The 56,869-nt window shown below is 70.9% G+C and carries 52 protein-coding genes (2 of these 52 only partly in view); 38 read left to right on the top strand and 14 right to left on the bottom strand.

Translation table 11 applies throughout. The annotated features are described in order from the left end of the window. The 3 genes from ACZ6D7_RS20295 to ACZ6D7_RS20285 all read left to right on the top strand — a co-directional run. Positions 1 to 154: the 3' end of an HAD family hydrolase gene (locus tag ACZ6D7_RS20295; protein ID WP_469492153.1), read on the top strand. Its footprint begins 545 nt before the window's first position; 154 of the gene's 699 nt are visible here — the last part of the coding sequence; its start codon lies off the left edge, out of view; it ends in the stop codon at positions 152 to 154. 466 nt (positions 155 to 620) lie between these two features. Next, positions 621 to 2,228: an ABC transporter substrate-binding protein gene (locus tag ACZ6D7_RS20290; protein WP_469492151.1), complete on the top strand. Its 1,608-nt coding sequence runs from the start codon at positions 621 to 623 to the stop codon at positions 2,226 to 2,228. A 90-nt stretch (positions 2,229 to 2,318) separates the two neighbouring features. Then, on the top strand, positions 2,319 to 3,899 hold the full coding sequence (locus tag ACZ6D7_RS20285) for an ABC transporter substrate-binding protein (RefSeq protein WP_469492149.1): 1,581 nt from the start codon (positions 2,319 to 2,321) through the stop codon (positions 3,897 to 3,899). A gap of 138 nt (positions 3,900 to 4,037) precedes the next feature. On the opposite strand, the gene ACZ6D7_RS20280 is transcribed toward ACZ6D7_RS20285, so the two are convergent. Continuing rightward, positions 4,038 to 4,709: a response regulator gene (locus ACZ6D7_RS20280; RefSeq protein ID WP_030795478.1), complete on the bottom strand. Its 672-nt coding sequence runs from the start codon at positions 4,707 to 4,709 to the stop codon at positions 4,038 to 4,040. A gap of 14 nt (positions 4,710 to 4,723) precedes the next feature. Next, positions 4,724 to 5,716, bottom strand: a complete 993-nt coding sequence (locus tag ACZ6D7_RS20275) for a RecB family exonuclease (RefSeq protein ID WP_469492147.1) — start codon at positions 5,714 to 5,716, stop codon at positions 4,724 to 4,726. Between the two features lie 175 nt (positions 5,717 to 5,891). Between ACZ6D7_RS20275 and ACZ6D7_RS20270 the strand changes: the two genes are divergently transcribed. The 3 genes from ACZ6D7_RS20270 to ACZ6D7_RS20260 all read left to right on the top strand — a co-directional run bounded on the left by ACZ6D7_RS20270 (position 5,892) and on the right by ACZ6D7_RS20260 (position 9,324). Next, positions 5,892 to 7,577 (top strand): site-2 protease family protein, encoded by a 1,686-nt coding sequence (locus ACZ6D7_RS20270; RefSeq protein WP_469492145.1) that lies wholly within the window; start codon positions 5,892 to 5,894, stop codon positions 7,575 to 7,577. A gap of 58 nt (positions 7,578 to 7,635) precedes the next feature. Beyond that, positions 7,636 to 8,538 carry a tRNA (adenine-N1)-methyltransferase gene (locus ACZ6D7_RS20265; protein ID WP_469492142.1) on the top strand — a complete coding sequence of 301 codons (903 nt, stop codon included), beginning with the start codon at positions 7,636 to 7,638 and terminating at the stop codon, positions 8,536 to 8,538. 213 nt (positions 8,539 to 8,751) lie between these two features. Then, a complete protein-coding gene (locus tag ACZ6D7_RS20260) occupies positions 8,752 to 9,324 on the top strand; it encodes a hypothetical protein (RefSeq protein ID WP_469492140.1) in 573 nt (190 codons plus the stop codon). A 58-nt stretch (positions 9,325 to 9,382) separates the two neighbouring features. Here ACZ6D7_RS20260 and ACZ6D7_RS20255 read toward each other — a convergent pair whose 3' ends face one another. Then, positions 9,383 to 9,688: a ferredoxin gene (locus ACZ6D7_RS20255; RefSeq protein WP_469492138.1), complete on the bottom strand. Its 306-nt coding sequence runs from the start codon at positions 9,686 to 9,688 to the stop codon at positions 9,383 to 9,385. A 243-nt stretch (positions 9,689 to 9,931) separates the two neighbouring features. Between ACZ6D7_RS20255 and arc the strand changes: the two genes are divergently transcribed. The 6 genes from arc to prcA all read left to right on the top strand — a co-directional run bounded on the left by arc (position 9,932) and on the right by prcA (position 16,076). Then, entirely contained in the window at positions 9,932 to 11,698 is a 1,767-nt protein-coding gene (gene arc, locus ACZ6D7_RS20250) for a proteasome ATPase (RefSeq protein WP_469492137.1), read from the top strand. A gap of 234 nt (positions 11,699 to 11,932) precedes the next feature. Next, entirely contained in the window at positions 11,933 to 13,444 is a 1,512-nt protein-coding gene (gene dop, locus ACZ6D7_RS20245) for a depupylase/deamidase Dop (protein WP_469492135.1), read from the top strand. Between the two features lie 189 nt (positions 13,445 to 13,633). Then, complete coding sequence (locus tag ACZ6D7_RS20240; RefSeq protein WP_469492228.1) at positions 13,634 to 13,852, top strand: ubiquitin-like protein Pup; 219 nt, start codon at positions 13,634 to 13,636, stop codon at positions 13,850 to 13,852. A 50-nt stretch (positions 13,853 to 13,902) separates the two neighbouring features. Further along, positions 13,903 to 14,478, top strand: a complete 576-nt coding sequence (locus tag ACZ6D7_RS20235) for an endonuclease VII domain-containing protein (RefSeq protein WP_469492226.1) — start codon at positions 13,903 to 13,905, stop codon at positions 14,476 to 14,478. After that, on the top strand, positions 14,430 to 15,275 hold the full coding sequence (gene prcB / locus ACZ6D7_RS20230; protein ID WP_469492133.1) for a proteasome subunit beta: 846 nt from the start codon (positions 14,430 to 14,432) through the stop codon (positions 15,273 to 15,275). The genes ACZ6D7_RS20235 and prcB overlap by 49 nt, the downstream gene beginning before the upstream one ends. 63 nt (positions 15,276 to 15,338) lie before the next feature. Further along, positions 15,339 to 16,076, top strand: a complete 738-nt coding sequence (prcA, locus tag ACZ6D7_RS20225; RefSeq protein ID WP_469492131.1) for a proteasome subunit alpha — start codon at positions 15,339 to 15,341, stop codon at positions 16,074 to 16,076. A 61-nt stretch (positions 16,077 to 16,137) separates the two neighbouring features. Here prcA and ACZ6D7_RS20220 read toward each other — a convergent pair whose 3' ends face one another. Further along, complete coding sequence (locus ACZ6D7_RS20220; RefSeq protein WP_469492129.1) at positions 16,138 to 17,154, bottom strand: LacI family DNA-binding transcriptional regulator; 1,017 nt, start codon at positions 17,152 to 17,154, stop codon at positions 16,138 to 16,140. Between the two features lie 120 nt (positions 17,155 to 17,274). Here ACZ6D7_RS20220 and ACZ6D7_RS20215 point away from each other — a divergent pair, with 120 nt between their 5' ends. The 10 genes from ACZ6D7_RS20215 (at position 17,275) to tatC (ending at position 25,803) form a co-directional block, all read left to right on the top strand. Beyond that, positions 17,275 to 18,543 (top strand): MFS transporter, encoded by a 1,269-nt coding sequence (locus ACZ6D7_RS20215; protein WP_469492127.1) that lies wholly within the window; start codon positions 17,275 to 17,277, stop codon positions 18,541 to 18,543. Between the two features lie 9 nt (positions 18,544 to 18,552). Then, on the top strand, positions 18,553 to 19,914 hold the full coding sequence (gene pafA, locus ACZ6D7_RS20210; RefSeq protein ID WP_469492124.1) for a Pup--protein ligase: 1,362 nt from the start codon (positions 18,553 to 18,555) through the stop codon (positions 19,912 to 19,914). Positions 19,915 to 20,040: 126 nt separating this feature from the next. After that, positions 20,041 to 21,045, top strand: coding sequence for an FKBP-type peptidyl-prolyl cis-trans isomerase (locus ACZ6D7_RS20205; protein ID WP_469492122.1), 1,005 nt, complete (start codon positions 20,041 to 20,043; stop codon positions 21,043 to 21,045). A gap of 58 nt (positions 21,046 to 21,103) precedes the next feature. Beyond that, positions 21,104 to 21,475, top strand: a complete 372-nt coding sequence (locus ACZ6D7_RS20200; protein WP_469492119.1) for an FKBP-type peptidyl-prolyl cis-trans isomerase — start codon at positions 21,104 to 21,106, stop codon at positions 21,473 to 21,475. A 130-nt stretch (positions 21,476 to 21,605) separates the two neighbouring features. Then, positions 21,606 to 22,559: a helix-turn-helix transcriptional regulator gene (locus ACZ6D7_RS20195; protein ID WP_469492117.1), complete on the top strand. Its 954-nt coding sequence runs from the start codon at positions 21,606 to 21,608 to the stop codon at positions 22,557 to 22,559. Positions 22,560 to 22,577: 18 nt separating this feature from the next. Further along, positions 22,578 to 23,654, top strand: coding sequence for a helix-turn-helix transcriptional regulator (locus tag ACZ6D7_RS20190; RefSeq protein WP_469492115.1), 1,077 nt, complete (start codon positions 22,578 to 22,580; stop codon positions 23,652 to 23,654). Next, complete coding sequence (locus ACZ6D7_RS20185; RefSeq protein WP_469492114.1) at positions 23,651 to 23,941, top strand: hypothetical protein; 291 nt, start codon at positions 23,651 to 23,653, stop codon at positions 23,939 to 23,941. The genes ACZ6D7_RS20190 and ACZ6D7_RS20185 overlap by 4 nt, the downstream gene beginning before the upstream one ends. Positions 23,942 to 23,960: 19 nt before the next feature. After that, positions 23,961 to 24,155, top strand: coding sequence for a hypothetical protein (locus tag ACZ6D7_RS20180; protein WP_469492112.1), 195 nt, complete (start codon positions 23,961 to 23,963; stop codon positions 24,153 to 24,155). A gap of 365 nt (positions 24,156 to 24,520) precedes the next feature. Further along, on the top strand, positions 24,521 to 24,808 hold the full coding sequence (gene tatA / locus ACZ6D7_RS20175) for a Sec-independent protein translocase subunit TatA (RefSeq protein ID WP_469492110.1): 288 nt from the start codon (positions 24,521 to 24,523) through the stop codon (positions 24,806 to 24,808). Positions 24,809 to 24,855: 47 nt separating this feature from the next. After that, positions 24,856 to 25,803: a twin-arginine translocase subunit TatC gene (gene tatC, locus ACZ6D7_RS20170; RefSeq protein WP_469492108.1), complete on the top strand. Its 948-nt coding sequence runs from the start codon at positions 24,856 to 24,858 to the stop codon at positions 25,801 to 25,803. Between the two features lie 167 nt (positions 25,804 to 25,970). Here tatC and ACZ6D7_RS20165 read toward each other — a convergent pair whose 3' ends face one another. After that, a complete protein-coding gene (locus ACZ6D7_RS20165; protein WP_469492106.1) occupies positions 25,971 to 26,492 on the bottom strand; it encodes a hypothetical protein in 522 nt (173 codons plus the stop codon). A gap of 103 nt (positions 26,493 to 26,595) precedes the next feature. On the opposite strand from ACZ6D7_RS20165, the gene ACZ6D7_RS20160 reads away from it, so the two are divergent. Further along, complete coding sequence (locus ACZ6D7_RS20160; protein ID WP_469492105.1) at positions 26,596 to 29,451, top strand: DEAD/DEAH box helicase; 2,856 nt, start codon at positions 26,596 to 26,598, stop codon at positions 29,449 to 29,451. A gap of 36 nt (positions 29,452 to 29,487) precedes the next feature. On the opposite strand, the gene atzF is transcribed toward ACZ6D7_RS20160, so the two are convergent. From atzF to ACZ6D7_RS20140, 4 genes are read right to left on the bottom strand one after another with little or no spacing between them, the layout of a single operon-like run. Next, a complete protein-coding gene (atzF, locus tag ACZ6D7_RS20155) occupies positions 29,488 to 31,143 on the bottom strand; it encodes an allophanate hydrolase (RefSeq protein WP_469492104.1) in 1,656 nt (551 codons plus the stop codon). 14 nt (positions 31,144 to 31,157) lie between these two features. Next, positions 31,158 to 34,673, bottom strand: a complete 3,516-nt coding sequence (locus tag ACZ6D7_RS20150; RefSeq protein WP_469492102.1) for a 5-oxoprolinase/urea amidolyase family protein — start codon at positions 34,671 to 34,673, stop codon at positions 31,158 to 31,160. Continuing rightward, complete coding sequence (locus tag ACZ6D7_RS20145) at positions 34,670 to 35,290, bottom strand: urea amidolyase associated protein UAAP2 (protein WP_469492100.1); 621 nt, start codon at positions 35,288 to 35,290, stop codon at positions 34,670 to 34,672. The genes ACZ6D7_RS20150 and ACZ6D7_RS20145 overlap by 4 nt, the downstream gene beginning before the upstream one ends. Next, positions 35,287 to 36,111: an urea amidolyase associated protein UAAP1 gene (locus ACZ6D7_RS20140; protein ID WP_469492098.1), complete on the bottom strand. Its 825-nt coding sequence runs from the start codon at positions 36,109 to 36,111 to the stop codon at positions 35,287 to 35,289. The genes ACZ6D7_RS20145 and ACZ6D7_RS20140 overlap by 4 nt, the downstream gene beginning before the upstream one ends. A gap of 176 nt (positions 36,112 to 36,287) precedes the next feature. Here ACZ6D7_RS20140 and ACZ6D7_RS20135 point away from each other — a divergent pair, with 176 nt between their 5' ends. The 6 genes from ACZ6D7_RS20135 (at position 36,288) to ACZ6D7_RS20110 (ending at position 41,989) form a co-directional block, all read left to right on the top strand. Next, positions 36,288 to 36,914, top strand: coding sequence for a TetR/AcrR family transcriptional regulator (locus tag ACZ6D7_RS20135; RefSeq protein WP_469492096.1), 627 nt, complete (start codon positions 36,288 to 36,290; stop codon positions 36,912 to 36,914). Between the two features lie 410 nt (positions 36,915 to 37,324). Next, a complete protein-coding gene (locus tag ACZ6D7_RS20130) occupies positions 37,325 to 38,884 on the top strand; it encodes an ATP-binding protein (RefSeq protein WP_469492094.1) in 1,560 nt (519 codons plus the stop codon). Further along, entirely contained in the window at positions 38,881 to 39,288 is a 408-nt protein-coding gene (locus ACZ6D7_RS20125; RefSeq protein ID WP_030795547.1) for a roadblock/LC7 domain-containing protein, read from the top strand. Before ACZ6D7_RS20130 ends, ACZ6D7_RS20125 begins: the two co-directional genes overlap by 4 nt. Then, a complete protein-coding gene (locus ACZ6D7_RS20120; protein WP_469492092.1) occupies positions 39,285 to 39,743 on the top strand; it encodes a DUF742 domain-containing protein in 459 nt (152 codons plus the stop codon). Before ACZ6D7_RS20125 ends, ACZ6D7_RS20120 begins: the two co-directional genes overlap by 4 nt. Continuing rightward, positions 39,724 to 40,344, top strand: a complete 621-nt coding sequence (locus tag ACZ6D7_RS20115; protein ID WP_469492090.1) for a GTP-binding protein — start codon at positions 39,724 to 39,726, stop codon at positions 40,342 to 40,344. Before ACZ6D7_RS20120 ends, ACZ6D7_RS20115 begins: the two co-directional genes overlap by 20 nt. Positions 40,345 to 40,486: 142 nt before the next feature. Then, positions 40,487 to 41,989, top strand: a complete 1,503-nt coding sequence (locus tag ACZ6D7_RS20110; protein WP_469492089.1) for a cytochrome P450 — start codon at positions 40,487 to 40,489, stop codon at positions 41,987 to 41,989. Between the two features lie 46 nt (positions 41,990 to 42,035). On the opposite strand, the gene ACZ6D7_RS20105 is transcribed toward ACZ6D7_RS20110, so the two are convergent. Next, positions 42,036 to 42,989 carry an RluA family pseudouridine synthase gene (locus ACZ6D7_RS20105; protein WP_469492088.1) on the bottom strand — a complete coding sequence of 318 codons (954 nt, stop codon included), beginning with the start codon at positions 42,987 to 42,989 and terminating at the stop codon, positions 42,036 to 42,038. Positions 42,990 to 43,099: 110 nt separating this feature from the next. Between ACZ6D7_RS20105 and ACZ6D7_RS20100 the strand changes: the two genes are divergently transcribed. Further along, positions 43,100 to 43,681 (top strand): GNAT family N-acetyltransferase, encoded by a 582-nt coding sequence (locus ACZ6D7_RS20100; protein WP_469492087.1) that lies wholly within the window; start codon positions 43,100 to 43,102, stop codon positions 43,679 to 43,681. A 36-nt stretch (positions 43,682 to 43,717) separates the two neighbouring features. Here ACZ6D7_RS20100 and ACZ6D7_RS20095 read toward each other — a convergent pair whose 3' ends face one another. After that, positions 43,718 to 45,286, bottom strand: a complete 1,569-nt coding sequence (locus ACZ6D7_RS20095; protein ID WP_469492086.1) for an amino acid permease — start codon at positions 45,284 to 45,286, stop codon at positions 43,718 to 43,720. A 230-nt stretch (positions 45,287 to 45,516) separates the two neighbouring features. Here ACZ6D7_RS20095 and ACZ6D7_RS20090 point away from each other — a divergent pair, with 230 nt between their 5' ends. The 3 genes from ACZ6D7_RS20090 to ACZ6D7_RS20080 all read left to right on the top strand — a co-directional run bounded on the left by ACZ6D7_RS20090 (position 45,517) and on the right by ACZ6D7_RS20080 (position 48,101). Next, positions 45,517 to 46,137 (top strand): PadR family transcriptional regulator, encoded by a 621-nt coding sequence (locus ACZ6D7_RS20090; protein ID WP_469492084.1) that lies wholly within the window; start codon positions 45,517 to 45,519, stop codon positions 46,135 to 46,137. 168 nt (positions 46,138 to 46,305) lie between these two features. Next, complete coding sequence (locus tag ACZ6D7_RS20085) at positions 46,306 to 47,328, top strand: ATP-binding cassette domain-containing protein (protein ID WP_469492082.1); 1,023 nt, start codon at positions 46,306 to 46,308, stop codon at positions 47,326 to 47,328. Then, positions 47,325 to 48,101 carry an ABC transporter permease gene (locus tag ACZ6D7_RS20080; protein WP_469492080.1) on the top strand — a complete coding sequence of 259 codons (777 nt, stop codon included), beginning with the start codon at positions 47,325 to 47,327 and terminating at the stop codon, positions 48,099 to 48,101. Before ACZ6D7_RS20085 ends, ACZ6D7_RS20080 begins: the two co-directional genes overlap by 4 nt. Before the next feature lie 123 nt (positions 48,102 to 48,224). Here the strand turns inward: ACZ6D7_RS20080 and ACZ6D7_RS20075 are convergent, their stop codons facing one another. Together ACZ6D7_RS20075 and ACZ6D7_RS20070 are read right to left on the bottom strand one after the other, a co-directional pair. Beyond that, a complete protein-coding gene (locus ACZ6D7_RS20075; RefSeq protein WP_469492078.1) occupies positions 48,225 to 49,070 on the bottom strand; it encodes a siderophore-interacting protein in 846 nt (281 codons plus the stop codon). 149 nt (positions 49,071 to 49,219) lie between these two features. Next, positions 49,220 to 50,125 carry a 5'-3' exonuclease gene (locus tag ACZ6D7_RS20070; RefSeq protein ID WP_469492224.1) on the bottom strand — a complete coding sequence of 302 codons (906 nt, stop codon included), beginning with the start codon at positions 50,123 to 50,125 and terminating at the stop codon, positions 49,220 to 49,222. Positions 50,126 to 50,370: 245 nt separating this feature from the next. On the opposite strand from ACZ6D7_RS20070, the gene ACZ6D7_RS20065 reads away from it, so the two are divergent. From ACZ6D7_RS20065 to ACZ6D7_RS20050, 4 genes are all read left to right on the top strand, one after another. Next, a complete protein-coding gene (locus ACZ6D7_RS20065) occupies positions 50,371 to 51,453 on the top strand; it encodes a quaternary amine ABC transporter ATP-binding protein (RefSeq protein WP_469492076.1) in 1,083 nt (360 codons plus the stop codon). Continuing rightward, entirely contained in the window at positions 51,446 to 53,260 is a 1,815-nt protein-coding gene (locus tag ACZ6D7_RS20060; RefSeq protein WP_469492074.1) for an ABC transporter permease/substrate binding protein, read from the top strand. The genes ACZ6D7_RS20065 and ACZ6D7_RS20060 overlap by 8 nt, the downstream gene beginning before the upstream one ends. A 435-nt stretch (positions 53,261 to 53,695) precedes the next feature. After that, positions 53,696 to 54,262, top strand: coding sequence for a helix-turn-helix domain-containing protein (locus ACZ6D7_RS20055; protein ID WP_469492072.1), 567 nt, complete (start codon positions 53,696 to 53,698; stop codon positions 54,260 to 54,262). Then, positions 54,262 to 54,981, top strand: coding sequence for a helical backbone metal receptor (locus ACZ6D7_RS20050; RefSeq protein ID WP_469492070.1), 720 nt, complete (start codon positions 54,262 to 54,264; stop codon positions 54,979 to 54,981). Before ACZ6D7_RS20055 ends, ACZ6D7_RS20050 begins: the two co-directional genes overlap by 1 nt. On the opposite strand, the gene ACZ6D7_RS20045 is transcribed toward ACZ6D7_RS20050, so the two are convergent. Next, positions 54,893 to 56,059, bottom strand: coding sequence for a TDT family transporter (locus ACZ6D7_RS20045; protein ID WP_469492068.1), 1,167 nt, complete (start codon positions 56,057 to 56,059; stop codon positions 54,893 to 54,895). The two genes, ACZ6D7_RS20050 and ACZ6D7_RS20045, sit on opposite strands and share 89 nt — an antisense overlap. 70 nt (positions 56,060 to 56,129) lie before the next feature. Between ACZ6D7_RS20045 and ACZ6D7_RS20040 the strand changes: the two genes are divergently transcribed. Further along, positions 56,130 to 56,869, top strand: partial view of a LysR family transcriptional regulator gene (locus ACZ6D7_RS20040; RefSeq protein WP_469492066.1) — the 5' portion only. Its footprint extends 184 nt past the window's final position; 740 of the gene's 924 nt are visible here — the first part of the coding sequence; its start codon is at positions 56,130 to 56,132; its stop codon lies off the right edge, out of view.

Below are 56,869 nucleotides of genomic sequence, written 5' to 3'. Positions count from 1 at the left end.
CGCCACCGGGGTCGCCGCGGCGGAGGCGGCGGGCTGCCATGTCGTCGCGGTGCCCTCCGTGGCCCCGATCCCGGCGGGCGCCCGGCGCACCGTCGTGCCCTCGCTCGAAGCGGTCGACCTGGCATTTCTCCGCGGCCTCATGCCGCTCCGATGATCACGCCCGCGATCATTGGTGATCGGCCGATGACGGAAATGCGATAGGCGTTCACCCAGCGTGCGCCGCCGTTAGCAAGTGAATTCGGCGGATGTGCGCACGGTGGAATTCCGATCTTCGGTAACGGTTCAATCTCGGACGCGCGTAGATTGTTGACGGTGTGACGTTCCCCACGTCAGGCGGGGTCGACAGGGGGTCGGGCCTGTGCGCGGACGCCCCGTTCCCGGCGTTCAGGCGCGCCCTTGTGTCCCGATTGATGGACAGCTGCGCGGATCGTTCCGCTGACGGTTTTTCAATGCGTTCGCATACGGTTTCGCTGCGTGATGGCTTTTCAACTCCGGTGGCGGCGAACCCTCGTGTCGGTCCGGACTAATCTCTTCGCGGAACATCACCCCTATGCCCGTGATCCGCCGCGACAACCTTGCATGCTGGGTACACGGACCGACAGCTCTGGAGAAACTCGAGCATGAACCGCAAGACTTTGGTGCTGCCGGCCGTGGTGGGTCTGCTCGCGCCCGTGCTCGCCGCCTGCGGCGGGGCCGACAGCGGCAGCGGCGGCGGCGACGCCATCGTCGTGGGCACCACCGACCGGTTCACCGCCACCAAGGACGCCCCCGCGCCGCTCGACCCCGCCTACTCCTACGACGTCGGCACCTGGAACATCCTGCGCCAGACCGTGCAGACCCTGATGATCCAGCCCAAGGGCGAGGGCGAGCCCGTCCCCGAGGCGGCCCAGTCCTGCGGTTTCACCGACAGCGGCAACGAGCGCTACGCCTGCAAGCTCCGCGACGGCCTGAAGTTCTCCAACGGCGACGCGATCACCGCCGAGGACGTCAAGTTCTCCATCGACCGCGCCCTGGCCATCAAGGCCGACTCCGGCGTCTTCGCCCTGCTGTCCACGATCGACACCGTCGAGACGCAGGGTGACAACGAAGTCATCTTCCACCTCAAGACCGCCGACGCCACCTTCCCGTTCAAGCTGTCGACCCCGGTCGCCGGCATCGTCAACCCCGACGACTACGAGAAGGACAAGCTGCGCGAGGGCTTCTCGGTCGACGGCTCCGGGCCCTACACCCTCAAGGCCGACACCGACGGCGACGAGATGACCAAGGCCGTGCTCACCAAGAACCCCAACTACAAGGGGACGCTCGAGGTGAAGAACGACGAGGTCGACATGGTGTCCTACGAGGACGCCGACGACATGGGCACCGCCCTCGAAAAGGGCGACATCGACCTGATGACCCGCACCATGTCGCCGGAGCAGATCCAGAAGCTCTCCGACGCCGCGGCCGACAGCGACATCGACCTGGTGGAGATCGGCGGCCTCGAGATCCGCTACCTCGCCTTCAACACCAAGGCCACCGAGGTGAAGTCGAAGGCCGTGCGCCAGGCGATGGCCCAGGTCATCGACCGCGACCACCTGGTCTCCGAGGTCTACGGCTCCCAGGCCGAGTCGCTCTACTCGCTGGTCCCGGCCTCCCTCACGGGCCACTCCAACTCGTTCTTCAACACCTACGGCGACCCGAGCGTCGCCAAGGCGAAGGCCCTGCTGACCGAGGCGGACATCACCACGCCGGTCAAGCTGACGCTGAACTACACGACCGACCACTACGGTCCGGCCACCAAGAAGGAGTTCGAGCTGCTCCAGAAGCAGCTGAACGACAGCGGCCTGTTCGACGTCAGCGTCAAGGGCACCGCCTGGGAGAGCTTCGTCCCGGCAGAGCGCAAGGGCCAGTACGCCGTCTACGGCATGGGCTGGTTCCCCGACTTCCCGGACGCCGACAACTTCGTCGCGCCGTTCCTCGACAAGGACAACTTCCTCAAGTCCCCCTACGCCAACAGCGACATCATCAACAACCTGATCCCGCAGTCCCGCCGCGAGGCCGACCGCCTCAGCGCCGGCAAGAGCCTGACCGAGATCCAGGACATCGTCGCCGACGACGTCCCGGTGCTGCCGCTGTGGCAGGGCAAGCAGTACGTGGCCGCCAGCACCGACATCACGGGCACGGCCTACGCGCTGAACTCCTCCGCGACCCTTCAGCTGTGGGAACTCGGCCGCGGCGTGAGCAACTGAATCGCACTTATCGTCTGGTGATACGTTTTTCGCGGCCAGGGCCCGGGACGGTGGCCCCGGTATGACGGGATCCGACGACAAAGGTACTTCGTGAACATGCGTAACCAGTGGCCAGTCCTGCCTATCGTGGCGGGGCTGGCCTCCGGCCTGTTGACCGGCTGCGGCACCCAGACCGGGGGCTCGGGCGGCGACGGCTCCGCCGTGGTGCTCGGAATGTCGGACGACATCCTCGCCACGGATCCGGCCTCCGGCTACGATCCCGGATCCTGGATGTTGTTCAACAACGTCTTCCAGTCGCTGCTGAGCTTCCCCAAGGGCGGCACCGAACCCGAGCCCGACGCGGCCCAGGAGTGCTCCTTCACGGACACCGCGACCAAGGTGTACCAGTGCACGCTCAAGGACGGACTGAAGTTCAGCAACGGTGACGCGCTCACCTCGAAGGACGTCAAGTTCTCCTTCGACCGCATGCTGAAGATCAACGACGACTCCGGCCCCGCGATCATGTTCCCCATGCTGGACAAGGTCGAGACACCGGACGACAGCACCGTCGTCTTCCGGCTGAAGGTCCCGGACGCCACCTTCCCCAGCAAGATCGCCTCCGGCGCCGGCTCCATCGTCGACAGCAAGGAGTACGACGCCGACGGCCTGCGCGAGGACGGCGGCGCCGTCGGCTCCGGCCCCTACAAGCTGGAGTCCTTCGGCGACGACGAGGCCGTGTTCACCGTCAACGAGCACTACAAGGGCTCCGCCGACGAGGCTCAGAACGACGGCGTCACCGTCAAGTTCTTCGGCGGCGACCAGAAGGCCCTCAAGCAGGCCCTCCTCGACAACGAGATCGACATCGCCTACCGCGGCCTCACCGCCGGCGACATCGCCGACATCGACAAGAGCACCGACACGGCGGTCGAGGCCGTCGAGGGCAGCAGCGCCGAGGTCCAGCACCTCGTCTTCAACATGGACGACCCCGTCGCCGGAAAGCTCGGCGTCCGCCAGGCCATCGCCTACCTGGTCGACCGCGAGGCCCTCATCAAGAACGTCTACGAGGGCACGGCCGACCCGCTCTACTCGATCATCCCGGCCGGGATCGCGGGCCACAACACCGCCTTCTTCGACCGCTACGGCGCCCGCCCCTCCCAGGCCAAGGCCGCCGCCGCGCTCAAGGACGAGGGCATCAGCGGCAAGGTCGACCTCACCCTCTGGTCCACCCCGTCCCGCTACGGCCCGGCCACCGACCAGGAACTCGAGGCCATCGCCGACCAGCTCAACGCCAGCGGCCTGTTCGACGCCAAGGTCAAGTCCGTCGCCTTCGACCAGTACGAGAAGGACATCGCCGACGGCAAGTACGGCGTGTACGTGAAGGGCTGGGTGCCGGACTTCCCCGACGCCGACAACTTCACCGCGCCCTTCTTCGGCAAGGGCAACGTGCTGGACAACAACTACACCAACAGCAAGATCACCGGCTCCCTCATCCCGCGCACCGCGGCCCAGAGCGACCGCTCCTCCACCGACGCGGACTACGCCGAACTCCAGGACACCGTCGCCGAGGAACTGCCCCTGCTGCCCCTCTGGCAGGCCAAGCAGTACGCGGTCGTCGGCGAGAACGTCTACGGCCTGGAGAACTGCCTGGACGCCTCGACGGTGTTCCGCTTCTGGGAACTCAGCAAGGGCTGACCCAGACCCGCGAACCCGGCCCGGGCCCCGGCCCCGGCCGAGCCCGAACGCCGCAGGGCGCCCCTTCACGAGGAAGGGGCGCCCTGCGCCGTTCCAGCACGCGCCACCGCACGCCGAGGCCACGCGCCAAGACACGCGTCACTGCGCGCCGGGGCGCACCAGACCGCTCTCGTACGCGTACACCGCGGCCTGCACCCGGTCACGCAGCCCCAGCTTGGTCAGCACATGCCCCACATGCGTCTTGACGGTGGTCTCACTGACGAACAGATCGGCGGCGATCTCCGCGTTCGACAACCCCCGCGCCACCAGCTTCAGCACCTCCACCTCACGGTCGGTGAGCGTGTGCAGGGTGTTCGGCACCGGCTCGTCGCCCGACGGCAGATGCGTCGCGTACTTGTCCAGCAGCCGGCGCGTGATGCTCGGCGCCAGCATGGCCTCGCCGGACGCCACCACCCGGATCGCCTGCACCAGTTCGTTCGCCGGCGCGTCCTTCAGCAGGAAGCCACTCGCCCCGGCCCGCAGCGCCTCCACCACGTACTCGTCGAGATCGAAGGTGGTCAGCACCAGCACCTTCGCCGGTCCGTCCCGCCCCGGCCCGGAGATCTGCCGGGTCGCCTCGACCCCGTCCATCCGGGGCATACGGATGTCCATGAGCACCACATCGGGCTGAAGCGCCCGCACCTGGTCGAGAGCCTGCAGGCCGTCTCCGGCCTCACCGACGACCGCGATGTCCTGCTCGGCCTCCAGAATCATCCGGAAGCCCGTGCGCAGCAGCGGCTGGTCGTCGACCAGTAGGACGCGGATGGCCACGTAAGTCTCCTTCGCTAGTCCGGCCCCATTCTGCCCTGCGTACCGGCCTCCGACTCCGCCGCCCTCACCGCCAGCGGATACGGCGGGGGAGTACCGCCGAACTCCGGACAGTGCGCCTGATGATCACACCAACCGCACAGCTTCGTCCGCCGCGGCCGCCAGTCCCCGGTCTCCGTCGCCTCCCGGATCGCCTCCCACAGCGCGAGCAGCCTGCGCTCGACCCGCTCAAGATCGGCCGGATCGGGGTCGTACGTCAGGACGTCACCGCTGCCGAGATAGACGAGCTGGAGCCGGCGCGGGATCACCTGCTTCAGCCGCCACACCACCAGGGCGTAGAACTTCATCTGGAACAGCGCACCGTCGGCGTACTCCGCCCGGGGCGCCTTGCCCGTCTTGTAGTCGACGATCCGCACCTCACCGGTGGGCGCCACGTCGACCCGGTCGATGATCCCGCGCAGCCGCAGCCCCGACTCCAGCTCCGTCTCCACGAACAGCTCCCGCTCGGCGGGCTCCAGCCGCGTCGGATCCTCCAGCGTGAACCAGCGCTCGACCAGCTGCTCCGCCTCCGCCAGCCAGCCTGCCAGCCGCTCGCCCTCCGGATCGTCGGCGAACAGCTCCACCACCTCCGGCCGCGTCTCCCGCAGCCGGTCCCACTGGACGGGGATCAGCGACTTGGCCCGGGGCGCGGTGCGCTCGGCGGCCGGGGCGTCGAAGAGACGCTCCAGGACCGCGTGCACCAGCGTGCCCTTGGTCGCCGCGGGGCTCGGCTTCTCCGGCAGCCGGTCGATGACCCGGAACCGGTACAGCAGCGGGCACTGCATGAAGTCGCCCGCCCGCGACGGTGAGAGCGACGTGGGCGCTATGGCCACGGGCGTCCTGGCCTCCGGCACGGACACCTGCTCCGCCACCGGCTCCGGCACCTGCCCCACCACGGGCTCCGGCACCTGTCCGGCCACCACACCGCCCTCGTCGCCCGCCCCGGCGACGCCCTCGCTGCTGCTCTCCATGCTCCAGACCATACGGCCCGCCACTGACAGTCACCCAGTCCCGGCCGGGCATGGGCACGACGACCCGGGAAACACAGGGGGTGCCGGGGCGGAACGTGTCCCGACGGCCGCATACCATCGGTCACAGACCCTTCCGCCCGGCAGGAGCGGGAGACGCTTCGAACGAGGGGACATCGTGGTGGAAAGCGGCGGGAGCGGGCGGCCGCGGCCGGACAGCGAAGAGTCGGCCGAGCACCCCGCGACACCGACACCCCCGGCCACGGCCAGCCCCGACCCCCAGCCTGCCGACGAGCACGCCCCGGCCGGGGCCACGGACGGCTCCGGGGCCGAGACGGCCACGGACGGCCACCCCGACACCGACGGGCCCACGCCCCCGGCGCAGGCCTCGGACGCCCCCGCACCGGCGCCGTCCGACGAGCCCGGTGGTACGGGTCGGACGCCCACGCCGACGCCCGAGACACCGTCCACGCCTGAGACACCGTCCACGCCCGAGACACCGTCCACGCCCGAGCTGTCCTGCACCGCCCCCGCGACCCCCGGCACCGACGAGCCCCCGGCCGCGCCCCCCGGACCCGCCACCGACCACACCCGCGCCCACGCCGACACCCACGACGAGCACGGCGCCTCCGGCGGCGCTCCTTCCGGCGGCGGCCAGGGCGGCGACGGCCCCTCCCTCACCAAGGGCCGCCCGCCCCAGCGCCCCCCGGAGCAGCCCCGCGGCGGCCTGCTGATGGGACGGCCCTTCGGCGTCCCCGTCTACGTCGCGCCCAGCTGGTTCCTCGTCGCCGCGCTCATCACCTGGGTCTTCGGCGGCCAGCTGGACCGCGTGCTGCCCGAACTGGGCGCCGCCCGCTACCTGGTCTCCCTCTTCTTCGCCGTCGCCTTCTACGCCTCCGTACTCATCCACGAACTCGCCCACACCATCGCCGCCCTCCGCTTCAAACTCCCGGTCCGCCGCATCCAGCTCCAGTTCTTCGGCGGCGTCTCCGAGATCGAGAAGGAGGCCGAGACCCCGGGCCGCGAGTTCTGGCTGGCCTTCGTCGGCCCCCTGCTCTCCCTCGTGCTCGCCGGCGTCTTCTACGTCGCCATGCAGCCCGTCGAGCCCGGCACCGTCCCCGGCGTCCTGCTGGCCGGCCTGATGATCTCCAACCTCATCGTGGCGATCTTCAACCTCCTGCCCGGCCTCCCCCTCGACGGCGGCCGCATGCTCCGCGCCGTCGTCTGGAAGATCACCGGCAAGCCCATGAGCGGCACCATCGCCGCCGCCTGGGTCGGCCGCGCCCTCGCGGTCTCCGTGCTGATCGGCCTGCCGCTGCTCACCCAGTCCGGCGCCCTCGGCTCCAGCGCCGAGGACAGCGTCGGCATGGACACCGTCACCGACGCCCTGCTCGCCGCCATCCTCGCCGCGATCATCTGGACCGGCGCCGGCAACAGCCTGCGCATGGCCCGCCTGCGCGAGCACCTCCCCGAACTGCGCGCCCGCACCCTGACCCGCCGCGCGGTCCCCGTCGAGACCGACACCCCGCTCTCCGAGGCCCTGCGCCGCGCCAACGACGCCGGAGCCCGCGCCCTCGTCGTCGTCGACGCCCACGGCGAACCGCTCTCTCTGGTCCGCGAGGCCGCCATCGTCGGCGTCCCCGAACACCGCCGCCCCTGGGTCGCCGTCAGCGGCCTCGCCCAGGACCTCACCGACGGCATGCGCGTCTCCGCCGAACTCGCCGGCGAAGACCTCCTCGACGTCCTGCGCGCCACCCCCGCCACCGAGTACCTGGTCGTCGAGGAGACCGGCGAGATCTACGGCGTCCTGTCCGCCGCCGACGTCGAGCGCGCCTTCGTCAAGGCCATGGCCCGCCCCAACTGAGCACCGCCCTCCCGCAACGGTGGTCGGCGGCCCCGCCAAACGCCGGTAGGCTGTTCACATGTCCGAACCGACCGGTGCCGCCCGCAGGCGCGGGCCCTTCAAGGTCGGGGACCAGGTTCAGCTGACCGACCCCAAGGGCCGCCACTACACGTTCACACTCGAGGCCGGGAAGAACTTCCACACCCACAAGGGTTCCTTCCCGCACGACGAACTGATCGGTGCTCCCGAGGGCAGCGTTGTCCGCACCACCGGGAACGTCGCCTACCTCGCGCTGCGCCCCCTGCTCCCCGACTACGTCCTGTCCATGCCCCGCGGGGCAGCCGTCGTCTACCCGAAGGACGCGGGACAGATCCTCGCCTTCGCCGACATCTTCCCCGGCGCGCGCGTCGTCGAAGCCGGCGTCGGCTCCGGCTCGCTCAGCAGCTTCCTGCTGCGCGCCATCGGCGACGAGGGCATGCTGCACTCCTACGAGCGCCGCGAGGACTTCGCCGAGATCGCCCAGCAGAACGTGGAGCGCTACTTCGGCGGCCCGCACCCCGCCTGGCAGCTCACCGTCGGCGACCTCCAGGACAACCTGTCCGACACCGACGTGGACCGCGTCATCCTCGACATGCTCGCCCCCTGGGAGTGCCTGGAGGCCGTGTCCAAGGCGCTCGTCCCCGGCGGCATCCTCTGCTGCTACGTCGCGACCACCACCCAGCTCGCCCGGACCGTCGAGTCCATCCGCGAGATCGGCTGCTTCAACGAGCCGACCGCCTGGGAGACGATGATCCGCAACTGGCACATCGAGGGCCTGGCCGTCCGCCCGGACCACCGCATGATCGGCCACACCGGCTTCCTCCTCACCGCCCGCCGCCTCGCGGACGGCGTCGAGCCGCCCATGCGTCGCCGCCGCCCCGCCAAGGGCGCCTACGGCGACGACTACGCCGGCCCCAACGCCGACGGCGGCAGCGGCCGCTGACCACGGGCCCGTACCCCTCAACGACAGGGCGCCGTGGCCGAGTTCCCGCAACACCCGGGAACTCGGCCACGGCGCCCTCGTGTTGGAGCCGACCCCCGGACCACGCCTCGACGTCCGATATCCCGCACCCCGCCGTTCCGCCTCCCTGTGACGTATGGCACGATGCTGGCCACCCCGCCCCCACCGGCACAGCCACCCCAGGAGACGCTCCTAGTGCAGCAGTCCGCCGTACCGGAACTGGCCCACACCCACACCCGGCCGATCCACTGGGTCGCCACCGCCACCGCCGTGGCCGGCGTCGTGGTCCTCTCCTCGCTCCTCCAGCCGAGAGCGGCGACGGCCGCACAGCCCGCCACCCCGGGCCCCCGGCCGGTGACCACCACCGCCCCCGCCACCACGGGAATCGACTTCCCGATCGAGTGCGGCCCGGTCAAGGAACTGGTCATGCGGAAGGCGAGCGGCGACCTGGACGGCGACGGCACACCCGAAACGGTCGCCGCGGTCCACTGCGACGCCCCCATGGGCACCCCGCCCGACGCCGTGTACGTGCTCACCCAGAGTGCCGGAAGCACCCACGCGCGCGTGGTGGCCACCCTCGTCGACCCGAAGGAACGCACCACCGTCACGAGCCTCACCGTCACCGACGGAGCCGTCCTCGCGACACTCCTCGGCTACTCGTCGGCGGACGTGCCCAGTTGCTGCCCCGACGTCAAGGAGACCGCCAAGTGGCAGTGGAAGGACAACATGTTCGTCCGCTCGACACCCGCCGGTGCCCACAGCGTCTGATTCAGGCCACACCCGGTTGTGAGAAATCAGACAACCGTGACAGGCCGTACCGGCACGCTCACTCCGCGTCGGGACCGTAGACCTCGACCCTGTCCGAAACCCGACGCACGTGAATGCAGTCGCCCGGACACTCCCGGGCCGAGTCCACCACGTCCGTCAACAGCGGCAACGGCACCGGAGCCGTTGCCCCCTTGTCCTGCAGCAACTCGTCGTCCGCGCTCTTCACGTACGCCAGACCGTCGATGTCCAGCTCGAACACCTCCGGCGCGTACTGCGCACAGATGCCGTCGCCGGTACAGAGATCCTGGTCGATCCAGACCTCCAGCGCCTCGCCGCCGACTTCGGCCTCCTGCTGCACGCCCATCTCTCCTGCCGTTTAGTGCCGAGCCGCACGGGAACGATGCAGGCTCTGACGGGTGTTGAACACTTCGACCCTACCCTCGGCCGCTTTCCAATCATGTTCGGTGGGTATTCCCCTGGCGTGAGGGAGAGCGCAAGGGTGAAGATCGGACACACCTCGACAGTCTTTGTGATCTAGGGGTTTCAATCGACACCCACCCAGGTAGGGTCTGGAAGCGTCCAGCTCCCCTTGGAGGAGGTGAGGACCGTGGCAGCCCACGACGACGACATGAACCGCGGCATCCGCCCGGGACGAGGGTCCGATGACCCCGCCGGGCAGATCGCCTACCTTGAGCAGGAGATCGCCGTCCTGCGACGCAAGCTCGCCGACTCTCCGCGGCACACGAGGATTCTCGAAGAGCGGATCGTCGAACTGCAGACCAACCTGGCCGGCGTGTCCGCCCAGAACGAGCGACTCGCGAACACGCTCCGTGAGGCCCGCGACCAGATCGTGGCCCTCAAGGAGGAAGTCGACCGGCTCGCTCAGCCACCGGCCGGCTTCGGTGTCTTCCTCGCGGCGAACGAGGACGGCACGGCCGACATCTTCACCGGAGGCCGCAAACTCCGCGTGAACGTCAGCCCCGGCGTCGAGCTCGACGAGCTCCGACGCGGCCAGGAAGTCATGCTCAACGAAGCGCTCAACGTGGTCGAGGCCATGGAGTACGAGCGGGTCGGGGACATCGTCACCCTCAAGGAGATCCTCGAGGACGGCGAGCGCGCCCTGGTCATCGGGCACACCGACGAGGAACGGGTGGTCAGGCTCGCCGAGCCGCTGCTGGACGTCACCATCCGCCCCGGCGACGCCCTCCTGCTCGAACCCCGCTCCGGCTACGTCTACGAGATCGTTCCCAAGAGCGAGGTCGAGGAACTCGTCCTCGAAGAGGTCCCGGACATCGGCTACGAACAGATCGGCGGCCTCGGCGGCCAGATCGAGGCCATCCGCGACGCGGTCGAGCTCCCCTACCTGTACCCCGACCTCTTCAAGGAGCACGAACTGCGCCCCCCCAAGGGCGTCCTGCTCTACGGCCCCCCCGGATGCGGCAAGACACTCATCGCCAAGGCCGTCGCCAACTCACTGGCCAAAAAGGTCGCCGAGGTCACCGGCCAGGCCACCGGCAAGAGCTTCTTCCTCAACATCAAGGGCCCCGAGCTCCTCAACAAGTACGTCGGCGAGACCGAGCGGCAGATCCGCCTCGTCTTCCAGCGTGCCCGCGAGAAGGCCAGCGAGGGCACCCCCGTCATCGTCTTCTTCGACGAGATGGAATCCCTCTTCCGCACCCGCGGCTCCGGCGTCAGCTCGGACGTGGAGAACACCATCGTCCCCCAGCTGCTCGCCGAGATCGACGGCGTGGAAGGCCTCCAGAACGTGGTCGTGATCGGCGCCTCCAACCGCGAGGACATGATCGACCCGGCCATCCTGCGCCCCGGCCGCCTCGACGTGAAGATCAAGATCGAGCGCCCGGACGCCGAGGCCGCGAAGGACATCTTCGGCAAGTACCTCACCGAACGCCTCCCGCTGCACTCCGACGACGTCGGCGAACACGGCAACGACAAGACCACCACCGTCCAGAGCATGATCCAGACGGCAGTGGAACACATGTACGCCGAATCCGAGGAAAACCGCTTCCTGGAAGTCACCTACGCCAACGGCGACAAGGAAGTCCTCTACTTCAAGGACTTCAACTCCGGCGCCATGATCGAGAACATCGTGGGCCGCGCCAAGAAAATGGCGATCAAGGACTTCCTCGAGAAGAACCAGAAGGGCCTCCGCGTCTCCCACCTCCTCCAGGCATGCGTGGACGAGTTCAAGGAGAACGAGGACCTGCCCAACACCACCAACCCCGACGACTGGGCCCGCATCTCCGGAAAGAAGGGCGAACGGATCGTCTACATCCGTACGCTCATCACCGGAAAGCAGGGCGCGGACACCGGACGCTCCATCGACACGGTGGCGAACACCGGACAGTACCTGTAAAAACAGGGGCGGCTGCGGGTGCCCTCTCCGGGTACCCGCAGCCGCCTGTTTTTCAGGCCACGTCTGGAGCAAGGCAATGACGCAAATGATCTCCCCACCAGCGCAGAGGCGTTCTAGGCTCTTCCGTACCGCCGGGTCGCGCAGTGCGGGGACGGGCACCGCACACGCACCGGAGCACCACCGGTATCTGAGCGGCGCCCACGACCGAGGGTGCCGCCGGGCAAGGAGGGCCGCATGACCGTACGGCGAGTAATGGGCATCGAGACGGAGTACGGGATCTCCGTCCCCGGCCACCCCAATGCCAATGCCATGCTCACCTCGTCCCAGATCGTCAACGCCTACGCCGCGGCGATGCACCGGGCCCGCCGGGCCCGCTGGGACTTCGAGGAGGAGAACCCGCTACGGGACGCGCGAGGCTTCGACCTCGCCCGCGAGGCCGCCGACGCCAGCCAGCTCACCGACGAGGACATCGGCCTCGCCAACGTGATCCTCACCAACGGCGCCCGCCTCTACGTCGACCACGCCCACCCCGAATACAGCTCCCCCGAGGTCACCAACCCCCGCGACGCCGTCCTCTGGGACAAGGCCGGCGAGCGGATCATGGCCGAAGCGGCCGAACGCGCCGCCCAGCTCCCCGGGGCCCAGCCGATCCACCTCTACAAGAACAACACCGACAACAAGGGCGCCTCCTACGGCACGCACGAGAACTACCTGATGAAGCGGGAGACCGCCTTCTCGGACATCGTGCGCCACCTGACCCCCTTCTTCGTCTCCCGCCAGGTCTTCGCCGGCGCCGGCCGCGTCGGCATCGGCCAGGACGGCCACGAACACGGCTTCCAGCTCAGCCAGCGCGCCGACTACTTCGAGGTCGAGGTCGGACTGGAGACCACGCTGAAGCGCCCGATCATCAACACCCGGGACGAACCCCACGCCGACGCGGAGAAGTACCGCCGCCTCCACGTGATCATCGGCGACGCGAACCTCTCCGAGATCTCCACCTACCTCAAGCTCGGCACCACGGCCCTCGTCCTCTCCATGATCGAGGACGGCTTCATCGCTGTGGACCTGGCCGTCGACCAGCCCGTACGCACCCTCCACCAGGTCTCCCACGACCCGACCCTCAAGCGACTGGTCACGCTCCGCAGCGGCCGCACACTCACCGCGGTCCAGCTCCAGATGGAGTACTACGAACTCTCGCGCAAATACGTGGAGGAGCGCTTCGGCGCCGACGCCGACGACCAGACCAAGGACGTCCTCGCCCGCTGGGAGGACACCCTCACCCGCCTCGAGAACGACCACATGAGCCTCGCCGGCGAACTGGACTGGGTCGCCAAACGCGAACTGATGGAGGGCTACCGGCGCCGTGACGGCCTCGACTGGGACGCCGCGCGCCTGCACCTCGTCGACCTCCAGTACGCCGACGTACGGGCCGACAAGGGCCTCTACAACCGCCTCGCGGCCCGCGGGCGGATGAAGCGGCTCCTGGACGAGCCGGAGGTCGAGCGGGCGAAGTCGAAGCCCCCGGAGGACACCCGCGCGTACTTCCGCGGCCGCTGCCTGGAGCAGTACGCCGACGACGTCGCCGCGGCCTCCTGGGACTCGGTGATCTTCGACCTGCCCGGCCGCGACAGCCTCCAGCGCGTCCCAACCCTCGAACCGCTTCGCGGAACGCGAAATCACGTCAAGGAGCTGCTGGACCGCTGCCGCACGGCAGAAGACCTGGTCAGGGTCCTGTCGGGCGGCTGAGCGGGCCCGCGGACGCGGCCTTGCGAACGGGGTGGAAACCCCGCCGCGAGGGAATCATCGAGATGGCTCTCGTACGTTGGAACAACTACGGGGCCGATGTCGGACCCTCCTTGTAGGGTCTGATCACCACCGATCGGCAGGAATGCCGACCTGTCGACCATGTCGGGCGAACTGAGCGGGGTGAAGGTTATGGCGACCAAGGACACCGGCGGCGGGCAGCAGAAGGCCACGCGCTCCACCGAGGAGGTCGAGGAGCAGGCGGCGGAAGCGCAGGGCTCCGAGGACCTCAAGGAGCGCCACGAGAAGCTGAGCGATGACGTGGACTCCGTGCTGGACGAGATTGACGATGTCCTCGAGGAGAATGCCGAGGACTTCGTTCGAAGTTTCGTTCAGAAGGGCGGCGAGTAGCCTTCGAATCCAAGGCTTCGGGGGGCTCTCGGGTGAAGAATGAAGAGAGTGTGAAGCGTTGCTCGCGGTGCGGGGAGTCCAAACCGCGGGCAGCCTTCGCTGCTAACAGGGCGACTCGTGATGGGCTGCAGGCCTACTGTCGGGGGTGCTGGGCGGCCTATCATCAGGCCCGGCAACTGGCAAAAGGGAAGAACGTCCGGCCACGCACAGAGACACTCCCGGGCCACAAATTCTGTCGCAGCTGTGAGGAGATCAAGCCGCACAGTGAGTGGCACCGCAATGCAACGGCTTCCGACGGACTCTCCACGAGCTGCAAGGCATGTCGAGCAACAAAAGGGCGTGCGGGTCACCTGAAGCGCAACTACGGCCTCACCGAAGCCGAGCGTGACGCGATGGTCGCCTCTCAGATGGGGCTCTGCGTGATCTGCCTGAAAGCTCCTGCCGTACATGTGGATCATTGCCACGAGACGGGTAGGGTCCGTGGCGTACTGTGCTTCAACTGCAATTCGGCCATCGGCAAGTTGGGAGATGATCCCGACGCTGTTCGTCGGGCAGCTGCCTACCTGGAGGGAACTTCGTGGAAGCCAACACTCGTAGCACCGGGCGTCTACCAGCTGCCTTCCTGACGCCTGGGTCGTCCTCCTTCATGGACTTTCTCTCCGAGCACCAGCCCGAGATGCTGCCCGGCAACCGGCAGCTGCCCCCCATGCAGGGCGTGATCGAGGCGCCGCACGGGACGACCATCGTGGGGGTCACGTTCCCGGGCGGTGTGGTTCTCGCCGGTGACCGGCGGGCCACCATGGGCAATGTGATCGCGCAGCGGGACATCGAGAAGGTGTTCCCGGCGGACGAGTACTCGGCCGTCGGTATCGCCGGCACCGCGGGTCTCGCCGTCGAGATGGTGAAGCTGTTCCAGCTGGAGCTGGAGCACTTCGAGAAGGTCGAGGGGGCGCAGCTCTCGCTGGAGGGCAAGGCGAACCGGTTGTCGACGATGATCCGGTCCAATCTGGGCATGGCCATGCAGGGTCTGGCGGTCGTGCCGTTGTTCGCCGGGTTCGACGTGGATCGTGGCAAGGGCCGGATCTTCTCGTACGACGTCACGGGTGGCCGTTCGGAGGAGCACAATTTCGCCGCGACGGGTTCGGGCTCGGTTTTCGCGCGTGGTGCGATGAAGAAGCTGTTCCGTGGCGACCTGTCGGAGGCCGAGGCCACCATGCTGGTGGTGCAGGCTCTCTACGACGCGGCCGATGACGACTCGGCGACCGGTGGTCCCGATGTCGCCCGCCGGATCTACCCGATCGTCACCGTGATCACCGAGGACGGTTTCCGCAGGCTGACGGAGGAGGAGTCCTCAGAGATCGCCCGTTCCATCCTCGAGCGCCGCCTGGAGCAGCCGGACGGCCCGCGGGCCGCCCTGCTGTAGTGGGCGGGCCCTGTTCTTGTCCCAGGTGATCCAGTGACTTCGACAGAAAGGGATGGATAGCCGGTGTCGACGCCGTTCTATGTCTCACCTCAGCAGGCGATGGCCGATCGCGCGGAGTACGCGCGCAAGGGTATTGCCCGTGGCCGCAGTCTGGTCGTGCTCCAGTACGCCGACGGCATCGTCTTCGTCGGCGAGAACCCGTCCCGTGCGTTGCACAAGTTCAGTGAGATCTACGACCGGATCGGTTTCGCGGCCGCCGGTAAGTACAACGAGTACGAGAATCTTCGGATCGGTGGTGTCCGGTACGCGGATCTGCGTGGTTACACCTATGACCGGGACGACGTGACGGCTCGTGGTCTGGCCAACGTGTACGCGCAGACGTTGGGCACGATCTTCTCCTCGGCGGGTGAGAAGCCGTACGAGGTGGAGCTGGTGGTGGCCGAGGTGGGTGCCACGCCGGACGGTGATCAGATCTATCGGTTGCCGCACGACGGTTCGATCGTGGACGAGCACGGTTCGGTCGCGGTCGGTGGTAATGCGGAGCAGATCAGCAGTTATCTGGATCAGCGCCATCAGGACGGCATGACGCTGGCCGAGGCGTTGAAGCTGGCGGTGCAGGCTCTGTCGCGGGACACCAATGGCACGCAGCGGGAGATTCCCGCGGAGCGGCTGGAGGTGGCGGTGCTGGACCGTACGCGTCCGCAGTCGCGGAAGTTCAGGCGGATCGTCGGTCCGCAGCTGTCACGGCTGCTGGCGGCGGGCGGTGCGGCCGCGGAGGCGGAGAGTTCCGACGAGGAGTGATTCCTCCCCCGTTTCGCCCTGCTGTGCCCCGGCCGTTCGTTCGGCCGGGGCACAGGGCGTTTCAGGAGCGGCCTGGTGGGGCCGTGGAGCCGCGTACGACGAGTTGGACGGGAATGTCCCCGCCGTCGGGGACACGGCCCTCCAGGACGGCGAGGAGGGCTTGCATGCCGCGTTCGCCGAAGAGTTCGGCGTCCAGTCGTACGGTGGTCAGTTCCGGGTCGAGGGCGGTGGCGAGGGCGAGGTCGTCGAGGCCGGTGACGGAGAGGTCGTCGGGGACGCGCAGGCCGAGGCGGCGCAGGGCCTTGTAGGCGCCGGCGGCGAGTTTGTCGTCGTCGCAGACGATGGCGGTGGGGCGGGGGCCGGGGGTGCTGAGGGCGGTTTCCGCGGCGCGCAGAGCGCCGTCGATGGAGATCGGGGCGGGTGCGGTGCGCAGGGATGTGCCCGGCACGGCGTCGAGCCGGAGGGCCAGCTCGCGCGCGCGTACGTCAAAGGTCCAGGAGGGTACGTCGGCGGCGAGGTGGAGGAAGTGGCGGTGGCCGAGGCCGAGCAGGTGGTCGGTGACCTGGCGGACGCCGTCGGTGATGTCGAGGTTGACGGTGGCGGCGCCGAGGCTGCCCGAGGGGTCGCTGTCGAGCATCACGAGGGGTAGTTGGTCGCCGCGGATGGCGGTGAGCGCGTCGGCGGCCATGGAGGAGGCGATGACGCCGTCGAGGGCGGCCTGTGCGGAGGCGAAGGGGTCGCGGGCGGGGCCGATGCCTTCGGGGGAGGGGTAGAGCACGACGCCGAAGCCGTGGTCGGCGGCGACGCGGGCGGCGCCGGTGTAGACGCCGGCGAAGAATTCGGTGGTCAGGGCCGGGACGACGAGCAGGACGGTGCGGGTGCGGCCGAGGCGGAGGTTGCGGGCGGCGAGGTTGGGCCGGTAGCCGAGGTCGCGTGCGGCGTCGCGTACGCGTTGTGCGGTTGTTTCGGAGACGCGGCCGCGCCATTTGTCGCCGAGTACCAGGGAGACGGCGGCCTGTGAGACGCCTGCGGCCTGGGCGACGTCTCGGCTGGTGGGGCGGGTGCTGCCTCGTGCCACCGCGAGCCTGCTCCTTCGTCTGGACTGGGGGACAGCGCACATGGTACGTATGACAAGAGACGTTATACGTAAAACCCCGGGTCGGGTCGCCGTCCCGGGCGAGCCGACGGAGGCAGGCCGGTGGCCGGCGGATTCGCGGGGTACGGGGAGATCCTGAAGGCGCGGCACGCCGCCCGGCTGCTGACCGGCACGCTGGTGGGCCGGCTGCCGAACGCGACGTCCGCCATCGCGGTGATGCTGTTCGTGCGGGCCGAGGGCGGCACCTACAGCCTCGGTGGCGCGCTGGTGGCCGTGTACGGCGTCGCCAACGCGGTCGGCCAGCCGTTGCTGGGGCGGCTGGTCGACCTGTACGGGCAGCCGCGCGTCCAGCTGCCCGCCGCGCTCGCCTCCGCCCTGGCGATGGCCCTGTTCGCCTTCACCGGCATCGATCCGCTCCCGCTCGCGTACGCGGCCGTGGTGGCGGCAGGGTTCTTCACCCCGCCGCTGGAGGGCGGTCTGCGGGCCCTGTGGCCGTCGGTGCTGCGCCGTGAGGATCAGGTGCATACGGCGTACGCCATGGACGCCGTAGCGCAGGAGATCATGTTCACCGTGGGGCCGCTGCTGGTGACGCTGTGCGTGGCGCTGTGGTCGGAGCAGGCGGCGCTGCTGGTGCTGAACGCGGTGGGTGTGCTGGGGGCGCTCTCGGTGGTCGTGTCGGCCCCCTCGCGCGCGTGGCGCTCCGCGCCGCGCGAGGCGCACTGGCTCGGGGCCCTGCGCTCGCCCGGGCTGCTGGTGCTGCTGGGTGCGCTGCTGTTCGTCGGCATCGCGATGGGCTCGATCACGGTGGCCGCGGTGCCGTACGCGGACGACCATGGTGGTGACGTGGTGTACGGCTGGCTGATGGCCGCGCTGGGTCTGGGCGCGCTGCTCGGGGGTGTGGGGTACGGGGCGCGGCGGTGGAGCGGTGCGCCGGAGCGGCGACTGCGGGTGCTGGTGGCGTTTCTGGCGGTGTGTTATCTGCCGTTGACGCTGATGCCGGGCGCGGTCGCCATGGTGGCGCTGGCGGTGCTCGCCGGGGTGTTCCTCGCGCCGGTGCTGGCCTGCGCGTTCGTCATCGTGGACCGGCACGCGCCGCGTGGCACAGTGACGGAGGCGTTCTCCTGGCTGGTGACGATGTTCACGGTCGGGGCGTCGGTCGGAACCGGTCTGGCGGGCCCGGTCGTCGAGGCGGGCGGGGCCTTGTGGGGGTTCGCGGTGCCGGGGGCCGCGGGTGCCGTGTCGTTGCTGGTTTTGCTGGTCACGGGGCGGGTACTGGCAGCTCCCGTCGGGAGTGCGGTGGTTGCGGCTTCATCGGAAAATGATCCAAACCGTGCCGCCGAACCCCGTTTCAGTTCAGGGGATCGGGCGTAATGTTCAGTCATGGACCGCCGCATTTTCGGGCTGGAGAACGAGTACGGCGTCACGTGCACGTTCAGGGGACAGCGCCGCCTGTCGCCTGACGAGGTGGCGCGGTACCTCTTCCGCCGTGTCGTGTCATGGGGCCGAAGCAGCAATGTCTTTCTGCGAAACGGCGCCCGCCTCTATCTCGACGTGGGATCACATCCGGAATACGCGACACCGGAATGTGACAACGTGACCGAACTGGTCACCCACGACAAGGCCGGCGAGCGCATTCTCGAAGGACTCCTGGTGGACGCGGAACGACGCCTGCATGAGGAGGGAATCGCGGGCGACGTCTACCTCTTCAAGAACAACACCGACTCGGCGGGCAACTCCTACGGTTGCCACGAGAACTACCTGGTGGCCCGGCACGGGGAGTTCTCCCGGCTCGCGGACATCCTCATCCCGTTCCTGGTGACCCGGCAGCTGCTGTGCGGCGCGGGCAAGGTGCTCCAGACGCCTCGCGGGGCCGTCTTCTGCGTCAGCCAGCGGGCGGAGCACATCTGGGAGGGCGTCTCCTCGGCGACGACCCGTTCCCGGCCCATCATCAACACCCGCGACGAGCCGCACGCGGACGCCGAGCGCTACCGCCGTCTCCACGTCATCGTGGGCGACTCGAACATGTCCGAGACGACCATGCTGCTCAAGGTCGGTGCGACCGACCTGGTGCTGCGCATGATCGAGGCGGGCACGGTGATGCGCGACCTGACCCTGGAGAACCCGATCCGGGCGATCCGCGAGGTCAGCCATGACATCACCGGCCGGCGCAAGGTGCGCCTGGCCAGCGGCCGCGAGGCCTCCGCGCTGGAGGTGCAGCGCGAGTACTACGAGAAGGCCGTGGACTTCTGTGAGCGCCGGGGTATCCGTACCGGCACCGTGGAGCAGGTCCTGGAGCTGTGGGGCCGCACGCTGGACGCGATCGAGGCCGAGGACCTCGACCGGATCGGCACCGAGATCGACTGGGTGATGAAGTACAAGCTCATCGAGCGGTACCGGGCCAAGCACAACATGACCATGTCGCATCCGCGCGTGGCGCAGATAGACCTCGCCTACCACGACATCCACCGTCGTCGTGGTCTGTACTACCTGCTGGAGCGCAAGGGTCAAGCGACGCGGATCTGCAACGACTTGAAGATCTTCGAGGGCAAGTCGGTTCCGCCGCAGACCACTCGGGCGCGGCTGCGCGGCGACTTCATCCGCCGGGCCCAGGAACAGCGCCGGGACTTCACGGTGGACTGGGTCCACCTGAAGCTCAACGACCAGGCACAGCGCACCGTGTTGTGCAAGGACCCGTTCCGGTCGGTCGACGACCGGGTGGAGAAGCTGATCGCCGGAATGTGAGCAATTCGTTCCGGTGAATCCCGGAACGCAACGCGGGCGCCGTACGTTTTCCGTACGGCGCCCTTCTCACGCCGTAGAGTTGCGCGCACGCCATCAACAAGATCGACCGATTACGAGGCCCCCACCGTGCGCCGACGCTCACTCATCCTTGCCGCCGTACCCGCAGGACTGGTCACACTCGCCGGATGCGGTGACGAGAAGTCCGACTCGAGCACGGCGAGCGAGGAGGCGTCGCCCTCGGCCTCGGACACCTCCGCCGCGCCCGCGCCCAAGATTGTCGACGGTCCGCTGCCGGCCATCACGGCGGGCGAGAAGTTCGACGAGAAGCCGACGGTCGCCAAGGGCAGCGGTGAGCCGTCCGACCAGCTCGCGGTGAAGACGGTGATCGCCGGCGGCGGCACCACGGTCGCGGAGAACGACTACATCCAGGCCGACTACCTCGGTCAGATCTGGGCCACGGCGAAGGTCTTCGACAACTCCTACGACCGTAAGACGCCGCTGGTGATCCAGCTCGCCCAGGGCAGCATCATCGACGGCTGGCGGTACGCGCTGACGGGCAAGAAGACCGGCAGCCGCGTGCAGTTCTCCGTCCCGCCGACCTGGGGTTACGGCAAGGAGGGGAATGCGCAGGCGGGTATCAAGGGCACCGACACGCTGGTGTTCGTCGTGGACCTCCTGGCCACGTTCAACTCCAAGAGCTCCGCCAAGGGCGAGGACGTCCCGCAGGACGACGCCAAGCTGCCCAAGGTCGGTACGAACACCGACGGCAAGGCCCCCTCCATCGAGATCCCCGAGACCGACCCGCCGGCCAAGCTCGTGGCGAACTACGTCATCGAGGGCGACGGCGCGGAGGTCGCGGCGGACAACAGCGTGCTCGTGCAGTACAAGGGCGTCGTCTGGGACACCGGCAAGGAGTTCGACTCCACCTACAGCCGTAACGCGCTGACGTCGTTCTCGCTCCAGCAGGTCGTCAAGGGCTGGGGTCAGGGCCTGACGGGCAAGAAGGTCGGCAGCCGGGTCGTCATCGTGATTCCGCCGTCGCTGGGCTACGGCGACAGCCCGCCGAGTGGCAGCGGTATCGAGAAGGACTCCACGATGGTGTTCACGGTCGACATCCTCGCGAAGATGTGACGCCCCGCGAGGTGTAAGACTGTGGTGTTGTCCTTCCGACGGAGCAGGAGCGCAAGACGTGAGCATCGACAAGCCCGAGATCGACTTCCCCGGCGGCGAGCCCCCGGCGGACCTCGAGATCAAGGACATCTGGGAGGGCGAAGGCGCCGTCGCGCAGGCCGGGCAGAACGTCACCGTCCACTACGTGGGTGTCGCCTTCAGCACGGGTGAGGAGTTCGACGCGAGCTGGAACCGCGGCACGCCGTTCACCTTCCCGCTGGGCGGTGGCCGGGTCATCAAGGGCTGGGACCAGGGTGTGCAGGGCATGAAGGTCGGCGGGCGCCGCCAGCTGACCATTCCGGCCCACCTCGCCTACGGCGACCACAGCCCCACCCCGGCGATCAAGCCCGGCGAGACGCTGATCTTCGTCGTGGACCTGATCAAGGTCTGATCGTCGTACGACCGGTCGCGATCACCTGGGGCCCATGCCTGTCCGGGCATGGGCCCTCGGCTTTTGCCCGGGCACCGCGGAGGGGTACGGTCGTCGATCGTAAGCACCATAGGGGAGGCGAAGGGCGTCGATGGCCATTGCCAAGGCGGAGCGGCTGATGAACCTCGCGCTGTGCCTGCTCGGGACGCGCAGGCCGCTGAGCAAGCGGGAGCTGCGCGAGTCCATCGAGGCCTACCTCGAAGCAGGGTCGGACGACTCCTTCAACCGGATGTTCGAGCGCGACAAGGACGATCTGCGCGAGCTGGGCCTGGTCATTGAGACCGTGGAGAGCCTCGACGGCGAGATCGGCTACCTCGCCCGCCGTGACAGCAACCGCCTTCCGCCCATCACCCTCGACGCCGAGGAGGCGGCCGCGCTCGGACTGGCCGCCAAGGTGTGGCAGCAGGCCCGGCTCGCGGGCGCGGCCAGCGGAGCCTTGCAGAAGCTGCGGGCGGCCGGCCTGCCCGAGGACGTCGACCCGTACGAGGCGCACGGTGCGCTGGAGCCCCGGATCCCCGTGCACGAGGCGGCCTTCGAGCCGCTGATGCTGGCCTGCCGCGACCGCCGTCCGGTCGTCTTCGACTACCGCAAGGCCAACGCCGCGCACCCCGAGCCCCGGCATGTGGAGCCCTGGGCGCTGGAGTGCTGGCGCGGCCACTGGTACCTGGCGGGCTTCGACCGCGACCGGGGCGCCGAGCGGGTCTTCCGGCTGTCGCGGATCACCGGCAAGGTGCGCTCGCGCGGGACGAGTTTCACCGTGCCGGTCCCCGATGTCGTCACGGTCCGCGAGACCGTGGCCAGCTGGGCGGGGGAGACCGCCGACCGCAGCGCGCTGATCCGGCTGCGCGCGGACGCCGGTTACCCCTTGCGGGCGAAGGCGACCGCGGTGCGGGAACTGGGCGACGGCTGGGTCGAGTTGGAGATTCCGTACGGACACGGGCTGGACGCCTGGCTGGTGGAGTTCGGGCCGGACGTGGTGGTCCTGGAGCCCGCCGAGCTGCGGGCGGACGTCGTGGACCGGCTACGGGCCGTGGCCAAGGGCTGAGGGGGAGCGAGCAACACAGTGGCAGGCAAACCGGTCAGGCCGGCGAACGCGATCGACCAGACCCGGCGGATGCTCTCCCTGGTGACGTATCTCAGGGAGCGCCCCGGCGCGCGGATCGAGGACGTGGCACGCGCCTTCGGCATCACCGAGGACGAGCTGGTCTCGGACCTCGACGTGCTGCCCATGTGCGGCACCAGCTTCCGCGGCGGCGATCTGCTGGACATCGACACCGACGGCGAGCGCATCTGGTGGCACAACCCGGCGGCGCTGGGCGCGGAGGCCGCCGAGCCGCTGCGGCTGGCCGCCGACGAGGCGACCGCGCTGCTGGTGGCCGCGCGGGCGGTGGCGACGCTGCCGGGCCTGCGCGAGGGCGACCGCCAGGCGCTGCTGCGGGCGACCGCCAAGGTGGAGACCGCCGCCGGCGAGGTGGCCGGCGCCAGCTCCCGCCTCTCGGTGACCTTCGAGTCCGAGGGCGGGGTCTTCGCCGACGTGGACCGGGCGATCTCCGAGCGCCGCCGCCTGTGGATCCGCTACTACTCGCCCGCCCGCGACGAGCTGAGCGAGCGCGAGATCGACCCCATCCGGCTGGTCAGCGTCGGCCACACGTACGTGGAGGCCTGGTGCCGCCGCTCCGAGGCCCGGCGCACCTTCCGGCTGGACCGCGTCGCCGAGATCAGGATCCTCGACGAGCCCTCCGCGCCGCCCGAGATCGAGCTGCGGGACCTGTCGGAGGCGCTGGTGCAGCCGGCCGCCGAGGACCCGGAGGTCGTGGTCGAGGTCGGTCCGGGCGGTCGCTGGGTCGCCGAGTACTACCCGCACGACAGCGCCGATGAACTTCCCGACGGCGGGCTCCGTATCACTCTGCGCACGCCCGAACCGGCCTCGCTCAGGCGCCTGGCCCTGCGGCTCGGCCGCGACGGCCGGATCGTCTCGCCGCCGGACCTCGCCGACAGCGCCCGCCGGGCCGCCCGCGAGGCGCTGGCGGCGTACGACGGGATCGAGGCGGCGGGGGAGCGGGACGCGGCCGAAGGGCCGCGGTCCTCGGACGGCGGGCGGCAGGGCAGTCGGATCGACGGGCGGGAGCAGGAGCTTTGAGCGAGTCGGTGACGTCCGGTGTACGGGGCATCTCGGTGGCCTCGGCGTTCGCGGGCATGAGGAGCGTGGCCCCGGTGACGTTCAGGGCGGGCTGCCCGGACTGCCGGGGCCGCTTCGAGCTTGCCGCGAGCGCCCTGCGCCTGGCCATCGGCGCCACCAGCCGCACCACGTTCTACTCCTTCACCTGCCCCGACTGCGGCGCGGCCGTCCGCAAGCCGGCCGGCGAGCGGATCGTCGAGCTGCTCAGCGGCGGCGGGGTCAGGACCCTGCGCCTGCACACGCCGTAGCACGGTCTAGGCTCGGCTCATGTTCTGGCCGATGTTCGCCGTTGCCGTGGGTTTTCTGGGTCTCGCCGTCCTCGCGGTGTTCGCCGTCCGGGTCTTCCTGGAGGCGCGGCGCCTGGGGCAGCAGGTCACGGAGTCGGCCCGGCGCATCAACCGGGCCGCGGAGGACCTGGAACGGGCGGCCGTGAGCGCGGCCCGGGCCGCGGACACCCTGTGACAGTGGCGGTGCCCAGTGGCGGACACCCTGTGACGGCGGCGGTGCGCGCAGCGGGGTGAAGGTGCTTGTGGGGAGCCTGTGACCACGGCTGTGGTGGGCCTCTCCTGCCGCTGTGGCGGTCCTGTGAGTCCTGCGCGGAATGCGTTTTGGGCCACTTCGCCCTCCCGCGCCGGTGGTGGGGACAGGTACGCTGCTGATCGCGGCCCGGAGAACGAGGCCCGGACCGCGGACCGGGAGTACGCACGGGGATTGCCTCTCGTTTACCCCTGAGCGTTACGATCGCTGCCAACACGACCGTTCGGACACATGTCCGACCGGTCGGACAGCACCCCCACCCAGCCGCCTCGGTGAGAAGGTAAAGACTTATGTTCGGAAGGCTCGGCGCCCCCGAGATCATTCTCATCCTCGTCGTCATCATCCTGCTGTTCGGCGCGAAGAAGCTTCCGGACATGGCCCGCTCGCTCGGCAAGTCCGCGCGCATCCTCAAGAGCGAGGCCAAGGCGATGAAGGAAGAGGGCAGCAGCACCACCACCCCGGCCGGCCCGCCGAACCCCGGTGAGCAGGCTCCCTCGCAGCGCACCATCCAGGCCGCCCCCGGCGACGTGACCAGCTCCCGCCCGGTCACCGAGCCGACGGACACGACCAAGCGCTGACGCAGGGCCGGTGACCTCCGGCCCGCCGCACGAGATGGGAACGTGGGTTGCTCAAGTCTGCCCGCAATCAGGAGAAGGACCCCGAGGGGCGGATGCCCCTCGCGGAGCATCTTCGTGAGCTGCGCAACCGGCTGGTGAAGAGCCTGTTGGCGATCGTCGTGACGACGGTCCTCGCCGCCTTCTTCTACAAGGACATCATCCAGTTCTTCACCGATCCCATCCTGGACGCGGTGGGATGCCCGTACAGCTTCGCCGAGCTGGCGAAGGGCACCGAAGAGACCCAGTGCGCGCGCATCGTGCAGAACGGTCTGCTGAGCCCGTTCACGCTCGCCCTGACGGTCTCCCTGGCGTCGGGCGTGGTGCTCGCGACGCCGGTGTGGCTGTACCAGCTGTGGGCCTTCGTGGCGCCCGGCCTGCACCGGAGCGAGAAGAAGTACTCCCTCGCCTTCGTGGCCGCCGGCTTCCCCCTGTTCCTCATGGGCGCGTACTTCGCCTACTGGTCGCTGCCCAAGATGGCGTCGGTGATGCTGGAGTTCTCCATCATCGGCAGCGACAACCAGCTGCCCCTCGACGACCTCCTCCAGCTGATCATGCGGATGATCCTCGTCTTCGGCCTCTCCTTCGAGCTGCCGCTGCTCCTGGTCATGCTGAACTTCGGCGGCGTCATCACGGGTAAGCGGATGGCCGGCTGGTGGCGCGGCATGATCATGGGCATCACCGTCTTCGCGGCGATCGCCACGCCCAGCACCGACCCCATCTCCATGCTGGCCCTGGCCGGTCCGATCTGGATCATGTACTTCGGCGCGTCGGCCATCGCGCTTCTCAACGACCGCCGCCGGGCCCGCCGCGACGCCGAGGGACCGTCGGACGACGAGGCGTCGGACCTGGACCTCACGCCTGACGACATCGGCGAGGTCGAGACGGTCAGCGCCAGCCGTGTACTGCCCGAGCAGGCGACCACGGACCGGGTCAACGGGTACGACGACGTGACCTGAGCCCGCACCCGATGCCGGAACCGGGCCCGCACCCGGCCGGCACACAGCGAGAAGCGGCCCGTCGCAGGAGCGACGGGCCGCCTTCCGTTTCCGGGCCGCGCAGGCTTTTCCGGGTGCGCGGCTTTCCGGGCTGCGCCGACTTTTCCGGGGTGCCCCGGCTTCGGCCGTCAGATGCTGGGCGAGCCGCCCAGGGACCAGCTGCCGCCGCCCGCACCGTCTCCGCCGTCGTTCTGGATGTCCCACTTCACAGTTCCGTCGGCGGTCCAGCCGCCGGTGGTGGCGCTGTGGAAGGCGGAGCCGTTGACCCGGGTGGAGCCGGACTCCTTGACCTTGATCGTTCCGTTGATGTTGAAGTCCTGGTTGCGGTGGTCCGTGTCGTTCCGCTCCAGCCGGAGGTTCAGGACGAGGTCCTCCATGCCGGCGCTCACGCCACCGCCGCCGTCGTTCCAGGAGATGTCGGCGTAGGCGTGGTAGTCGTTGCCGGCCGTGCGGGTCACGCAGAGCTTCACGGCGAGGTCGAGGTCGGGACCGATGGTGTCCCACTCGTTCTTCTGCACGGCGCCGCACTTCGTCGCGGCGGCGGCCACGGCGGAGCCGGGCGTCAGCACGACGGCTCCCACCGCGGTCACGGCCACGGCCGCTGCGGCGCTGGTCAGGCTTCCGTGCTTGTCGGACAGTGATCTTTCCATGGGGATCCGTTTGAGATGTCAAGGAGTTTGGGCGCCGGACGAAAGCGCTTACTCGGTGGAGGCCCGGGGCAGGGACAGCTCGTCGCGGCAGTCGATCCGGATAATGATCGTCCTGTTGTCAGTGGGGCCCGGTACGCTCGAATGCACGATGACAGAGGACCTCTCACCGGCCGAGCGGTACGCGGCGGCGCGCAGGCGTGCCGCCGAGCAGGCCACCGCACTCGCGTCCTTCCGCGAGATGTACGACTTCGGTCTCGACCCCTTCCAGATCGAGGCCTGTCAGGCACTCGAGGCGGGCAAGGGCGTCCTGGTGGCCGCCCCCACCGGCTCGGGCAAGACGATCGTGGGCGAGTTCGCCGTCCACCTCGCCCTCCAGCAGGGCAAGAAGTGCTTCTACACGACACCCATCAAGGCGCTGTCGAACCAGAAGTACTCCGACCTGTGCCGTCGCTACGGCACCGAGAAGGTCGGCCTGCTCACCGGCGACAACAGCGTCAACTCCGACGCCCCGGTGGTCGTGATGACCACCGAGGTGCTGCGGAACATGCTGTACGCCGGCTCGCAGACCCTCCTCGGCCTCGGATACGTGGTGATGGACGAGGTGCACTACCTCTCCGACCGCTTCCGGGGCGCGGTGTGGGAAGAGGTGATCATCCACCTTCCCGAGTCGGTCACCCTGGTCTCCCTCTCCGCGACCGTGTCCAACGCCGAGGAGTTCGGCGACTGGCTGGACACCGTCCGCGGCGACACCGAGGTGATCGTCTCCGAGCACCGGCCCGTGCCGCTGTTCCAGCACGTGCTCGCCGGACGGCGGATGTACGACCTCTTCGAGGAGGGCGAGGGACACCGCAGAGCCGTCAACCCCGACCTGGCCCGGCTGGCCCGGATGGAGGCCAGCCGGCCCTCGTACCAGGACCGCAGACGCGGCCGCACGAACATGCGCGAGGCCGACCGGGAGCGCGAGCGCCGGCAGCGGTCCCGGGTGTGGACACCCGGACGTCCCGAGGTCATCGAGCGGCTCGACGCCGAGGGCCTGCTGCCCGCCATCACCTTCATCTTCAGCCGCGCCGCCTGCGAGGCCGCCGTCCAGCAGTGCCTCTACGCCGGGCTGCGGCTCAACGACGAGGAGGCGCGGGCGCAGGTCCGGGCGCTCGTCGAGGAGCGCACCGCCGCCATCCCCCACGAGGACCTGCACGTCCTCGGCTACTACGAGTGGCTGGAGGGCCTGGAGCGCGGTATCGCCGCCCACCACGCGGGCATGCTGCCGACCTTCAAGGAGGTCGTCGAGGAGCTGTTCGTGCGGGGCCTGGTCAAGGCCGTGTTCGCCACCGAGACCCTCGCACTGGGCATCAACATGCCCGCGCGGTCCGTGGTGCTGGAGAAACTCGTCAAGTGGAACGGCGAACAGCACGCCGACATCACCCCCGGCGAGTACACCCAGCTGACCGGGCGCGCGGGCCGGCGCGGGATCGACGTCGAGGGCCATGCCGTCGTGCTGTGGCAGCGCGCCATGAACCCCGACCACCTCGCCGGACTCGCGGGCACGCGCACGTACCCACTGCGCTCCAGCTTCAAGCCGTCGTACAACATGGCGGTCAACCTGGTCGATCAGTTCGGCCGGCACCGCTCGCGCGAGCTGCTGGAGACCTCGTTCGCGCAGTTCCAGGCGGACCGGTCGGTCGTCGGGATCTCCCGCCAGGTGCAGCGCAACGAGGAGGGACTGGAGGGCTACAAGGCCTCCATGACCTGCCACCTCGGCGACTTCGAGGAGTACGCGCGCCTGCGCCGCGAGCTGAAGGACCGCGAGACCGACCTGGCCCGCCAGGGCGCGGCCCAGCGGCGCGCCGAGGCCGCGGTGGCGCTGGAGAAGCTGAAGCCGGGCGACGTCATCCATGTGCCGACGGGCAAGTACGCGGGTCTGGCCCTGGTGCTGGACCCCGGTCTCCCGGCCGGCCGTGCCAACGGGCACCGCGGCTTCGAGGCGCACGACGGGCCGCGCCCGCTGGTGCTGACGGCCGAACGCCAGGTGAAGCGGCTGGCGTCGATGGACTTCCCGGTGCCGGTCGAGGCGCTGGAGCGGATGCGGATCCCGAAGTCCTTCAACCCGCGTTCCCCGCAGTCCCGCCGCGACCTCGCGTCCGCGCTGCGGACCAAGGCCGGGCACATTCCGCCGGAGCGGGCCCGCAAGAAGCGGTCCCAGGCCGCCGACGACCGCGAGATCGCCCGGCTGCGGACCGCCCTGCGCGCCCACCCCTGCCACGGCTGTGACGAGCGGGAGGACCACGCGCGTTGGGCCGAGCGCTACCACCGGCTGCTGCGGGACACCTCGCAGCTGGAGCGGCGCATCGAGGGGCGGACCAATACGATCGCCCGCACGTTCGACCGGATCGTCGCGCTGCTGACCGAGCTGGACTATCTGCGCGGCGACGAGGTCACCGAGCACGGCAAGCGGCTGGCGCGGCTCTACGGCGAACTCGACCTGCTCGCGAGTGAATGTCTGCGGGCCGGGGTCTGGGAGGGGCTTGCCCCTGCCGAGCTGGCCGCCTGTGTCTCCGCGCTGGTGTACGAGGCACGGGTCGGGGACGACGCGATGGCGCCGAAGCTGCCCTCCGGCAAGGCCAAGGCCGCGCTCGGGGAGATGGTCCGGATCTGGGGGCGGCTCGATGCCCTCGAGGAGGACTTCCGGATCAGTCAGACGGAGGGGGTGGGGCAGCGTGAGCCCGATCTCGGCTTCGCCTGGGCCGTGTACATGTGGGCTTCCGGGAAGGGGCTCGACGAGGTGCTGCGCGAGGCGGAGATGCCGGCGGGGGACTTCGTGCGGTGGTGCAAGCAGGTGATCGACGTGCTCGGGCAGATCTCCGCGGCGGCGCATGTCGAGGGATCGACCGTGGCGAAGGCCGCGCGCAAGGCGGTTGATCAGGTGCTGCGGGGGGTTGTCGCCTATTCGTCGGTGGGGTGACCTGCCGGCGGGTGGGCGCGGGACGACCGCGGCACCTCAGCGCTCGTTCAGATATGTCAGATAGGAGCGCCAGCCGCCGTGAGCCGTGATGTCCTCGGCGTCCGCCAGGGCGTCCGGCTCGCACAGGAAGCCGGGAACCCGGCTGCCGTCCGCCAGCTCCACGCTGCCCAGGGTCATCGGGCGGGGGAGGGACGACAGCAGGCTGCCCAGGCCTTCTGCCGGGAGGCGCCAGATCTCGGCCTCGATTTCCGCGCCTCCCTCTCCCACATGCTCCAGGCCCGGCTTCGGCGGGATCGTCCGCAAGGCGTGCAGGCGGTACACGGCGGCCGTTGTCGTCGTACGGTCCCTTACCGCGCCCAAGGCCAGGAGCTGAGGATTCAGCGGCTGGCCGGACAGATGCGCGCCCACCACCGCCAGTCGGGTCTCCGGGCGGAGCGACCCGGCGATCCGGGCCAGCCGCTCGTCCGTGAACGCCGGACCGATCAGCATCACGCCGAACGGCAGGCCGTTCACCTCGCCGGCCGGGGCGGCCACCGCGGCCAGGTCGAAGAGGTTCGTGGAGTTGGTGAAGCGGCCCAGGCGGGCGTTGGCGCCCAGCGGGTCGGCGGCGACCTCGGCGAGGGTGGGATGCCCGGGGGTGGTGGGCAGCAACAAGGCGTCGGCGTCGGCGAGTTCCGCCAGAGCGCGGGTGCGCAGGGCGGCCAGTCGGTCCTGGTCGGCGAAGAGCCGGTGGGCCGGGATGTCGCGGGCGCGGGTGAGGATGTCGGCGACCGTCGGATCGAGGCCGTCGCCGCCCTTCTCGATCAACTTGTCGACAAAGCTCCCCACCGCTGTGTACCGCTCGGCCACGAACGCACCCTCGTACAGCATCGCCGCCGCCTCGGTGAACGGGGTCAGGTCGAGAGGGCGGATCTCGGCCCCGGCCGACACCAGCTGCCGTACCGCCGCCTCGTAGGCCTGCGCCCAGCCCTCGTCCAGCTCGCCGAGCTGTTCCAGCGGCGGGATCGCGATGCGCCAGGGGCCACCGGGGCGCCTGGGAAGGGACGGGACCGGGCCTGCGACCATGTGGGCCAGGGCCCGCTCCGCCTCCGGGAGGGTGCGGGCGAACACGGTCACACAGTCCAGGGACGCGCAGGCCGGGACCACGCCCCGCGTCGGGACCAGGCCCCGGGTGGGCTTCAGGCCGACGATGCCGTTGAGGGCGGCCGGGACGCGGCCCGAACCGGCCGTGTCCGTGCCGAGCGCGAGGTCGACGATGCCCAGGGCCACGGCGACGGCCGAACCGGAGCTGGAGCCGCCGCTGATCCTGGCCGGGTCGTGGGCGCCCCGGACCGCGCCGTACGGGGAACGGGTGCCCACCAGGCCCGTCGCGAACTGGTCCAGGTTCGTCGTGCCCAGCGGCAGGGCGCCCGCCGCCCGCAGCCCGGCGACCACCGGGGCGTCCTCGAGAGGCTCGTAGGCGTACGCCGGGCAGCCCGCCGTCGTGGGCAGGCCCGCCACGTCGATGTTGCCCTTGACGGCCAGCAGCCGGCCGGCGAGCGGCAGGTGCTCGCCCCGAGCCACGCGTTCGTCGATCGAGCGGGCCTCCGCCTCGACCTCCTCCCGCGGGCGCAGGTCGATCCAGATCTCCGGGCGGTCGACGGCGTCGATGCGCGCGTAGGCGGCGCGTACCCGGGTGAGCGTGGTGGACATGTCCTGTTCCTCTCTCAGTTCGCGGCCGGGGCCAGGACGACCAGCGCCGTCCCCGCCTCCACCTGGTCGCCCGGCCTGGCCAGGATCTCCGTCACCACGCCGGTCATCGGCGCGTGCACCCTGGACTCCATCTTCATCGCCTCCAGCGCGAGCAGCGGCTGCCCCGCCGTGACCGTGTCCCCCGGCGCCACGTTCAGCTGCCACACGGAGGCGGCGAACTCGGCCTCGACCAGCCGTCCGCCCGCCGGGATCGTTATGTCGGCCGGGGGAGCGGCCGGTGCCGTCGCCGCCTCGGCGCGCGCGAACTCCCCCGCCGCCTCCCACGCGTCCCGCTCCGCGGCGAACGCGGTCCGCTGCCGGGACCTGAACTCCGCGATGGAATCCGCGTGTTCGGCCAGGAAGGAGCGGTACTCCGCCAGCGAGAAGGTGCCCTCCTCGATCCGCGGCACGAAACGCCCGGACGTGATGTCGGCCCGCAGGTCGAGGAGTTCGTCCGCGTCGACCGGGTACCAGCGGATCCGGTCGAAGAAGCGCAGCAGCCAGGGCGAGCCCGGCTCGAACGCGCCGCGCTGCTGCCACGCCGACCACACCTGGGTCGTGCGGCCCACGAACTGGTAGCCGCCAGGGCCCTCCATGCCGTAGACGCAGAGGTAGGCGCCGCCGATGCCGACGGAGTTCTCGGCCGTCCAGGTGCGCGCCGGGTTGTACTTGGTGGTGACCAGCCGGTGGCGGGGGTCGAGCGGGGTGGCCACCGGGGCGCCCAGGTAGACGTCGCCGAGGCCCAGGACCAGGTACTCCGCCGCGAAGACGGTGTCGTAGACGTCCGCGACCGCCTCCAGGCCGTTGACGCGGCGGATGAACTCGATGTTCCACGGGCACCAGGGGGCGTCGTCGCGGACGCCCGCCATGTAGCGGGCGATCGCCTCGCGGGTCGCCGGGTCGTCCCAGGAGAGGGGGAGATGCACGGTGCGGGAGGGGACCACCAGCTCGTCCGTGGGCGGCAGGGCCGCCACCATCCGCCGTACGGCGGTGAGCAGGGCACGCTGGGAGAGGCGGTGCGGGTCCGTCCGGATCTGGAGGGAGCGGATGCCCGGCGTGAGGTCCGTGACCCCCGCCACCTCGGCCTGGGCCACCGTCTCCATCAGGGCGTGGACGCGCATCCGCAGCGCCAGGTCCAGCTGCATCGGGCCGAACTCGACGAGCAGGTTGTCGTCACCGCTGCGGCGGAAGGTGACATCGCCGTCCCGGGCCAGTACGCCGCCGTCCACGATGTCCGGGCGCGGGCTGCCGCTCACGTCGACCGGCCGGAAGCGGACCGTGTCGCCGGGGCGCAGCTGGCCCAGCTTCCAGCGCTCGGAGCTGAGCACGGTCGCCGGGCAGACGAACCCGCCGAGCGAGGGGCCGTCGGGGCCGAGCAGCACCGGCATGTCGCCGGTGTAGTCGACGGCGCCGACGGAGTACGGGGTGTCGTGGATGTTTGACGGGTGCAGCCCCGCCTCGCCGCCGTCGGTGCGCGCCCAGCGCGGCTTGGGCCCGACCAGGCGCACCCCGGTGCGGGCCGAGTTGAAGTGGACCTTCCACTCGGCGGCGTAGAACTCGCGGATGTCGTCCTCGGTGAAGAAGTCCGGTGCGGCGTGCGGGCCTTCGACGGCCCCGAGGTGCCAGACGGACGCGAAGGAGGGGCGGTCCGTGATCCGTGTGCCCTCGGCGACCGTACCGCCGTGCAGGACGTCCCCCGTCCGCAGCGCCCGTCCGCCGTGCCCGCCGAACCGGCCCAGGGTGAAGGTGCTCGCGCTGCCCAGGAAGGCGGGGACGTCCAGGCCGCCCGCGAACAGGACGTACGTCCGCAAGCCGTGCTCGCCGGGTGCGCCGACCGTCAGCAGGGCTCCGGCCGGCACGGTCACCGGCTCCCACTGGGCGACCGGCGCGCCGTCGACCGTGACGGGGGCCGGGGCGCCGGTCACGCACACGGTCGTGGGGTGGGTGAACCTCAACGAGGGCCCCTGGAGCGTGCTTTCGAGGCCGGGGGCGCCCTCGGGGTTGCCCAGCGCCCGGTTGCCCAGGCGGAAGGAGCGGTCGTCCATCGGGCCGGACGGCGGGACCCCGACCTGCCAGTGGCCGGTCCGGCCGGGCCAGTCCTGCACGGTGGTCAGCGTGCCGCCGGAGACCACCTCGATGCGCGGGGTCGGATCGCACACCTCGGCGAGGGTCGCCGTCGAGTGGGCCGCCGTCACGAACCGGGCGTCCGCGAGCGCCGCCCGCACCAGCCCCAGGTTCGTCTCGATGCCGTCGATCCGGGTCCGGGCCAGCGCCTCGTCGAGGCGCCGCAGCGCATGGTCCCGGTCCGGGCCGTACGCGACGACCTTGGCGAGCATCGGGTCGTACGACGTGGTCACCTCGGTGCCGGTCTCCACCCAGCCGTCGACGCGCACCCCGCCCGGGAACTCGACCCGGGTCAGCAGGCCCGTGCTGGGACGGTGGTCGCGGCTGGGGTCCTCGGCGTAGATCCGGGCCTCGACGGCGTGTCCGCGCGGCCGGCCCGGGTCGCGTACGATGTCCCGCTCGCCGCGTGCCAGCCGCAGCATCCAGGCGACCAGGTCGACGCCGTAGATCTCCTCGGTGACCGGATGTTCCACCTGGAGCCGGGTGTTGACCTCCAGGAAGCAGGCCTCCTCGCGGACGGCGTCGTACACGAACTCGACGGTGCCGGCGGAGCGGTAGCCGACGGAGGCGCACAGATCGCGGGCGGACCGCGCCAGTTGGGCGCGGACGCGGTCGGGCAGGCCGGGGGCCGGTGCCTCCTCCAGGACCTTCTGGTTGCGGCGCTGGAGCGAGCAGTCGCGGTCGCCGAAGGTGACGACCCCGCCCTCGCCGTCGCCGAAGACCTGCACCTCGACATGGCGGGCGTGCTCGACGAGCCGTTCCAGGAAGAGACCCGATGCGGACTTCGCGGAGAAGGAGGCGGCGGCGACGCGCTGCACCCGCTCCCAGGCGTCGGTGAGTTCCTCGGCCGACCGGCAGGCCGCCATGCCGATGCCGCCGCCCCCGCCGGTCGCCTTGAGCATCACCGGGTAGCCGATGACCTGGGCTTTCTCCAGTGCTTCGGGGAGGGACGCCAGCAGGCCCGTCCCCGGTGCCAGGGGGACCCCGGCCGCCTTCGCCGCCGCCCGGGCCGTGTGCTTGGCGCCGAACAGCTCCAGCTGCTCGGGCGTCGGGCCGACGAACACGATCCCGGCGTCCGCGCAGCGGCGGGCGAAGGCCGCGTCCTCCGAGAGGAAGCCGTAGCCCGGGTGGATCGCGCCCGCCCCGGTGTCCTTGGCGGCCCGCAGCACCAGGTCGGCGTCGAGGTACGACTCCTTCGCGGGCGCCGGGCCGAGCCGTACCGCCTCGTCGGCGAGCCGGACGTGGGGTGCCGAGCGGTCGGGGTCGGAGTACACGGCGACCGTGCGCAGGCCCAGGTCACGGGCGGTGCGGATGATCCGGACGGCGATCTCGCCCCGGTTGGCGACCAGCACGGTGTCGAAGGTCATGCGTCCGCCCCGGTGACCGGTGCCGCGGTGATCGTCATCTCCACCGCCGTCGGCTCGAAGCCGTTGCACGGGTTGTTGATCTGCGGGCAGTTGGAGACCAGGACGAGGACGTCCCGTTCGGCGCGCAGGGTGAGGGCGAGGCCGGGGGCGGAGAGGCCGTCGACGATGCCGAGGGTGCCGTCCTTCTCGACGGGCACGTTCATGTACCAGTTGATGTTGGAGACCAGGTCCCGCTTGCCCAGGCCGTGCCTGGCGCCCTCGGCCAGGAAGTTGTCCACGCACGCGTGCTGCGCGAAGGTGTGGTGGCCGTAGCGCAGGGTGTTGGACTCCTTGGAGCAGGCGCCGCCGACGGTGTCGTGCCGGCCGACGGCGTCGGCGGTCACCGTCATCAGTGGGGTGTGCTCGTTGGACATCAGCACACTGCCCGTGGTGAGGAAGATGCCGCCCTGGGCGTGGATCGTGTCGGGCGCGCTGTAGCGCACGGACGTGTCGTGGGCGTCGTACACGAGGAAGTCGACGGCCTGGTTGCCGTGCAGGTCGGTGATGGTGAGCGTCTCGCCCTCGTGGACGACGGCCGACCAGGCGGCGCGGGCCGGGACCACGGTCTGCGTGCTCATGCGAGCCCCCTCGCGGTGAGGAATTCGGCGGTGTTGAGGAAGGCGCGGCGGCCCTCGGGAGTGGCGTCCCACAGCGGGTCGCCGGGCCGGATGGGCGCCGCGCGCCAGGCGAGCACCTCCAGCGGGGTGCTGACGTACGCGGGGCGGGGGTCGGCCGGGTGCGGCACGTTGGCGATCAGGACCGTGAGGTCCTGTTCGGCGCGCAGGGTGACGCTGCCGCCCGGGCCGGCCGAGCCGGTGAAGTCGAGGGAGCCGTCGTCGCGGATCTCCACGCCCTGGAAGAAGGAGAGCGAGGGCGGCAGGTCGCGGGGTGCGAGGCCGTTCTTGGCGGCGGCCAGCTTGAACAGCTCGCGCCCGGCGGGGGAGGGGCCCTGCGGGCTGCCGTCGCCGTAGCGGCCGGTGTTGCGGACCAGGGTGGAGGTGCCGCACAGCGCGTCGTGCCGGCCGGAGCTGTCGGCGACCACCGAGGCCAGCACCCGGCCCTGGTCGGAGAGGAGCAGGACGCCCTCGCCGAGGTAGGCGTTCCACTGGACCTTGACCGTGTCGGCGACGTTCAGCCGCTCCCAGGGGCGGCCGTCGACGTACAGCAGCAGGTGGGCGCAGGCGTCGCCGCTCAGGTCGGTCAGGCGCAGCTCGGTGCCGCGGGCGAGGACCCGGTGGGTGTAGTTGCCGCCCGCCACCGTCTCCGCCCACACCAGGCGGTCCGCCTCGCAGGGTGGGGCCGGCCAGTCCGCCGCCGGGACGACGGGCATTGCCTCGGCCCGGGTGCCCTCCTGGGCCCGGGCGTGGGCGCGTGCTCCGTAGGTGGTCGCTGTCGCCATCGCGGGACCTCTTCTCCTCCGGGTCGTCGGCTATTTCTGTCGCCCGACAGAAATTAGGCGCGGGGCGGGTCGGCGCCGTTGCCCTCGGATTGCGGGGCCGTTACCGACTTCTCACCGGGCTCGTCACCGGGCTCGCCGAAGATCGCCGTCGGGTGCGGTGTGCGAGGATCGAACGCATGGGGACGAGCAGCGGACGTCGAGTGGGCAGACCGCGGGCCGCGCAGCGGCCGGACAGCGGCCTCGAACCGCGTGCCGAACTGCTCGCCGCCGCCGCGGAGTTGTTCACCACCCGCGGCTACGCGGCCACCACCACCCGGGCCGTCGCCGAGCGGGCGGGCATGCGCCAGGCGTCCATGTACCACTACGTGTCCGGCAAGGAGGAGCTGCTCGCCCAGCTCCTGGAGTCCACGGTCACGCCCTCGCTGGCCTGCGCCCGTGCCCTGCTCGCCGACGACGCCCGGCCTGCCGAGGGCCGGTTGTGGGAGCTGTGCCGCACCGATGTGGAGCTGCTGTGCGCCGGACCGCACAACCTCGGCGGGCTCTATCTGCTGCCCGAGGTGCGCACCGAGCGGTTCGCCGGCTTCCATGCCGTACGCGCCGAACTCAAGGATGGCTACCGGCAGTTGATCGCCGCGACGGCGGTGGGCGGGGCGCTCGCCAAGGGTGAGCTGGATCTGCGGACCGATCTCGTCTTCGGGCTGATCGAGGGCGTCATCCTCGTCCACCGCTCCGATCCGGAACGTTCCGTCGCGGAGTTCGCCCGCGCCACCGCCGACGCGGCGCTGCGGATCGCGGGGGCCTGAACGCCCCCTGCGCCCCTGCGCCCCTGCGCCGCCGGCGCCCCCTGTGCACCGGGGCCCGAACACCCCTGAGGGGGTCTGAACACCCTCCGACCGGAGCGGCTCACCCGTCCCGGTGAGCCGCTTCCGTACGCCCGTACGTCGTCACTCGGTGTGTGCGAACGATTCCTTTGCGTGCAAATGGGGCCGAGGTTACTCCACTCATACGGTCGGTTTCAGGCGGTTGCTGAATATGACACAGCGATGATCCGGTCGGACTAAGCTCGCCCGCGGCGCACCGAGTTGCGCTGTATTCGTGCGCTTGTTCCCAAATACTCCGAAGATGCCGACAGATCCCTACAGAGGGTGCCCACATGGCGAGAGTTCAGTCCCCACCCGGTCGCCGAGAACTTCCCCTGGCGCGCTTGATGGTGATGCCGGCGATACTGACGGCCGCGGCGACCGGAGCCGCCGTCGCCCTGGTGGCGGCGCACGCCCGGCTCGCCGTCGGCGTCTGCGGAGCCGTCGCCACCCTTCTGGTGACCGCGGCGGGGGCCCAGGCGCTGCGCCAGGGCCGGCGGCTGGGCGAACAGCGCGCCCGGCAGGAGCAGCGCGTCGCCTACCTGGAACGGCGCGTCGCCGCCCACCAGGAGGAGAACCGCCGCATCGCCCAGGACTACGTGCCCACCGCCGTGACCTGGCTGCGCGGCGGAAGTTCCCCCAGGGAGGTGATGCTGCACCTGAACGAGCGTGATCCGTTCTTCCGTGAACTCGACGACGCCCAGCGTGCGGTGGTCAAGAAGATCCTCGACATCGTCGACCACGAGGACGCCCTGCGCGACTCCTCCCAGCGTGCCTTCGTCAGCGTCGCCCGCCGCGTCCAGGCGATCGTCCACCAGCAGTCCGCGGAACTGCGGGAGATGGAGGAGGACCACGGCCGCAACCCCGAGGTCTTCGACGACCTGCTGCGCATCGACCACGGCACCTCGCTGATCGGCCGCCTCGCCGACTCCATCGGCGTGCTCGGCGGCGGCCGCCCCGGGCGCAGCTGGCCGCAGCCGGTCCCGCTGTACAGCGTGCTGCGCGGCGCCATGTCCCGGATCCTGGAGTACCGGCGCATCCAGCTGGACTCCATCGCCAAGGTCAACATCCGCGGGCTCTCGGTCGAGCCGCTCATCCACGCGCTCGCCGAACTCATGGACAACTCCACCCGCTTCTCCCCGCCGCAGACCAAGGTGCACGTCAACGCCGTCGAAGTGCAGACCGGCATCGCGATCGAGATCGAGGACGCCGGCGTCAGCCTCAGCGAGGAGGCCCGCCTCAAGGCCGAGAAGATGCTGGAAGAGGCCATGCGCGGCGTCGACATCCAGGACATCGGCGGTGCCCCGCGCCTCGGCCTCGCGGTCGTCGGCCGGCTGTGCACGTCGTTCAACCTGCAGGTCTCGCTGCGTACGTCGGCGTACGGCGGCGTCCGGGCCGTCCTCATCGTGCCCAGCGAGATGATGACCTCCGACCCCGCCCCCGGCTTCGCGCACGGCATCGGCGCCACCGCCGTCCCCCAGATCGACCTGGGCGCCCTGGAAGGCCCCAAGCGCCCGCCCAAGAAGCGCCGCCCCACCAACCCGAAGATCCCGGCCAACCTCTCGCTGCACGACGACGTCCCCGAGGTCACCGAGTGGACCGAGCAGGGGCTGCCGCAGCGCCGCAGCAAGTCGACGATCTCCATCACCCAGCGCTACCGCGAGGCGTACGCCGCGCAGGCCGCCGAACGCGCGGGCGAGCCGGACCCGTTCGCCCGGCCCGAGCCGGAGCCCGCGCCCGAGAAGAAGAAGCCCGAGCCGGGACTGGCGTTCGAGGCGTTCTGGGAGGGCCTGAAGAAGGAGGCCCCACCCGGTGTGCACCCGACCGACTTCACCCGCAACCCCACCGCCTACCTGCACCTGATCGAAGACAAGGCCAAGACCGAGGCCGACGATGAAGGGGACCTCACGTGATCCAGCAGCGCCAAAACTTCGACTGGCTGCTCAAGGAGCTCTACGACGGCGTTCCGGGCATCGAGATGATCGTCGTGCTCTCGGCCGACGGACTGCGCATCGCCCGCTACGCCGGTGACCCCGACGCCGCCGACCGCGTCGCCGCCGCCTGTGCCGGCCTGCAGAGCCTGGCCGGCGCCGTCGCCCAGGAGATCCACTCCAGCGACGGCGAGATGAACCTCGTCATGATCGAGCTGAACGGCGGCTACTTCTACCTGATGTCCGCCGGCGCCAACGCCTATCTCGCCGTCCTCGCCGACGTGCGCTGCGAGGCCGGCCGGATGAGCGGCATGATGCGCGACCTCGTCGTGCGGATCGGCGCCCATCTGACCAGTCCGCCCCGGCGCAACGGGCAGACCGTATGACGCCTCCGCAACGCCGTCGGCGACAACCCCTCCCCGTACCGTCCGCGCGGCCCGAACCGGCCCCACGGCCCGATCTGCCCGATCTGCCCGAGCAGCTCGACCCGTCCGCCCCGTCCGAGCAGGAGGGGGACGGCAAGAACCCGGAGCGGCTCTACGTCATCACGGGGGCCGACGGCGAGCGCGCGCCCCTCGACCTGGTGACCTTAATCGTGGCGTGTGCCGAGGCGCCCTCGTCCGCGAGCCCCGAACAGACGGCGGTGCTGCGGATGTGCGGCGCCCCGCTGGCGGTGGCCGAGGTGTCGGCCTACCTCAGCCTGCCGTTCAGCGTGGTGACGGTGCTGCTCACCGAGATGCTGGCGGCGGAACTCGTGCAGGCACGCGCCCCGATCGTCCGGCAGCAGCTCCCCGACCGTTCACTTCTCGAAGCGGTGATGCATGGACTTCAACGCCTCTGACACGATCCCCGGCCCACGCTCCGAGGACCAGCTGCCGCACACCACCACGGCCGCGGCCAAGATCGTCATCGTGGGAGGCTTCGGCGTCGGCAAGACCACCATGGTCGGCTCCGTCAGCGAGATCAAACCGCTGACCACCGAGGAGACCATGACCCAGGCCGGCATCGGGGTCGACGACGACTACGGCTCCGAGACCAAGACCGCCACCACCGTGGCCATGGACTTCGGCCGGATCCGCATCACCGAAGAGGTCGTCCTCTACCTCTTCGGCACCCCGGGCCAGGAACGCTTCTGGTTCCTGTGGGAGGGCCTCTTCGAGGGCGCGCTGGGCGCGGTCGTCCTGGTCGACACCCGCCGCCTGGAGGTCAGCTTCGAGGTCATGGGCCGGCTCGAGGAGGGCGGCGTGCCCTTCGTGGTCGCCGTCAACAACTTCCCCGACGGGCCCCGCTATCCGGTCGAGGACCTGCGCTCCGCGCTCGACCTGGCCCCGGAGATCCCGATCATCGAGTGCGACGCCCGCCGCCGGGCCTCCAGCCGTGACGTCCTCATGACCCTGATGCGCTTCCTGCACGCCCTGGCGCTGAGCAACAACCGCGTCTGAGCAACAGCCGCACCTGAACTTCCTTCGCCTTTCCCACCTCCCCGCACGCCCCCGCACCCTCCGTACACCCCGCACTCCCCGTACACCCCGCACTCCCCGTACACCCCCGACACCGGATCCAGAAAGTTTCGGAGCGACCCCTGTGACGCCTGAACACCCCACCACCAGCGGTCCGCACGACCTCGCCGTCGACCCGCCGCCCGGCTGCCCCGCGCACAGCCTCGGCCCCGGCGGACTGACCCGGCTCTACGGCCCCGGCGCGCAGGACCTGGGCGAGCTGTACGAGCAGCTCCGCGAGCAGTACGGCCCCGTGGCCCCGGTCCTGATCCACGACGACCTGCCGATGTGGATGGTCCTCGGTCACGCCGAGAACCTCCAGCTGACGCGCACGCCCTCGCAGTTCACCAAGGACACCCGCGTCTGGGCCCCGCAGCAGGACGGCAGGGTCAGGCCCGACCACCCGCTCATGCCGCACATCGCCTGGCAGCCCATCTGCGCACACGCCGAGGGCGACGAGCACAAGCGGCTGCGCGGCGCGGTCACCTCCGCCATGGTGACCATCGACGACCGCAGCACCCGCCGGTACATCCACCGGGCCACACAGGCCCTCGTCAACCGCTTCTGCGAGCAGGGCCGCGCGGAGCTGGTCGGCCAGTTCGCCGAACACCTCCCCATGGCGGTGCTGTGCCAGATCCTCGGCATGCCCGACGAGTACAACGACCGGATGGTCGCCGCCGCCCGGGACGCGCTCAAGGGCAGCGAGACCGCCCTCGCCAGCCACGAGTACGTCGTGGGCGCGCTGAGCAGGCTCACCAGCCGCCGCCGCGCCCAGCCCGACGAGGACTTCGCCAGTCACCTCATCGCCCACCCGGCGGGGCTCACCGACGACGAGGTCCGCGAGCATCTGCGCCTGGTGCTCTTCGCCGCCTACGAGGCCACGGTCAACCTGCTGTCCAATGTGCTGCGCATGGTCCTCACCGACCCGCGTTTCCTCGCCCAGCTCAACGGCGGCGAGATGACGGTGCCGGAGGCGGTCGAGCAGTCCCTGTGGGACGAACCGCCGTTCAGCACGGTCCTCGGCTACTTCGCCAAGCAGGACACCGAGCTGGGCGGGCAGCGCATCCGCAAGGGCGACGGCCTGTTCTTCGCGCCCGCCCCCGGCAACGTCGACCCGCGGGTGCGTCCCGACCTCTCCGCCCACATGCGGGGCAACCGCTCGCACCTCGCCTTCGGCAGCGGTCCGCACGAGTGCCCGGGCCAGGACATCGGCCGCGCCATCGCCGACGTCGGCGTGGACGCCCTGCTGACCCGGCTGCCGGACATCCAGCTCGACTGCGACGAGGACGAGCTGCGCTGGACGACCTCCATCGCCTCCCGGCACCTGGTGGCCCTGCCGGTGCACTTCGAGCCCAGGCCCCAGCAGGACGTCACGCTCCGGCCCAGCGCCGCGGTGCCGCCGCAGCGCGTGGTCCGTCCGCTGCTCATCGACCCGAAGCCGGCCCCGCCCGCCCCGGAGCCGCAGGTCGCGCCCCGGCCCGAGCCGGCACCGCAGCCGGCCGCGCAAACGGCCGCGCAAACGGCCGCGCAGCCGGCCCGCAGGCCGAACGCGTGGCAGCGGTTCCTGGCCTGGTGGCGCGGGTACTGACCGGCCCGGGTGGGCGGCGGGCGGTGGCGGGCCCGGTGGGCCGCGGTCAGCCGCCCGCGGCCCACCGGTCGTACGACGCCCACGCGTCGAGGACCCGGCCGCTCCGCAGCCGGTGCTCCGCCCCCGTGACCGGATCGGTGAACTCCAGCTCCCGCGCGAGCAGTTGCAGCGGGCGCCGGAAGTCGCCGGGCGGCACGGGGGCGGTCACCTCGGGGTAGAGCGGGTCGCCGAGGATCGGCACGCCCAGCGCGGTCATGTGCACCCGGAGCTGGTGGGTCTGCCCGGTCTCCGGCACCAGCCGGTAGCGGGCCAGCCCGTCCGCCCTGTGTTCGACGGGCTCGATCCGGCTGACCGCGTTCGGCTCGCCCGGTACCTCGTACGCGGCCGGCGTCCCGCGCTCCTTCACGATCCGGCTGCGCACCGTCGCCGGCCACGCCCGCGAGGCGTCGTACGGGGCGACGGCCTCGTACACCTTGCGCACCCGCCGGTCGCGGAAGAGCGTCTGGTACGCGCCGCGCTCCTGCGGCCGCACCGTGAACAGCACCAGCCCGGCGGTGAGCCGGTCCAGGCGGTGCGCGGCACCGAGGGTGGGGATGCCCAGCTCCCGCCGCAGCCGTGCCAGCGCGGTCTCGGTGACATGGCTGCCGCGCGGGGTGGTGGCCAGGAAGTGCGGCTTGTCGACGACGACGATGTGCGCGTCGCGGTGCACCACCTCCAGCGGGAACGGCACCGGCACCTCGGCGGGCAGCTCCCGGTGGAACCAGACGAACATCCCGGGCACGTACGCCGCGTCCGGCGCCACCGGCGTCCCGTCGGCCCCGACGATCAGCCCGGCCCGCAGCATCCCGTCGACGACGCCGGGCCCGGCCCCGCTCAGCCGCTCCACCAGATGCTCGCGCACGGTGGCCCAGTGCCCCTCGCCCGGCAGCCGCACCCGTACCGCGTCGATCCCGTCGCGCTGCGGGAGGGGGGAGGGCGGGGGAGGGGTACGGCGTCTCATCGGGATCAAGCCTACGGGGCTCGGGATCAGGCCTACGGGGGCTCCAGATCCGGCCCAGGGGACAGGAAAACCCGTTGGACGGCCCGAGGAGCGTTGGCAGGATGCGGATCATGCCTTTCACGACCGGTCTCGTCCTGCCCGCGGGATCCCTCTCCGGAGCCCCGCAGCCCGTGCTCCCCACCGGCGACGGGCTGGTCCTGCGCCCCTGGCGGGCCACGGACGCCCCCGCCGTCCACGCCGCGTTCCAGGACCCGCTGATGCACCAGTGGCACCTCAGGTCCTGCGACTCCGAGGCGGAGGCCGCCGGGTGGATAGAGCAGTGGGGTGCGACCTGGGACGCCGAGCGCGACGCCCATTGGGCCGTCGTCGACGCCGAGACCGACCGGCTGCTCGGGCGGGTGGCGCTGCGCTGCATCCTGCTGAGCGAGGGCGTGGCCGAGGTCGCCTACTGGACCACGGCGGCGGCCCGCGGGCGGGGCGTCGCGGCCCGTGCCACGACCGCCCTCACCCGCTGGGCCTTCGACGCGATCGGCTTCCACCGCCTGGAGCTGCTGCACGCCAGCGCCAACACCGCCTCCTGCCGGGTCGCCGCCAAGGCCGGCTTCACCCTGGAGGGCACCAAGCGCAGCGCCAACCTCCACCCGGACGGCTGGCACGACATGCACCTGCACGCGCGCGTACAGGGCGACTGAGCCCCACACGCGCGTGGGGCAGCCCTGCCGCCACGGCTACGGTGTCGCGGTCGTGGCCGCGGCAGCCGTCTCCGGTACGGCCGTCGGCGCCGTCCGCCGCCGGTAGGCCCGGAAGCCCACCCCCGCCGCCACCGTCGCGCCCAGGAACAGCACGGTGAACCACTGGAAGTACCAGTGCCCGCCCGTCGGGTCGTACACCGCCGCCCGGGGCCAGGCCAGGTTGACGGCCATCAGGAGGCCGTAGACCAGGGCGAGGGCGTTGACGGGGACGCCCCAGCGGCCCAGGGAGAACAGCGGGGCGCCGGTCTCGTCCCGGCCGGCCGAGGAGAACCCGCCGCGCAGCCGGCGCACCAGCAGCGGCCCGGTGACCATCGCGTACGCCAGGTACAGCATCACGATGCAGGTGGTGCCGATGGCAAGGAAGGCGTCCGGCGAGGCGAAGTTGAGCAGCAGCAGGGCGGCGGCGAGGACGCCGACGACCAGGGCGGGCGCGCTCGGCATGCCGGTACGGGAGTTCACGCGCGCGAGGCGGGCCGAGAAGGGCAACTGGCCGTCGCGGGCCATGGAGAACAGCATCCGGCAGGCCGCCGTCTGGATGGCGAGCGTGGCCACCGTGATGGCGACCACCACGTCCACGAGGAGTGCCTTGCCGACGCCGTCGCCGAGGCTGCTGGTGAGGACGTAGGAGAGCCCGTCGACGCCGAGGCGTCCGTCGGTGAGGCTGGGGGCGGCGAGCAGTCCGCCCAGGACGATCAGGCCGCCGAGGAGCCCGGCCGCGCCGAGCGCGGTGAGGATCGTACGGGGCGCGGTACGGCGCGGATGGTGCGTCTCCTCGCTCATCTCGCCCGCGCTGTCGAAGCCGATCATCACGTAGGCGGCGGTGAAGGAACCGACGAGCAGCGCCCCGAACAGGCCGTTCTGCGCGGCCCCTTCGGTGTGGAAGGTGATGGTCGGCGTGCGCTCGGAGTGGGTGAGCAGTAGCACGACGATGAGCACCGCGCCGATGATCTCGGCGGTCACCCCGACCCGGTTGATCACGGACATCACCCGGTTGTCGAGGACGTTCACCAGGGTCGTCAGGGCCAGCAGGACCACGCCGAGCAGCGCCGCGTTGGCCGCGCCGTCCGGTGAGGTGGGCGCGGGGTCGGTGCCGATCAGCTGGAAACCGGACCAGATCGCGGGCAGCACCATCTGGAGCGCCAGGGCGGCCGCGGCGACCACCACGATCTGCCCGATCACCATGATCCAGCCCGCGAACCAGCCGAAGGCCGGCGTCGACAGCCGTGACGACCACTGGTAGATCGCGCCCGAGATCGGATAGCGCGCCGCCAGTTCCGCGAAGCACGCGGCGACCAGCAACTGCCCGGCCAGCACCACCGGCCAGGCCCAGAAGAAGACGGGGCCGCCGAAGGCGTACCCGAAGGCGAAGAACTGGAAGACGGTGGTCAGGACGGAGATGAAGGAGAACCCGGCGGCGAACGAGGCGTACCGGCCCAGGCTGCGGTGCAGTTCCTGGCGGTAGCCGAACTCGGCGAGGGAGCCGTCGTCGGGGTCGGGGGCGTGCGGTGGGTCGGGATGTACGTCGGCGGGAGAGGTGGTCGTCACGGCGGCACCTGCCTTGGGCGCGAATTCCTGTCGGGCGACAGAAATTAGGGACGGCCTGTTTCGTGCGCGTCACGCCGCCGTGTCGGGGGCGGGCCCAAGTCCTCACGCCGCCAAGGGATTCGCTCGATCGCGCCGATTCACCAGATCGCGATATGTCGTGTGTATTGACCCGTCCAAGGTGATCGCGATATGTTCGGCTACGGATATTCGGATGCGAGGTGGTGGTCACCGTGGCGAGGAAGCGCCGCAAGCTCAGCAACCCGTTGGCGCTGGCCGTGCTGACGACGCTCCTGCAGAAGCCGATGCATCCGTACGAGATCGCCCAGACCCTGCGCACCCAGGGCAAGGACACCAGTACGAAGACGAACTACGGCTCGCTCTACACCGTCGTGCAGAACCTCGAGAAGCACGGCTTCATCGAGGTGACCGGTGTGGAGCGCCGGGGCAACCGCCCCGAGCGCACGGTCTACGGGCTCACCGAGGCCGGGCGTGAGGAGATGGCCGAGTGGCTGTCCGACCTGATCGCCATCCCGGCGAAGGAGTACCCGATCTTCGAGACGGCCCTTTCGCTGATGGCGGCGCTGCCGCCTGACGAGGTGGTCGGCTTGCTGGAGACACGGCTCAGCTCGCTCGAGGTGCAGCTGGCGAGCGGCCGGGGCGCGCTGGAGAAGGTGTCCGAGTCGGTACCGAGGCTCTTCCTCGTCGAGGTCGAGTACCAGCTGCACATGGTCGAGGCGCAGGCCGAGTGGGTCGGCGGCTTCCTCGACGAGATCCGCAAGGGCTCGCTGCCCGGCGTGGAGGAGTGGCGGCGGTTCCACGAGACAGGGGAGCTGCCGGCCGAGTTCAGCTGATGAGAAGGACCCCGGCAGGGCTGTTGCAGCAGTCCGCCGGGGTCCCGAACCCCGAACCGAATCCGCCGTGAGGCAGCTCCGGGCGATCGAGGTGCGGCACACCCAGGATAGCCCGGTGCTCTCCCGGCGGATCAGCAGTCATATCCGCTCACACAGGAGAGCAGTACCGTGACGACTACGCACCACGCGCCCGCGGTCGAGGCGCGACAGCTGATCAAGACCTACCCCGGCGGCGTCACCGCCCTCGACGGCATGGACGTCACCGTCGAGGCCGGCACCGTCTTCGGGCTCCTCGGCCCCAACGGCGCCGGCAAGTCCACCACCGTCAAGATCCTCACCACCCTGGCCCGCCCAGACTCCGGCTCGGCCACCGTCGCCGGTCACGACGTGCTGCGCCATCCGGACCGGGTGCGCCGCGCGATCGGCGTGGTCGCCCAGAACTCCGGCGCCGACCCGGTGGCCACCGGCCGGGAGAACCTCCGCCTCCAGGGCCGGCTGTACGGCATGAGGGGCACCGACCTCGACCGGCGGGTGGGCGAGCTGCTGGAGCGCTTCACGCTCACCGAGGCCGCCCGGCGCCCGGTCAAGGGCTACTCCGGCGGGATGCGGCGCCGCCTCGACGTCGCGCTGGGGCTGGTGCACCGGCCCGAGGTGCTCTTCCTCGACGAGCCCACCACCGGTCTGGACCCCGAGGCCCGCACCGCGATGTGGGACGAGATCGGCCGGCTGGCCGGCGAGGACGGCCTCACCATCCTGCTCACCACGCACTACCTGGAGGAGGCCGACCGGCTCGCCGAACGCGTCGCCATCGTCGACCGCGGCCGGGTCGTGGTCACCGGCACCCCCGACTCCCTCAAGGGCGAACTCCGCGGCGACGCCGTGCACGTGGAACTGCGCACCCCGCTCGGCGAGACGGGGCGCGCGCTGCTCGACGGCGCCCTCGGCGGCCTGCCGGGCGTGCGCGAGGTGCTCTGCGAAGGGCACCGGGTGAGCGTCCGCGCCGACGACGGGGCGGCCGCCGTACCCGCGCTGCTCGGCGCGCTGGAGCGGGCCGGGGCCGCCGTCGCCACCGCGACCGTCGCCCGGCCCTCGCTCGACGACGTGTATCTCAGGTACGCGGGCCGCAGGTACGCGGAGGCAGACACCGGCACCGGGACCGACTCCCTCGTCCTGGCCGGAGGTGCGCGATGAGTACCGCCGTCACCCAGACCTGGTACATGACCCAGCGTCAGTTGATGGTGTTCGCCCGCCAGCCCGCCTACGCGGTGATCACGCTGATCCAGCCGGTTATCTGGCTGTTCCTGTTCGGCGCGTTGTTCAGGAACGTCGTCGAGCTGGGCGGCTTCGGCACGGCCTCCTACCTCGACTACCTGGTGCCGGGCGTGGTCGTGATGAGCGCGCTCGGCTCCAACATGTGGGCGGGCATGGGCACGTTGGAGGAGATCCAGCGCGGCACGCTCAACCGTTTCCTGACCACCCCGGCGAGCCGGGCCGCGCTGATGAACGGCAACGTCGTGCACAACGGCATCGTCACGGCGCTGCAGTCGGTGGTCATCGTGCTGCTCGGGCTGCTGGGCGGCGCGGACTACCCGGGCGGTGTCACCGGTGTCCTGGTCCTGGTCGTCGCCTCGGTGCTGCTGGGCACGGTGTTCGGGGCGCTGTCCAACGCGCTCGGGATGCTGGTGCGGGAGCGGGAGTCGATCATCGGCATCAACACGTTCCTGCTGCTGCCGCTGACGTTTCTGTCCTCCGCCTTCATGGCGCCGGCCCAGATGCCGTCGTGGATGCGGCACGTCGCCGATGTCAATCCGCTGAACTGGGCGATGGTCGCGGGCCGTTCGGCACTGTCCGCGGACCCCGACCGGGGCGCGGTGCTCGGCCGCGGCGGAGCGCTGCTCGCGCTGGCGGTGGCAGCGGTGTGGCTGTCGATCCGTACGTTCCGGTCGTACCAGAGGTCGGTGTAGCGCGTCCGGTCCACACCGGCGGCCCGATCGGTGGAGCGCGTTCGGTTCGGCCGGCCGGATCGCCGTAGCGCGTACGGTCCGACCGGCGGCCCGCGCCACGCGTGCGGGCCGCTTCCGTCCGGGCTAGGCGGCCGGCGCCGCGCCCTCCTGCTCCTGCTCCACGCGCGCGTTCCACTCCCGCTTCGAGGCCTGCCAGCCGTCCTCGTTGTGGCCGAGCCGCCAGTAGCCGGAGATCGACAGGTCCTCGCGGGGGATCTGGAGCTCGACGCGCAGCATCCGGCGCAGATCCTTCACGGCCGCGGCCTCGCCGTGCACGAAGGCGTGGACGCGGCCCGCGGGGAACTCCAGCGCGCGGACGGCCTCGACGAGGCTCTCGCCGACGGGCCGTTCGCCGCGGTGCAGCCAGGTGACCTCCACGTCGGAGTCGACCTTCTGCTCCTCCTCGGGGCCCGCGACCTCGATGAAGGCGTGCGCCACGGCACCGGACGGCAGCGCCTCCAGGGCGGCCGCGATAGCCGGCAGGGCGCTCTCGTCGCCGGCGAGGAGATGCCAGTCGGCGGCCGTGTCGGGCGCGTAGGCGCCGCCGGGGCCCATGAAGCGCACGGTCTCGCCCGGCTGGACGCGCACCGCCCATGGTCCCGCCAGTCCCTCGTCGCCGTGGATGACGAAGTCCAGGGTCAGCTCGTGGTGTTCGGCGTTCCAGTGGCGCACGGTGTACGTCCGGGTCACGGGCCACTGCTCACGCGGGAACTCCGCGCGGATCCGCTCCAGGTCGAAGGGCTCCGGGTAGGTCACACCCTCGGGGCCGAAGAGCAGCTTGACGTAGTGGTCGGTGCAGGTGCCCACCGCGAAATCGGCCAGGCCGTCACCGCCGAGCACCACACGCTGCATGTGCGGGGTCAGCCGTTCCGTGCGGACGACCTGCGCGGAATGGGGTGTCCGCGGCTTCCGTGCCGGGCGCTCTGCCATAACGGCCTCCCATGTGGGTATGGTTAGGTTTACCTAAGTTAGCATCCCTCCCCCCGGTGATGCTCCCCCTCCGAGAGGTTGATTCACCTCATTCGCCGAGGATGACTTTCCGCCATGGCGCATGTCATTCCCCTGTGCGAGAGCAATGCTTACGCGCCCAGTGTGGTCAGCAGCCGCTGCAACGATCCGCCGAGTCCCCAGCGCTCCGCCAGCCCCTCCAGTGTCGCCCCGTCGCGCGGCGAACGCGGCAGCGCGGTCTCCACGTCCGGCAGCGGCACGTCGTCGGCCACCCGGACCACCGTCGGCGCCACGGCGACATAGGGCCGGGCCTCGTCGAGCCGCTTGCGCTGCGACGGCGTGAGCCTCGCCTTCGGGTCGTCGACCGCCGCCATGATCCCGGCCAGGTCGCCGAACTCGGCCAGCAGCTTCGCCGCGGTCTTCTCACCGATCCCGGGCACGCCCGGCAGGCCGTCGCTCGGATCGCCGCGCAGCAGCGCCAGATCCGCGTAACCGCGCCCGTCGACGCCGTACTTCTCACGCAGCCAGGCCTCGTCCGTCAGCTGGAGGGTGCCGACTCCCTTCAGCGGGTACAGCACCCGCACCCCGCGCGCGTCGTCCACCAGCTGGTAGAGGTCGCGGTCGCCGGTGACGATGTCGACCGGGCCGCGCGCCCGCGCGGTGAACGTGCCGATCACGTCGTCCGCCTCGTACCCGGCGACGCCCACCCGCGCGATGCCCAGCGCGTCCAGGACGGCCTCGATGACCGGCACCTGCGGCGAGAGCGTGTCCGGCACCTCCTCCTCGTCCGGGCCGGCCGCGCGCTCCTCGGCGACCCGGTGCGCCTTGTAGGAGGGGATCAGGTCGACCCGCCACTTCGGGCGCCAGTCGGCGTCCATGCAGGCCACCAGCTCGTCGGGCTGGTGGTCCTTGACCAGGCGGTCGATGAACTCCAGCAGACCGCGCACGGCGTTCACGGGCGTGCCGTCCGGTGCCTTCACCGAGTCCGGGACGCCGAAGTAGGCGCGGAAGTAGAGCGAGGCGGTGTCGAGGAGCATCAGTCGTCCGGTCACGCTCGCATCATGCCGCACGGCCGCCCATGTGACCGGTCGGTATTCACTCCCGTGGCACGCGCGAATCTCCGCCCAAACCTTTTGTGAGGCGGACCACTCGTACGTTTGACCCCATCGGACCAGGGCAGGCGCGGCGTCGGAGCGGTGCCGGGTTGCACGTTCAACCGTTCGCTTTTGCATCAGCACAAGCCGACACCGCTCCTGTCCTGTCCCCGAACGATGAGGTACGTGTGTCATCCAGGCTTGAGGCCGAACATCTCTTCAAGGTGTTCGGCAGACGAGAGGAAGAGGCGGTCGAACGGCTCCGCGGCGGCGCCGACCGGGAGGAGCTGCGCGCCGACGGCACCACCGCCGCCGTCATCGACGCCTCCTTCACCGTGGACCCCGGCCAGATCTTCGTCGTCATGGGCCTGTCCGGCTCCGGGAAGTCCACCCTGCTGCGCATGCTCAACGGGCTGCTGGAGCCGACCGCCGGACGCGTCCTCTTCGACGGCCAGGACCTCACCGCCCTCACCGGCCGTGCCCTGCGCGAGGTCCGCGCGCGGAAGATCAGCATGGTCTTCCAGCACTTCGCGCTCTTCCCGCACCGCAGCGTCCTCGACAACGCCGCCTACGGCCTCGCCGTCCAGGGCGTCCCCCGCCCCGAACGCGAGGAACGCGCCGCCGAGGCGCTGCGGCTGTGCGGCCTGGCCGGCTGGGAGAAGTCCTGGCCGGACGAGCTGTCCGGCGGCATGCAGCAGCGCGTGGGCCTCGCCCGCGCCCTCGCCACCGACGCCGACCTGCTCCTGATGGACGAATCCTTCAGCGCGCTGGACCCGCTGATCCGCCGTGACATGCAGGACCAGCTCCTGACGCTCCAGCAGACCCTGAAGAAGACCATCGTCTTCATCACCCACGACCTCAACGAGGCCATGCGCCTGGGCGACCGCATCGCCGTCATGCGCGACGGCCGCATCGTGCAGACCGGCACCGCCGAGGACATCCTGCTGCGCCCCGAGAACGAGTACGTCGCCTCCTTCATCCAGGACGTCGACCGCTCCCGTGTCCTGACCGCCTCGGCCGTCATGGACACCGACGTCCGCGGCGACGAGGCCGACTGCGGCTGCGAGACCGCCACCCCCGACACCCCGTTCACCGCGCTGTGCGCGCTCAGCGCCCGCGTGCCGCACCCGGTCGCCGTCCTCGACGCCGGCCGTGCCCTCGTCGGCGTCGTCCCCCGCCGGCGCCTGGTCGGCTTCCTCGGCGACGAGCGGGCGACGGAGACCCGCTGCGACAGTCCGCGCACCGACGACAAGGAGGTGGCCCGTGCCTAGGCTCCGACTCGGCGACTGGGTCGACTCCGGCGTCGACTGGCTCGTCACCCACATGTCCTGGCTCTTCGACGCGATCAAGACGATCGTCGAAGGCATGTACGACGGCCTCGACGCCGTCCTCACCGCCCCCGAGCCGCTGCTGCTCGCGGGCATCCTCGCCGTGCTCGCCTGGTGGCTGCGCGGCCTGGTCGCCGGTGTGCTCGGTTTCGCCGGGTTCGCGCTCATCGACTCCCTCGACCTGTGGGAGGAGGCGATGTCCACCCTGTCGCTGGTGCTCGTCGCCACGGTGATCGCCCTGGCGATCTCCGTCCCGCTGGGCATCTGGGCCGCCCGCTCCCGGACCGTCGGCACGATCCTGCGCCCCGTCCTGGACCTGCTCCAGACGATGCCGTCGATGGTCCTGCTGATCCCGGCGATCCTGTTCTTCGGCATGGGCGTGCCCGCCGGTGTCGTCGCCACCCTGATCTTCGCCCTCGCCCCGGGCGTGCGCATGACCGAACTCGGCATCCGCCAGGTCGACGCCGAGCTGGTCGAGGCGGCCGAGGCGTTCGGTACGCCCCCCCGCGACACCCTCCTGCGGGTCCAGCTGCCGCTCGCCCTGCCGACGATCATGGCGGGCGTCAACCAGGTCATCATGCTCGGCCTGTCGATGGTCGTCATCGCCGGCATGGTCGGCACCGGCGGTCTCGGCGGCTCCGTCAACGAGGCCATCGGTCAGCTCGACATCGGCCTCGGCTTCGAGGCGGGACTCGGCATCGTCGTCCTCGCCATCTACCTGGACCGGATGACCGGCGCCCTCGGCACCCGGATCTCCCCGCTCGGCCGCCGTGCCGCCGCGAAGGCCCGTCCGACGGTGTGGACCTACCGTCCCCGCGCGGCCGTGGCCGTGGTCGGCGTGGTCGTCCTCGCGCTCGTCGCCGGCGGCATGGGCGTCTTCGGCTCGAGCTCCGGCACCGCCGAGGCCTCCGCCACGGACGTCGGCAAGGGCGAGGAGATCAGCATCGGCTACATCCCCTGGGACGAGGGCATCGCCTCCACGTTCCTGTGGAAGGAACTGCTCGAGAAGCGCGGCTTCGAGGTGAAGACCACCCAGTACGCCGCGGGCCCCCTCTACACGGGCCTCGCCACCGGCCAGATCGACTTCCAGACCGACTCCTGGCTGCCCACCACCCACGCCGAGTACTGGAAGAAGTACGGCGATCAGCTGGCCGACCTCGGCAAGTGGTACGGCCCCACCTCCCTGGAGCTGACCGTCCCCTCGTACGTGAAGGACGTGAACTCGCTGGCGGACCTGAAGGCCCATGCCTCCGAGTTCGGCGGCCGGATCACCGGCATCGAGCCCAGCGCCGGAATGACGGGCCTGCTCAAGGACAAGGTCCTCGAGCAGTACGGCCTCGACGGCGACTACAAGGTCGTCGACGGCTCCACCCCCGCGATGCTCGCCGAACTCGAGCGCGCGTACGCCAAGAAGGAGCCGATCGTCGTCACCCTCTGGTCGCCGCACTGGGCGTACAGCGAGTACGACCTGAAGAAGCTGAAGGACCCCCAGGGCGCCTGGGGCGCGGGCGACGGCGTGCACACCATCGCCCGCGAGGACCTCGCCGCCGACCACCCCGAGGTCGGCGCCTGGCTGAAGGACTTCTCCATGACCGAGGAGCAGCTCACCGGCCTGGAGGCGCGGATCCAGAAGGCCGGCAAGGGCCACGAGCAGGACGCGGTCCGTACCTGGCTGAAGGAACACCCCGGTCTCGTCGAGAAGTGGGTACCGGTGGCCGATTCGGGGGAGAAGAGCCAGGCGGCCGGGTGACCTGACAGCCCCGTGACCGCCTGTCGAGGGGCGGGCACCGGCACACGTCCGAGGGCGTGCGCCGGTGCCCGCCCCTCATGCCGTCACCACGGCAAGGATCCGGCCAACCACGCAGAGCTACGTCCTCACCCCGGCCGGAGTCCTTGCGCGGACGGTCACGAGCGGGAACACTCGCGGCCGTCCGCGCATTGAACCGGAAGAGAGGGGCGTGGACCCCTGCCCGCCGGGTCAGGGGGCTGATCGACTGGCGCGATCTGTGGGGTCGTGCGTCACCCGGTGTGTCCTCGATGTGACGGGCACATGAAACGGTTTGCCGAACATGCGTAGGGTGCAGAGAACTCATCAGAGGACGGGCGCCCGGAGCCGGGCGCGCGAGAGCGCCGCGCGAGAGCCGGGACGACGAGCGGACGACGAGCGAAGGAGGGAGCCGGAGCGATGGGCGACCACAAAGAACAGCCCCTGCGCGTGGGCGCGGCCGTACGGCGGCGCCGCCGTTCCCTGGAGCTCACCCTCGCCGTCGTGGCCGAGCGCAGCGGCCTGTCGGTCCCGTTCCTGAGCCAGATCGAGAACGACCGGGCGCGGCCCTCCACCGGCTCCCTGGAGAAGCTCGCCGACGCCCTGCGCACCACCGCCGTGGAACTCCTCGCCGCCGCCGACCCGGCGTGCAGCGTCGACGTCGTCCGCGCCGAGATCACCGAGCCCGGCCCGGAGCCGCGCTCCCGTTCCCTGGTGCGCGGTCACCACCAGATGCACGCCTCGGAGTTCACCGGCGAGCAGGACGCGGGCCGTGAATTCCAGTACCGCAACGACCAGCTGATGTACGTCGCCGACGGCGCCGTGGAGATCGAGGCGGAGGGCCGCGCCTACCGGCTGGGCCGGGGCGACACCCTGTATCTCACCGGCGGTGTCCGCCACCGCTGGCGCGCCACCGAGCCGGACACCCGGGTGGTCGTCGTCGCGGTCGCGGAGCACATCGAGGCGGTCCGGGACCGGAAGCGGTAGTGCGGGTCGTCTCCCTGGTGCCGTCGCTCACCGAGGCGGTCGCCGTGTCGGTGCCGGGCGTCCTGGTCGGCGCCACCGACTGGTGCACCCGTCCGGCGGACCTCGGGGTCACCCGGATCGGCGGCACCAAGAACCCGGACGTCGAACGGATCGCCGCCCTCGCCCCGGACCTCGTGATCGCCAACGAGGAGGAGAACCGGGAGCCGGACCTGGCCGCCCTGCGGGCCACGGGCGCCACGGTGCTGGTGACCGAGGTGCGCGACGTCCCGCAGGCCTTCACGGAGCTGACGCGGGTGCTGACGGCGTGCGGGGCGCCGTCGAGACCGCGCTGGCTGGACGAGGCGGAGGAGACCTGGGCGAAGGCCGGGCCGCCCGGCGCCCGCGCCACGGCCGTCGTCCCCGTCTGGCGCCGCCCCTGGATGGTGCTGGGCCGGGACACCTTCGCCGGGGACGTGCTCGCCCGGCTGGGCGTCGACCACCTGTACACGGGCCACGAGGAGCGCTACCCCAGGATCCCCCTGGAGGAGCTCCGGGCCGCCGCACCCGACCTCGTGGTCCTGCCCGACGAGCCCTACCGCTTCACCGCCGACGACGGCCCCGAGGCCTTCCCCGGCCTGTCCTGCGCGCTCGTCAGCGGACGGCACCTGACGTGGTACGGACCGTCGCTCGCCGAGGCGCCACGGGTGCTGGGCGAGGCCCTGCGAGCAGCTCACCGCTGACCAGCCCGCGCACGGTGTGCGCACCGACCACGATCCAGGCGCCCACCAGGACGGCGTACAGCACACCGGCCAGGACGCCGTAGGCCACCAGCCCGGTGTGCCGGGCCAGAGCGGCCGCGCCGGTGACACAGGTGCCCACCGGGAAGGTGAACGCCCACCAGGTCATCGCGAAGCCCATGCCGTGCCGCCGGGCGCGCACCACATGGGCGGTGGCCAGGCACGCCCACAGCAGCGCGAACCCCATCACGGGCACCCCGTACAGCACGGCGAACACCGCGAAGGCGCGCCCGTCCGCGCCGGGCACGACCCCCGGCGCGACCTCCGCGAACTTCCCGGCGGCGGTGGTGGACTGCCCGAGCGGACCGAGCACGAGGAACAGGCTCGGGGTGAGGACCAGCGGCAGCGGCCCGCCGGTCACCAGCCGGGCGAAGACCACCGGCAGCATCAGCAGCGTCGCGAGCAGACTCAGCCCGAACAGCGCGAAGCACGCGAGCAGCAGCGTCTCGCGGGCCTGCCCGGCCGGCAGATACGGCACCAGCGGCGGCCCGACGGCCGCCGACACCATGGGCGCGACGAGCGGCAGCAGCCACACGGGCGTCGCCTGAGCGGCCGCCACCCGATGGCGTACGGCCATGAGGTACGGCACGGCCACGGCGGCCGTGAGCGCCACGGCCGTACCGGCGGTGAACAGCACGGCGTCGAGCGCCACCGCGGCCCGCGTGCCGATCCAGTCCCGGCCGACGGCGAGGGCACCGCCGCCCACGGCCAGCAGCGCCATCGCCAGACAGCCGTAGAAGGGCGCCGTCGCCGGGTCGAGCAGGTGGGCGCGGGCCTGGTCGCGGTGGTGGCGCCAGTGCAGGGCCCGGGCGGTCAGCAGAGTCACCAGCAGGGCGAGGGAGAGGGCCCAGACGGCCGTGCAGAGCGGGCGCAGCCCCGGGACCGGGAAGGGGAGCGCGGCCCCCGCGGTGGCGACGATCGCGGTGCCCATGACCGTGGCGTACCAGTTCGGGCCGAGGTGGCGGACGGCTGCGGCCCGCGGGCGCGGGCGCACGGACAGGGGCTGGGCTGCGGTGACCATGGCTCCACGGTCGCGCGGGCGCGCGTCCGCGACCAGGGAGGATGTCTCTATGGGGGCATAAACTGGCCTTATGGGGAGTGCGGAGGAACAGCCCGGGGTCGTCGGTTCCATCGCGCACCGGGTCCCGGACCTCGGGGCGCTGGAGTTGCTGCTGGCCGTGGCCCGGCTGGGCAGCCTCGGCGCGGCCGCGCGGGAGCTGGGCATCACCCAGCCCGCCGCGAGCAGCCGGATCCGCTCCATGGAACGCCAGCTGGGCGTGGCCCTCGTCGACCGCTCGCCGCGCGGGTCGCGGCTCACGGACGCCGGTGCGCTGGTGACCGACTGGGCGCGGCGGATCGTCGAGGCGGCGGAGGCGTTCGACGCGGGGGCGCAGGCGCTGCGGGACCGGCGGGACTCCCGGCTCAGGGTGGCGGCGAGCATGACGATCGCGGAGTACCTGCTGCCGGGCTGGCTGCTGGCGCTGCGCGCGCAGCGCCCGGACACGGCGGTCTCGCTGCACGCCGGCAACTCGGCGGGGGTGGCCGAGCGGCTGCTGTCCGGGGAGGCGGACCTGGGGTTCGTGGAGGGGCTGACGGTGCCCGGCGGGCTGGACTCGGCGGTCATCGCCCACGACCACCTGGTCGTGGTGGTCGCCCCCGGGCACGCCTGGGCCCGCCGCCGGCGCGCCCTGTCCGCGTCCGAGCTGGCGTCGACCCCGCTGATCCTCCGCGAGAAGGGCTCCGGCACCCGCCAGGTCCTGGACACCGCGCTGGGGGGCCTGGCCCGGCCGCTGATCGAGCTGTCCTCGACGACCGCGGTGAAGGCGGCCGC

This window comes from Streptomyces sp. NPDC041784 (assembly GCF_055591025.1).
The sequence above is the reverse complement of the archived record's forward strand: the minus strand, read 5'-3'. Positions and strand labels throughout refer to the sequence as shown.

What these genes read in the sequence shown, in the direction of transcription:
- ACZ6D7_RS20195 (WP_469492117.1), top strand. Translation starts at nt 21,606, where the DNA reads ATGGCCATTGCCAAGGCGGAGCGGCTGATGAACCTCGCGCTGTGCCTG.
- ACZ6D7_RS20265 (WP_469492142.1), top strand. Translation starts at nt 7,636, where the DNA reads ATGTCCGAACCGACCGGTGCCGCCCGCAGGCGCGGGCCCTTCAAGGTC.
- ACZ6D7_RS20075 (WP_469492078.1), bottom strand. Translation starts at nt 49,070, where the DNA reads ATGGCAGAGCGCCCGGCACGGAAGCCGCGGACACCCCATTCCGCGCAG.
- ACZ6D7_RS20080 (WP_469492080.1), top strand. Translation starts at nt 47,325, where the DNA reads ATGAGTACCGCCGTCACCCAGACCTGGTACATGACCCAGCGTCAGTTG.
- ACZ6D7_RS20180 (WP_469492112.1), top strand. Translation starts at nt 23,961, where the DNA reads ATGTTCTGGCCGATGTTCGCCGTTGCCGTGGGTTTTCTGGGTCTCGCC.
- ACZ6D7_RS20275 (WP_469492147.1), bottom strand. Translation starts at nt 5,716, where the DNA reads ATGGAGAGCAGCAGCGAGGGCGTCGCCGGGGCGGGCGACGAGGGCGGT.
- pafA (WP_469492124.1), top strand. Translation starts at nt 18,553, where the DNA reads ATGGACCGCCGCATTTTCGGGCTGGAGAACGAGTACGGCGTCACGTGC.
- ACZ6D7_RS20240 (WP_469492228.1), top strand. Translation starts at nt 13,634, where the DNA reads ATGGCGACCAAGGACACCGGCGGCGGGCAGCAGAAGGCCACGCGCTCC.
- ACZ6D7_RS20140 (WP_469492098.1), bottom strand. Translation starts at nt 36,111, where the DNA reads ATGGCGACAGCGACCACCTACGGAGCACGCGCCCACGCCCGGGCCCAG.
- ACZ6D7_RS20070 (WP_469492224.1), bottom strand. Translation starts at nt 50,125, where the DNA reads ATGCTCCTCGACACCGCCTCGCTCTACTTCCGCGCCTACTTCGGCGTC.
- ACZ6D7_RS20150 (WP_469492102.1), bottom strand. Translation starts at nt 34,673, where the DNA reads ATGACCTTCGACACCGTGCTGGTCGCCAACCGGGGCGAGATCGCCGTC.
- ACZ6D7_RS20130 (WP_469492094.1), top strand. Translation starts at nt 37,325, where the DNA reads ATGCCGGCGATACTGACGGCCGCGGCGACCGGAGCCGCCGTCGCCCTG.
- ACZ6D7_RS20135 (WP_469492096.1), top strand. Translation starts at nt 36,288, where the DNA reads ATGGGGACGAGCAGCGGACGTCGAGTGGGCAGACCGCGGGCCGCGCAG.
- ACZ6D7_RS20290 (WP_469492151.1), top strand. Translation starts at nt 621, where the DNA reads ATGAACCGCAAGACTTTGGTGCTGCCGGCCGTGGTGGGTCTGCTCGCG.
- ACZ6D7_RS20100 (WP_469492087.1), top strand. Translation starts at nt 43,100, where the DNA reads ATGCCTTTCACGACCGGTCTCGTCCTGCCCGCGGGATCCCTCTCCGGA.
- ACZ6D7_RS20055 (WP_469492072.1), top strand. Translation starts at nt 53,696, where the DNA reads ATGGGCGACCACAAAGAACAGCCCCTGCGCGTGGGCGCGGCCGTACGG.
- dop (WP_469492135.1), top strand. Translation starts at nt 11,933, where the DNA reads ATGACCGTACGGCGAGTAATGGGCATCGAGACGGAGTACGGGATCTCC.
- ACZ6D7_RS20160 (WP_469492105.1), top strand. Translation starts at nt 26,596, where the DNA reads ATGATCGTCCTGTTGTCAGTGGGGCCCGGTACGCTCGAATGCACGATG.
- ACZ6D7_RS20255 (WP_469492138.1), bottom strand. Translation starts at nt 9,688, where the DNA reads ATGGGCGTGCAGCAGGAGGCCGAAGTCGGCGGCGAGGCGCTGGAGGTC.
- ACZ6D7_RS20165 (WP_469492106.1), bottom strand. Translation starts at nt 26,492, where the DNA reads ATGGAAAGATCACTGTCCGACAAGCACGGAAGCCTGACCAGCGCCGCA.
- ACZ6D7_RS20105 (WP_469492088.1), bottom strand. Translation starts at nt 42,989, where the DNA reads ATGAGACGCCGTACCCCTCCCCCGCCCTCCCCCCTCCCGCAGCGCGAC.
- atzF (WP_469492104.1), bottom strand. Translation starts at nt 31,143, where the DNA reads ATGTCCACCACGCTCACCCGGGTACGCGCCGCCTACGCGCGCATCGAC.
- ACZ6D7_RS20145 (WP_469492100.1), bottom strand. Translation starts at nt 35,290, where the DNA reads ATGAGCACGCAGACCGTGGTCCCGGCCCGCGCCGCCTGGTCGGCCGTC.
- ACZ6D7_RS20045 (WP_469492068.1), bottom strand. Translation starts at nt 56,059, where the DNA reads ATGGTCACCGCAGCCCAGCCCCTGTCCGTGCGCCCGCGCCCGCGGGCC.
- tatA (WP_469492110.1), top strand. Translation starts at nt 24,521, where the DNA reads ATGTTCGGAAGGCTCGGCGCCCCCGAGATCATTCTCATCCTCGTCGTC.
- ACZ6D7_RS20120 (WP_469492092.1), top strand. Translation starts at nt 39,285, where the DNA reads ATGACGCCTCCGCAACGCCGTCGGCGACAACCCCTCCCCGTACCGTCC.
- ACZ6D7_RS20115 (WP_469492090.1), top strand. Translation starts at nt 39,724, where the DNA reads ATGGACTTCAACGCCTCTGACACGATCCCCGGCCCACGCTCCGAGGAC.